Origin of the sequence: Nocardia sp. NPDC057227 (assembly GCF_042669725.1) — a bacterium.
In the GTDB taxonomy this organism is placed as follows: Bacteria; Actinomycetota; Actinomycetes; order Mycobacteriales; family Mycobacteriaceae; genus Nocardia; species Nocardia asteroides_A.
In genome coordinates this window covers 1-54,634 of sequence record NZ_JBHUXA010000010.1, presented here as the reverse complement: position 1 = coordinate 54,634, position 54,634 = coordinate 1, and the positions used below count along the sequence as shown (strand labels likewise).

60 protein-coding genes and 1 pseudogene (1 of these 61 cut by a window edge) are annotated in these 54,634 nt (G+C 72.9%); 26 read left to right on the top strand and 35 right to left on the bottom strand.

Features of this window, described 5'->3' with window-relative positions; genetic code table 11:
* Together ACFUJ1_RS16105 and ACFUJ1_RS16100 are read right to left on the bottom strand one after the other, a co-directional pair.
* Window positions 1–296, bottom strand: partial view of a diguanylate cyclase gene (locus ACFUJ1_RS16105; protein WP_378646214.1) — the 5' end (the start) only. It extends 793 nt beyond the left edge of the window; 296 of the gene's 1,089 nt are visible here — the first part of the coding sequence; its start codon is at window positions 294–296; its stop codon lies beyond the left edge, outside the window.
* 139 nt (window positions 297–435) lie between these two features.
* Window positions 436–1,014 carry a dihydrofolate reductase family protein gene (locus tag ACFUJ1_RS16100; protein ID WP_378646212.1) on the bottom strand — a complete coding sequence of 193 codons (579 nt, stop codon included), beginning with the start codon at window positions 1,012–1,014 and terminating at the stop codon, window positions 436–438.
* Window positions 1,015–1,189: 175 nt separating this feature from the next.
* On the opposite strand from ACFUJ1_RS16100, the gene ACFUJ1_RS16095 reads away from it, so the two are divergent.
* A complete protein-coding gene (locus tag ACFUJ1_RS16095) occupies window positions 1,190–1,678 on the top strand; it encodes a putative immunity protein (protein WP_378646211.1) in 489 nt (162 codons plus the stop codon).
* 18 nt (window positions 1,679–1,696) lie between these two features.
* Here the strand turns inward: ACFUJ1_RS16095 and ACFUJ1_RS16090 are convergent, their stop codons facing one another.
* Window positions 1,697–2,122: a 4-oxalocrotonate tautomerase family protein gene (locus ACFUJ1_RS16090; protein WP_378646209.1), complete on the bottom strand. Its 426-nt coding sequence runs from the start codon at window positions 2,120–2,122 to the stop codon at window positions 1,697–1,699.
* 98 nt (window positions 2,123–2,220) lie between these two features.
* Between ACFUJ1_RS16090 and ACFUJ1_RS16085 the strand changes: the two genes are divergently transcribed.
* The 5 genes from ACFUJ1_RS16085 (at window position 2,221) to ACFUJ1_RS16065 (ending at window position 6,701) form a co-directional block, all read left to right on the top strand.
* A complete protein-coding gene (locus ACFUJ1_RS16085) occupies window positions 2,221–2,778 on the top strand; it encodes a TetR/AcrR family transcriptional regulator (protein ID WP_378646562.1) in 558 nt (185 codons plus the stop codon).
* 14 nt (window positions 2,779–2,792) lie between these two features.
* Window positions 2,793–3,893, top strand: a complete 1,101-nt coding sequence (locus ACFUJ1_RS16080) for a hypothetical protein (RefSeq protein WP_378646207.1) — start codon at window positions 2,793–2,795, stop codon at window positions 3,891–3,893.
* A 273-nt stretch (window positions 3,894–4,166) separates the two neighbouring features.
* Window positions 4,167–5,831 (top strand): three-helix bundle dimerization domain-containing protein, encoded by a 1,665-nt coding sequence (locus ACFUJ1_RS16075; protein ID WP_378646205.1) that lies wholly within the window; start codon window positions 4,167–4,169, stop codon window positions 5,829–5,831.
* A 133-nt stretch (window positions 5,832–5,964) separates the two neighbouring features.
* Entirely contained in the window at window positions 5,965–6,360 is a 396-nt protein-coding gene (locus ACFUJ1_RS16070) for a hypothetical protein (protein WP_378646203.1), read from the top strand.
* Window positions 6,360–6,701, top strand: coding sequence for a DUF418 domain-containing protein (locus ACFUJ1_RS16065; RefSeq protein WP_378646201.1), 342 nt, complete (start codon window positions 6,360–6,362; stop codon window positions 6,699–6,701). Before ACFUJ1_RS16070 ends, ACFUJ1_RS16065 begins: the two co-directional genes overlap by 1 nt.
* 155 nt (window positions 6,702–6,856) lie before the next feature.
* Here ACFUJ1_RS16065 and nuoN read toward each other — a convergent pair whose 3' ends face one another.
* The 15 genes and pseudogenes from nuoN to ACFUJ1_RS15990 all read right to left on the bottom strand — a co-directional run bounded on the left by nuoN (window position 6,857) and on the right by ACFUJ1_RS15990 (window position 23,249).
* Window positions 6,857–8,479, bottom strand: coding sequence for an NADH-quinone oxidoreductase subunit NuoN (gene nuoN / locus ACFUJ1_RS16060; protein WP_378646199.1), 1,623 nt, complete (start codon window positions 8,477–8,479; stop codon window positions 6,857–6,859).
* Window positions 8,476–10,080, bottom strand: a complete 1,605-nt coding sequence (locus tag ACFUJ1_RS16055; RefSeq protein ID WP_378646197.1) for an NADH-quinone oxidoreductase subunit M — start codon at window positions 10,078–10,080, stop codon at window positions 8,476–8,478. The genes nuoN and ACFUJ1_RS16055 overlap by 4 nt, the downstream gene beginning before the upstream one ends.
* Window positions 10,077–11,963, bottom strand: coding sequence for an NADH-quinone oxidoreductase subunit L (gene nuoL / locus ACFUJ1_RS16050; protein ID WP_378646195.1), 1,887 nt, complete (start codon window positions 11,961–11,963; stop codon window positions 10,077–10,079). The genes ACFUJ1_RS16055 and nuoL overlap by 4 nt, the downstream gene beginning before the upstream one ends.
* Before the next feature lies 1 nt (window position 11,964).
* A complete protein-coding gene (nuoK, locus tag ACFUJ1_RS16045; RefSeq protein ID WP_233018424.1) occupies window positions 11,965–12,264 on the bottom strand; it encodes an NADH-quinone oxidoreductase subunit NuoK in 300 nt (99 codons plus the stop codon).
* Window positions 12,261–13,046 (bottom strand): NADH-quinone oxidoreductase subunit J, encoded by a 786-nt coding sequence (locus tag ACFUJ1_RS16040; RefSeq protein ID WP_378646193.1) that lies wholly within the window; start codon window positions 13,044–13,046, stop codon window positions 12,261–12,263. The genes nuoK and ACFUJ1_RS16040 overlap by 4 nt, the downstream gene beginning before the upstream one ends.
* Entirely contained in the window at window positions 13,043–13,672 is a 630-nt protein-coding gene (nuoI, locus tag ACFUJ1_RS16035; protein WP_378646560.1) for an NADH-quinone oxidoreductase subunit NuoI, read from the bottom strand. The genes ACFUJ1_RS16040 and nuoI overlap by 4 nt, the downstream gene beginning before the upstream one ends.
* Window positions 13,667–14,887: pseudogene (nuoH, locus tag ACFUJ1_RS16030) on the bottom strand (NADH-quinone oxidoreductase subunit NuoH); the annotation flags it as partial. The gene nuoI and the pseudogene nuoH, both read right to left, overlap by 6 nt.
* On the bottom strand, window positions 14,884–17,316 hold the full coding sequence (locus tag ACFUJ1_RS16025) for an NADH-quinone oxidoreductase subunit G (protein WP_378646191.1): 2,433 nt from the start codon (window positions 17,314–17,316) through the stop codon (window positions 14,884–14,886). The pseudogene nuoH and the gene ACFUJ1_RS16025, both read right to left, overlap by 4 nt.
* Complete coding sequence (gene nuoF, locus ACFUJ1_RS16020) at window positions 17,313–18,677, bottom strand: NADH-quinone oxidoreductase subunit NuoF (RefSeq protein WP_378646189.1); 1,365 nt, start codon at window positions 18,675–18,677, stop codon at window positions 17,313–17,315. Before nuoF ends, ACFUJ1_RS16025 begins: the two co-directional genes overlap by 4 nt.
* 58 nt (window positions 18,678–18,735) lie before the next feature.
* Window positions 18,736–19,449, bottom strand: a complete 714-nt coding sequence (nuoE, locus tag ACFUJ1_RS16015; protein WP_378646187.1) for an NADH-quinone oxidoreductase subunit NuoE — start codon at window positions 19,447–19,449, stop codon at window positions 18,736–18,738.
* Entirely contained in the window at window positions 19,446–20,723 is a 1,278-nt protein-coding gene (locus tag ACFUJ1_RS16010) for an NADH-quinone oxidoreductase subunit D (protein ID WP_378646558.1), read from the bottom strand. Before ACFUJ1_RS16010 ends, nuoE begins: the two co-directional genes overlap by 4 nt.
* A gap of 59 nt (window positions 20,724–20,782) precedes the next feature.
* The gene (locus tag ACFUJ1_RS16005) at window positions 20,783–21,613 is read right to left on the bottom strand and encodes an NADH-quinone oxidoreductase subunit C (RefSeq protein WP_378646185.1); all 831 of its coding nucleotides are present in this window, start codon (window positions 21,611–21,613) and stop codon (window positions 20,783–20,785) included.
* A complete protein-coding gene (locus ACFUJ1_RS16000) occupies window positions 21,610–22,164 on the bottom strand; it encodes an NADH-quinone oxidoreductase subunit B family protein (RefSeq protein ID WP_233018418.1) in 555 nt (184 codons plus the stop codon). Before ACFUJ1_RS16000 ends, ACFUJ1_RS16005 begins: the two co-directional genes overlap by 4 nt.
* 29 nt (window positions 22,165–22,193) lie before the next feature.
* A complete protein-coding gene (locus ACFUJ1_RS15995; protein ID WP_378610658.1) occupies window positions 22,194–22,574 on the bottom strand; it encodes an NADH-quinone oxidoreductase subunit A in 381 nt (126 codons plus the stop codon).
* A 339-nt stretch (window positions 22,575–22,913) separates the two neighbouring features.
* Window positions 22,914–23,249 carry a hypothetical protein gene (locus ACFUJ1_RS15990; protein ID WP_233021312.1) on the bottom strand — a complete coding sequence of 112 codons (336 nt, stop codon included), beginning with the start codon at window positions 23,247–23,249 and terminating at the stop codon, window positions 22,914–22,916.
* Window positions 23,250–23,464: 215 nt separating this feature from the next.
* On the opposite strand from ACFUJ1_RS15990, the gene ACFUJ1_RS15985 reads away from it, so the two are divergent.
* Together ACFUJ1_RS15985 and ACFUJ1_RS15980 are read left to right on the top strand one after the other, a co-directional pair.
* Window positions 23,465–24,703 (top strand): FHA domain-containing protein, encoded by a 1,239-nt coding sequence (locus ACFUJ1_RS15985; protein ID WP_378646183.1) that lies wholly within the window; start codon window positions 23,465–23,467, stop codon window positions 24,701–24,703.
* Window positions 24,704–24,805: 102 nt separating this feature from the next.
* Window positions 24,806–25,972: a thiolase family protein gene (locus tag ACFUJ1_RS15980; RefSeq protein ID WP_378646181.1), complete on the top strand. Its 1,167-nt coding sequence runs from the start codon at window positions 24,806–24,808 to the stop codon at window positions 25,970–25,972.
* Here ACFUJ1_RS15980 and ACFUJ1_RS15975 read toward each other — a convergent pair whose 3' ends face one another.
* Window positions 25,973–26,929: a helix-turn-helix domain-containing protein gene (locus ACFUJ1_RS15975; RefSeq protein ID WP_378646179.1), complete on the bottom strand. Its 957-nt coding sequence runs from the start codon at window positions 26,927–26,929 to the stop codon at window positions 25,973–25,975.
* Between the two features lie 185 nt (window positions 26,930–27,114).
* On the bottom strand, window positions 27,115–28,362 hold the full coding sequence (dinB, locus tag ACFUJ1_RS15970; protein WP_378646177.1) for a DNA polymerase IV: 1,248 nt from the start codon (window positions 28,360–28,362) through the stop codon (window positions 27,115–27,117).
* Window positions 28,363–28,468: 106 nt separating this feature from the next.
* On the opposite strand from dinB, the gene ACFUJ1_RS15965 reads away from it, so the two are divergent.
* From ACFUJ1_RS15965 to ACFUJ1_RS15950, 4 genes are all read left to right on the top strand, one after another.
* Window positions 28,469–28,849 carry a BlaI/MecI/CopY family transcriptional regulator gene (locus ACFUJ1_RS15965; protein ID WP_378646175.1) on the top strand — a complete coding sequence of 127 codons (381 nt, stop codon included), beginning with the start codon at window positions 28,469–28,471 and terminating at the stop codon, window positions 28,847–28,849.
* Entirely contained in the window at window positions 28,846–29,949 is a 1,104-nt protein-coding gene (locus ACFUJ1_RS15960; protein ID WP_378646173.1) for a winged helix DNA-binding domain-containing protein, read from the top strand. The genes ACFUJ1_RS15965 and ACFUJ1_RS15960 overlap by 4 nt, the downstream gene beginning before the upstream one ends.
* A gap of 136 nt (window positions 29,950–30,085) precedes the next feature.
* Window positions 30,086–31,150, top strand: a complete 1,065-nt coding sequence (locus ACFUJ1_RS15955; protein WP_378646171.1) for an aminotransferase class V-fold PLP-dependent enzyme — start codon at window positions 30,086–30,088, stop codon at window positions 31,148–31,150.
* A gap of 9 nt (window positions 31,151–31,159) precedes the next feature.
* Window positions 31,160–31,549 (top strand): NUDIX domain-containing protein, encoded by a 390-nt coding sequence (locus ACFUJ1_RS15950; protein ID WP_378646169.1) that lies wholly within the window; start codon window positions 31,160–31,162, stop codon window positions 31,547–31,549.
* A gap of 39 nt (window positions 31,550–31,588) precedes the next feature.
* Here ACFUJ1_RS15950 and ACFUJ1_RS15945 read toward each other — a convergent pair whose 3' ends face one another.
* From ACFUJ1_RS15945 to ACFUJ1_RS15930, 4 genes are read right to left on the bottom strand one after another with little or no spacing between them, the layout of a single operon-like run.
* The gene (locus ACFUJ1_RS15945; protein WP_378646167.1) at window positions 31,589–32,200 is read right to left on the bottom strand and encodes an ATP/GTP-binding protein; all 612 of its coding nucleotides are present in this window, start codon (window positions 32,198–32,200) and stop codon (window positions 31,589–31,591) included.
* Window positions 32,181–32,555 carry a DUF742 domain-containing protein gene (locus tag ACFUJ1_RS15940; RefSeq protein WP_233018408.1) on the bottom strand — a complete coding sequence of 125 codons (375 nt, stop codon included), beginning with the start codon at window positions 32,553–32,555 and terminating at the stop codon, window positions 32,181–32,183. Before ACFUJ1_RS15940 ends, ACFUJ1_RS15945 begins: the two co-directional genes overlap by 20 nt.
* Before the next feature lie 7 nt (window positions 32,556–32,562).
* Window positions 32,563–32,970 carry a roadblock/LC7 domain-containing protein gene (locus tag ACFUJ1_RS15935; RefSeq protein WP_067651593.1) on the bottom strand — a complete coding sequence of 136 codons (408 nt, stop codon included), beginning with the start codon at window positions 32,968–32,970 and terminating at the stop codon, window positions 32,563–32,565.
* Window position 32,971: 1 nt separating this feature from the next.
* Window positions 32,972–35,413 carry a nitrate- and nitrite sensing domain-containing protein gene (locus ACFUJ1_RS15930; RefSeq protein ID WP_378646165.1) on the bottom strand — a complete coding sequence of 814 codons (2,442 nt, stop codon included), beginning with the start codon at window positions 35,411–35,413 and terminating at the stop codon, window positions 32,972–32,974.
* Window positions 35,414–35,616: 203 nt separating this feature from the next.
* Between ACFUJ1_RS15930 and ACFUJ1_RS15925 the strand changes: the two genes are divergently transcribed.
* A complete protein-coding gene (locus ACFUJ1_RS15925) occupies window positions 35,617–37,170 on the top strand; it encodes a succinic semialdehyde dehydrogenase (protein ID WP_378646164.1) in 1,554 nt (517 codons plus the stop codon).
* On the opposite strand, the gene ACFUJ1_RS15920 is transcribed toward ACFUJ1_RS15925, so the two are convergent.
* The 3 genes from ACFUJ1_RS15920 to ACFUJ1_RS15910 are packed head-to-tail and all read right to left on the bottom strand — an operon-like array spanning window position 37,167 to window position 39,279.
* The gene (locus ACFUJ1_RS15920; RefSeq protein WP_378646163.1) at window positions 37,167–37,484 is read right to left on the bottom strand and encodes a hypothetical protein; all 318 of its coding nucleotides are present in this window, start codon (window positions 37,482–37,484) and stop codon (window positions 37,167–37,169) included. The two genes, ACFUJ1_RS15925 and ACFUJ1_RS15920, sit on opposite strands and share 4 nt — an antisense overlap.
* Before the next feature lie 11 nt (window positions 37,485–37,495).
* The gene (locus ACFUJ1_RS15915) at window positions 37,496–38,647 is read right to left on the bottom strand and encodes an alkaline phosphatase family protein (RefSeq protein ID WP_378646162.1); all 1,152 of its coding nucleotides are present in this window, start codon (window positions 38,645–38,647) and stop codon (window positions 37,496–37,498) included.
* A gap of 14 nt (window positions 38,648–38,661) precedes the next feature.
* Entirely contained in the window at window positions 38,662–39,279 is a 618-nt protein-coding gene (locus ACFUJ1_RS15910; protein ID WP_378646161.1) for a TetR/AcrR family transcriptional regulator, read from the bottom strand.
* Between the two features lie 93 nt (window positions 39,280–39,372).
* Between ACFUJ1_RS15910 and ACFUJ1_RS15905 the strand changes: the two genes are divergently transcribed.
* From ACFUJ1_RS15905 to ACFUJ1_RS15890, 4 genes are all read left to right on the top strand, one after another.
* Window positions 39,373–40,395 (top strand): SDR family oxidoreductase, encoded by a 1,023-nt coding sequence (locus tag ACFUJ1_RS15905; RefSeq protein ID WP_378646159.1) that lies wholly within the window; start codon window positions 39,373–39,375, stop codon window positions 40,393–40,395.
* Complete coding sequence (locus tag ACFUJ1_RS15900; RefSeq protein ID WP_378646157.1) at window positions 40,392–40,580, top strand: hypothetical protein; 189 nt, start codon at window positions 40,392–40,394, stop codon at window positions 40,578–40,580. The genes ACFUJ1_RS15905 and ACFUJ1_RS15900 overlap by 4 nt, the downstream gene beginning before the upstream one ends.
* 112 nt (window positions 40,581–40,692) lie before the next feature.
* Entirely contained in the window at window positions 40,693–42,681 is a 1,989-nt protein-coding gene (locus ACFUJ1_RS15895) for a TerD family protein (RefSeq protein ID WP_378646155.1), read from the top strand.
* A gap of 25 nt (window positions 42,682–42,706) precedes the next feature.
* Window positions 42,707–42,865 carry a hypothetical protein gene (locus tag ACFUJ1_RS15890; RefSeq protein ID WP_378646153.1) on the top strand — a complete coding sequence of 53 codons (159 nt, stop codon included), beginning with the start codon at window positions 42,707–42,709 and terminating at the stop codon, window positions 42,863–42,865.
* On the opposite strand, the gene ACFUJ1_RS15885 is transcribed toward ACFUJ1_RS15890, so the two are convergent.
* Window positions 42,841–43,296: a helix-turn-helix transcriptional regulator gene (locus ACFUJ1_RS15885; protein ID WP_378646151.1), complete on the bottom strand. Its 456-nt coding sequence runs from the start codon at window positions 43,294–43,296 to the stop codon at window positions 42,841–42,843. The two genes, ACFUJ1_RS15890 and ACFUJ1_RS15885, sit on opposite strands and share 25 nt — an antisense overlap.
* The gene (locus ACFUJ1_RS15880; RefSeq protein WP_378646149.1) at window positions 43,218–43,583 is read right to left on the bottom strand and encodes a hypothetical protein; all 366 of its coding nucleotides are present in this window, start codon (window positions 43,581–43,583) and stop codon (window positions 43,218–43,220) included. Before ACFUJ1_RS15880 ends, ACFUJ1_RS15885 begins: the two co-directional genes overlap by 79 nt.
* Window positions 43,584–43,648: 65 nt before the next feature.
* On the opposite strand from ACFUJ1_RS15880, the gene ACFUJ1_RS15875 reads away from it, so the two are divergent.
* From ACFUJ1_RS15875 to ACFUJ1_RS15865, 3 genes are all read left to right on the top strand, one after another.
* Window positions 43,649–44,323 carry an O-methyltransferase gene (locus tag ACFUJ1_RS15875; protein WP_378646147.1) on the top strand — a complete coding sequence of 225 codons (675 nt, stop codon included), beginning with the start codon at window positions 43,649–43,651 and terminating at the stop codon, window positions 44,321–44,323.
* 85 nt (window positions 44,324–44,408) lie between these two features.
* Window positions 44,409–44,858 (top strand): 4-oxalocrotonate tautomerase family protein, encoded by a 450-nt coding sequence (locus ACFUJ1_RS15870; protein WP_378646145.1) that lies wholly within the window; start codon window positions 44,409–44,411, stop codon window positions 44,856–44,858.
* Window positions 44,855–45,997, top strand: coding sequence for an alanine racemase (locus tag ACFUJ1_RS15865; protein WP_378646143.1), 1,143 nt, complete (start codon window positions 44,855–44,857; stop codon window positions 45,995–45,997). Before ACFUJ1_RS15870 ends, ACFUJ1_RS15865 begins: the two co-directional genes overlap by 4 nt.
* A gap of 45 nt (window positions 45,998–46,042) precedes the next feature.
* Here ACFUJ1_RS15865 and ACFUJ1_RS15860 read toward each other — a convergent pair whose 3' ends face one another.
* Genes ACFUJ1_RS15860 through ACFUJ1_RS15850 form a run of 3 tightly spaced genes read right to left on the bottom strand, consistent with a single transcriptional unit; the run spans window position 46,043 to window position 48,616 of the window.
* Window positions 46,043–46,960 carry an NAD(P)H-dependent flavin oxidoreductase gene (locus ACFUJ1_RS15860; protein ID WP_378646141.1) on the bottom strand — a complete coding sequence of 306 codons (918 nt, stop codon included), beginning with the start codon at window positions 46,958–46,960 and terminating at the stop codon, window positions 46,043–46,045.
* A gap of 4 nt (window positions 46,961–46,964) precedes the next feature.
* Complete coding sequence (locus tag ACFUJ1_RS15855) at window positions 46,965–47,864, bottom strand: GNAT family N-acetyltransferase (protein ID WP_378646140.1); 900 nt, start codon at window positions 47,862–47,864, stop codon at window positions 46,965–46,967.
* Between the two features lie 41 nt (window positions 47,865–47,905).
* Entirely contained in the window at window positions 47,906–48,616 is a 711-nt protein-coding gene (locus ACFUJ1_RS15850; RefSeq protein WP_378646139.1) for a GNAT family N-acetyltransferase, read from the bottom strand.
* Window positions 48,617–48,779: 163 nt separating this feature from the next.
* Between ACFUJ1_RS15850 and msrB the strand changes: the two genes are divergently transcribed.
* On the top strand, window positions 48,780–49,235 hold the full coding sequence (gene msrB / locus ACFUJ1_RS15845) for a peptide-methionine (R)-S-oxide reductase MsrB (RefSeq protein ID WP_378646137.1): 456 nt from the start codon (window positions 48,780–48,782) through the stop codon (window positions 49,233–49,235).
* On the top strand, window positions 49,232–49,741 hold the full coding sequence (gene msrA, locus ACFUJ1_RS15840; RefSeq protein WP_378646135.1) for a peptide-methionine (S)-S-oxide reductase MsrA: 510 nt from the start codon (window positions 49,232–49,234) through the stop codon (window positions 49,739–49,741). Before msrB ends, msrA begins: the two co-directional genes overlap by 4 nt.
* Before the next feature lie 51 nt (window positions 49,742–49,792).
* On the opposite strand, the gene ACFUJ1_RS15835 is transcribed toward msrA, so the two are convergent.
* Window positions 49,793–50,125, bottom strand: a complete 333-nt coding sequence (locus tag ACFUJ1_RS15835; protein WP_378646133.1) for a winged helix-turn-helix transcriptional regulator — start codon at window positions 50,123–50,125, stop codon at window positions 49,793–49,795.
* A gap of 65 nt (window positions 50,126–50,190) precedes the next feature.
* Between ACFUJ1_RS15835 and ACFUJ1_RS15830 the strand changes: the two genes are divergently transcribed.
* A complete protein-coding gene (locus ACFUJ1_RS15830) occupies window positions 50,191–50,568 on the top strand; it encodes a VOC family protein (RefSeq protein ID WP_378646131.1) in 378 nt (125 codons plus the stop codon).
* A 12-nt stretch (window positions 50,569–50,580) separates the two neighbouring features.
* Window positions 50,581–51,123 (top strand): YaeQ family protein, encoded by a 543-nt coding sequence (locus ACFUJ1_RS15825; protein WP_233018392.1) that lies wholly within the window; start codon window positions 50,581–50,583, stop codon window positions 51,121–51,123.
* Window positions 51,124–51,249: 126 nt separating this feature from the next.
* Here ACFUJ1_RS15825 and ACFUJ1_RS15820 read toward each other — a convergent pair whose 3' ends face one another.
* Window positions 51,250–51,690, bottom strand: coding sequence for a nitroreductase family deazaflavin-dependent oxidoreductase (locus ACFUJ1_RS15820; RefSeq protein WP_378646129.1), 441 nt, complete (start codon window positions 51,688–51,690; stop codon window positions 51,250–51,252).
* Window positions 51,687–52,268, bottom strand: coding sequence for a PadR family transcriptional regulator (locus tag ACFUJ1_RS15815; protein ID WP_378646127.1), 582 nt, complete (start codon window positions 52,266–52,268; stop codon window positions 51,687–51,689). Before ACFUJ1_RS15815 ends, ACFUJ1_RS15820 begins: the two co-directional genes overlap by 4 nt.
* Window positions 52,269–52,447: 179 nt before the next feature.
* Here ACFUJ1_RS15815 and ACFUJ1_RS15810 point away from each other — a divergent pair, with 179 nt between their 5' ends.
* Window positions 52,448–54,094 (top strand): cutinase family protein, encoded by a 1,647-nt coding sequence (locus ACFUJ1_RS15810; protein WP_378646125.1) that lies wholly within the window; start codon window positions 52,448–52,450, stop codon window positions 54,092–54,094.
* A 216-nt stretch (window positions 54,095–54,310) separates the two neighbouring features.
* The gene (locus tag ACFUJ1_RS15805; protein WP_378646123.1) at window positions 54,311–54,592 is read left to right on the top strand and encodes a hypothetical protein; all 282 of its coding nucleotides are present in this window, start codon (window positions 54,311–54,313) and stop codon (window positions 54,590–54,592) included.
* The last annotated feature ends 42 nt before the right edge of the window (window positions 54,593–54,634 follow it).

The window sequence follows — 54,634 nt, the reverse complement described above, 5'->3', positions numbered from 1 at the left end:
ACGTCCGCGATCCCGATCAGCACCAGCGACTCGGTGCTCCCCGGCCACGGCAGCAACCACCAGCGCAGCGCCCACAGAATTCCGGCCCCCACCCCGACCGTCGAGGTGACCACCGGATGCACCGGCCCGATCGGCGTGCCCGCGATCACCGCCCCCATCACCGCGATCGAGAGCCCGGCGAGCCCGACCAGCAGCCGCAGCGGCCCCAGCGCCGAACGCGCCGCCAGGGTCTCCACCAGCCACGCGTAGTCGACCGGATCGTTCCACCAGGCCAGCAGCGTCTTGCCGTCGTTCATCCAGCCACCCTCGGTCCGACCGCGCCGTCCACCGTCCTCGTGCCGAGCGTCGGAGTCCAGCGACTCCCATCAGCTCATGCGCAGCAGTCTAGGCCGGACCCCGGTGATCCGGATCGGACACGGCCCGACGACGCCGGAGTCAGCCGTGCCGGGAGGGGCGATAGACGAGCTCCTGGATCCGGCCGTCGAAGGTGCGGCTCTCCAGCAGCTCGAGGTCGTAGTCGGCGACGCCCTCGAAGATCCGCTCGGCCCCGGTCCGCCCGGAGAGCACCGGGAAGATCGTCACCTGGATCCGGTCGATCAGCCCCGCCGCCAGCAGCGACCGGTTCAGCGACAGGCTGCCGTGCGAGCGCAGCGGCACCGCCGACTCCGCTTTGAGCTCGGTCACCACCCGCACGGCGTCGTCCCGGACCAGGGTGGCGTCCGGCCAGTCGCCGGTACCGGGCAGGGTCGTCGAGACCACCGTGGTCGGCATGCTGCGCATGCGGGCGTTCACCGGGTCCAGTTCGGCCGGGTCGATCGGGCCGAGCAGCGCCACGAACTGCCGGAAGGTGTTCGCGCCGAGCACCATGCGCTGGTCCGCGCCGAGCACGGTCGCGCGGTGGGCCAGGAACTCAGGGCCCTCCTTGCTCCAGTAGCCGCCCCAGTCGCCGGGCTCGTCGTAGGAGGCGAAGCCGTCCAGGGTGGAGTAGACGTCGAAGGTGTAGGTGGCGGTCATGCGGCGCTCCTCGGATCCGGTGGGCTCGGGGTTCGTCGGTGCAGACGGGGCCCCGGCGCGAAACTCATCGCGGCGCGCGGCCGCCCGGCACTCACAGTCGAGGCTCCGAGCACCGTTTTCCCTGCTCACGCGCACCGAACCGCCAACCGGCGGTTCAACGATACGGTCGAACCACATGGACCTCGACGAACTCCGCGCCGTCACCGCCTACGCCGTCACCTGCGCCGAACCCGCCCTCACCCGCTACGAACGGCACCGCCCCGGCGACCCCCGCCCCCGCCTGGCCGTCGAGGCGGCCCGCGATTTCGCCGAGGGCGGGCCCCGCACCAGGCAGCTCCGGGACGCGGCCTGGGCGGCACAGCGGGCCTACCGGGAAGCCCGCGACACCGGACAGCCCGCCGCGAGCGAAGCCGCCCGGGCCGCCGTGGCGGCAGCGAGCGCCGCCTACCTGCACCCGATCGCGAAAGCCACCCAGGTCTGGCACATCCTCGGCGCGGCCGCCTTCGCCGCGCACGCCGCCGAACTGGACGGCTCCGAAGAACCACCGGCCGTCACACCCGCCCCGGCGGTGATCGCCGTACTGCGCCGCTACCCGCCCGCCCCGCCCGGACGCGGCCGCGCGGGCGAGCTACTCCGCGAACTGGATCGCAGGCTGCGGCCCTGACCGGCCGCACCCGACCGGTCAGGCGCGCTGCTGGGCAGCCGCCGCTTTCAGATCCGCGAAGCGGATGACGGTCCCCGCCGCGCCCCAGGTGCCCTCCGGCTGCTCGCGTACCAGTACCCACACCCGGGGCGCGTCGTCGGCGGGCAACCCCGCCGCGGCCAGCACATCGGCGGTGGCCTGCTGGACCAGCCCCGCCCGGCGGCGATCCGAGAGCGCGCCCTCGGGAACGGTGACGTCCACCCGGAAGCGCGGCAGGTCGTCGCCGAGCGCGCCGAAATCGTTCCCCGGGACCTCCTGGATCTGCGCCCACGCCTGCGCGCGGAAGAAGGCGGTGTCCGGCGCGCCCTCCCAGTGCAGCAGCGTCGCGGCGAGGGTGTCGCGCAGCCCGCGGCGGGCGCGCTCGTCGAGGACGCCGGCGGGCAGGGTCAGCTGGATGAACGGCATGTCGAACTCCTTATGACGACTGTTATATCCCCGGAAACGGTACGCTATGACAGTCGTTATGAGCAAGGAGGTGGCCGGTGCCCGGACAGCGCGACCGGATGGTGGCGGGCGCGGCGGACATGCTGCGCCGCCGCGGCTACAACGCCACCAGCGTGCGGGAGCTCGCCAAACACACCGGCGCCCCGCTCGGCTCGACCTACCACTACTTCCCGGGCGGCAAGGCGCAGCTGGCCGCGGAGGCGGTCCGCCTCGCCGACGGGCTCATCGCCCGCACGCTGACCCGCGAACTCGCGGCGGGCCCGATCGCCGGGCTGCGCGCCTTCGTCGCCACCTGGCGCGGCATCGTGCTGGACAGCGACTTCCAGGCGGGCTGCCCGGTGCTCGCCGTCGCGGTCGAGGAGCACCCCGACCTCGACGCCGAACCCCGCCACGCCGCCGCGGCCGCCTTCACCCGCTGGACCGACCTGCTCGCCGCCGCGCTGCGCGAGCACGGCGCCACCACCGAGGACGCGGATCGCACCGCGGCGCTCGTGGTGGCCGCCATCGAGGGCAGCGTCGCGGTGTGCCGGGCCCAGCGCGCCATCGACCCCCTCGATCGGATCGCCGACGCGCTCGAAGCCGCCGTCCGCGCTGTCCTCCCCACCGGGCCCGCCTAGCTACGATGCGCCCTGTGGCATCGAGCATGTGCAACTATCCGGGCTGCCACCGGCCCGTCACCCGCAGCGGCGGCCCCGGCAGGCCGTCGGAGTACTGCGACCACGTCGACCACACCCGCTGGCGGGCCTGGCGTGAACGACAGCGCCAGCTGGAGAGCACCGAAAACGCGCCCGCTGTCACTGTGACGGATGGTGCGCCGGTGACGGCGGCTCGGCTGCGCGCCGACGAACTGCTCGGCCAGTTCCGGACACTCGCCGAGCAGCTCAGCGCCACGCTCGGCGCCGCGGCCACCGAACTAGGCACCCTGGCCGACCCCTCGGTCGCCGAAGCCCAGGTGCAGGCCGCCCAGGCCGAGGCCGGCCGCCGGATCGCCGAGGCCGAGGTCGCCGCCGCCGACGCCGAGCAGCGGCGCCGCACCGCCGTGGAGGCGCGCGCGGCCGCCGAAGCCGCCGCCGACGACGCCGCGGGTGCCGCCGAGCGCGCGGAGGCGGCAGTGGCTTCGGCCGATGCCGCCCGCGCCGAAGCACTCGCCGAGGTCGGGCGGATCACCGCGCAGGCCGCCGAGGACGTCTTCGCCGCGCGCAGCGGCGCCGACGAGCGGATCGCCGCCGCCCGCGCCGAACTCGACACCGCCCGCGAGCACATCGAAACCGAAGCACACCAGCGCGTCTCGGCGGCCGAGGAGCACGCCGACGCCGAGATCCAGCGGGTCCGCACCGAGGCCGTCGACCGGATCGGCGCCGCCGCCGCCGACACCGCGCGCGCCGACCAGCGCGCCGCCGACGCCGAACGCGCCGCGCAGCGCGCCGAGGAGATCGCCGCCGAACGCGGCGAAGCGCTCACCGGCGCGCGCCGGGACGTGGAGCGGCTGCGCGCCGAACTCGACACCGCGCGCGCCGAAACCGGCACCCTGCGCGACGAACTCGCCGAGGCACGGCGGACGGCGGCTGAGCAGCTGACCGAGCTACGCCGGGAATCGGCGGCCGCACTCGCGAAGGCCGAGGCCGACGCGGCCCGCCGCGCGCAGGCCCTCGACGAGGCCCGCGCCCAGACCCTGGCCAGGGCCGAACGAGCCGAGCAGCAGCTCGACGCACTGCTCGCCCAGCCGCGCTGACCGGGTAACGCGGCCCGAACACCGACCGTCGCCCGGGCGGAGAGCAGGTGAAATCTTCGCTGCGACACCCTCGTTCGCCGCACGGTCGCCGCCGCCCGGGTTCCGCTGCGGACCAGCGCTTTCCGCCGTGGCGGGCACCGCGAAACAGGTGTCCGCGCAACGCATTCGACCCTCCGGCGACGCACGCCCTCGACACCTGCCGGTAGTAGGGTTCCCGCGGCGCGGCGGCGGGGGCGGCCTCGCGCGGGCGCATTCGGGCGAGGTGAGGAGACTGTGGTGGGTGGCGAGGCGGACGGCGGAAACCGCGAGGAACAGGCAATCCGGCGGGTGACGGACACGCTGGCGGAGAACTTCGCGGACACGCACTCCGCCGACCGGATCGAACGCACCGTGCACTCGGTGCGCGCCCGGTTCGCCGGGCACCCCGTGCGCGAGTTCGTCCCGATCCTCATCGAACGCGTCGCGCGCCGCGAACTCGAGCAGCTCCCCGCCGCGGAGCGGGCGACCGTCGCCCCGGAGACGAAGAGACCGAGCGGCGAGGAGCATGCCGTCGGCTCCGCGGTGCACAGCGGCGCCGAGACCGCCATCGCGGCCGTGCAGGCCGAATCGCATCCGGCGGCCGCCGGAGCGACAGCGAACGTCACATCGACACCGGGAACGGGACCCGCAGGCCCGGAGCAGCACACCGCCGACGGCAGCGAAATCCGCAAGGACCCCGCCGACACCCCCACCCCGGCGAACGGCAACGGCGAACCCCGCACCGGCCCCCGGCACGCGGCCCCGGAGATCCCGTTCATCACGATCCCCGCCACCCCCGACGACCACCTCAGCTTCTTCGGCGTCGCCCGCAAATGGGCCGTCGAACGCCCCGTGGTCCCCCTGGTCGTCGGCCTCGTCCTGGTCCTCACCGCGGTACTCGGCGTCGCCGCCACCCGCCCCGGCGACGACAACCCGGCCCCGGTCGCCGCGACCACCCCGGTCACCGTGCGCGGCCTCGTCGGCTCGGAGAAGTCGGAGTTCTTCGCCGACCCCCGCGTCGCGGAGGTCTTCTCCCGCCACGGCCTGAACGTGCAGGTGGAACCGGCGGGCTCCCGCCAGATCGCGACCCTGAACCTCGACGGCTACGAGTTCGTCTTCCCCTCCAGCGCGACGGCAGCCGACCGGATCCAGCGCGAACAGAACATCGCGACGAAGTACACCCCGTTCTCCTCACCCATGGCCGTCGCCACCTTCACCCCGATCGTGGAGGCGCTCACCGCGGCCGGCGTGATCCGCCCCGGCCCGATCCCGACCCTGGACATCGCCCGCTACCTGCAACTGGTGCGCGACAACGTCGAATGGGAGCGGCTCCCGGGCAACACCACCTACCCCGTGCGCAAGAACGTCCTCGTCTCCACCACCGACCCGCGCACCTCGAACTCCGCCGCCATGTACCTGGCCGTCGCCGGCTTCGTCGCCAACGACAACGCCGTCGTCGCCGACGCGGAAGCCGAGCGCCGGGTACTGCCGCTGCTCGGCAGGCTCTTCGCCGGCCAGGGCCGCACCGAAGGCACCAGCGAGGGACCGTTCCGCGAATACCTCGCCACCGGAATGGGTCCCGCGCCCCTGGTCTGGATCTACGAATCCCAGTTCGTGGAGGCCGTCGTCGCGGGGCAGACGAAACCGGGCATGGTGCTCGCCTACCCCTCGCCGACCGTGCTCTCCCAGCACACCGTGATCCCGCTCGGCAAGGCAGGGGACCGGGTCGGCGAACTGCTCAGCACCGACCCCGACCTGCAGCGCCTCGCCGCCGAGCACGGCTTCCGCACCGGCGGTTTCGCCGCCGTCGCCGAGCGGCACCGGGTACCGGTCGCGGCCGACCTGATCGACGTCGTCGACACCCCGACCTCGGAGACGCTGGAGCGCATGATCGACGGAGTCGCCGCCGCCTACCGGTGAGCACCTGGAGTTCGATCGTGATCGACACGACGGTGCGCAGCACGGTGCTCGACGCCGTGCGCGGGTTCGCGCTCCTCGTTTCCTGTTCGGGTACGCGTTCACACTGCAGATCGCGGCCGCCGAGCGCGCCGGGGTGGCGCCCGCGCCGCGGCTGGTGCGGCGCTGCCTCGCGCTGCTGACGCTCGGCGTGCTGCACGTCGAGCTGCTCTGGCTCAACGACATCCTCACCCTGTTCGCGGTGCTCGGGCTGCTGCTGGTCGCGCTGCGCGGAATCGGGGACCGCGCCGCGCTGATCCTGGCGGGCGCACTGCTGGTGGCGTGGACCGCGACCTGGCTGCTGCCCGACAACGACACGCGGGACCTCTACTCCGTGCTCGACCTGCCCGGCTACGCCCAGCAGTACGCCGGTTCGTTCTCCTCGACGCTCGCCGCCCAGACCGAGCCGGCGCCGATCTTCCTGATCCTGGTCTGGACTGGTGGGATGCGCCCGGCTTCTGGGGCAGTGTGCAGGGGGCAGTCGATCCGCTGATGGCCGCCGCCTACCTGGCGGGCATCGCGCTGCTCGCCACCGGCCGCTCCGGCGCGCGGGTGACCGCGATCCTCGCGCCCGCCGGGCGAATGGCCGCCGGCAACTACATCGCCCAGTCGGTGCTGCTCATGCTCGTGCTCACCGGGTACGGGTACGGGTTCGCGCTCGCCGACGAGCTGCCGCCGCTCGCGGTACTCGGGGTCTCGGTGCTGATCGTGGCGGCGCTCTACGCGGCGAGCAGCCGGTGGCCGGCGCAGCACCCGTACGGCCCGGTCGAGTGGCTGCTGCGCGCGGTCACCTACAACACGCTGCCACCCTGGCGGATCGATCAGGGGGCGTGACAAGTCACGGCTGTCGCGCGCCACCCATCGGCCCTACCGTGAATGGATCAGCGCGCCGAAGGAATCCCCGATGGACACATACCAGCCCCCCGTTCTGTTGCAGTACCAATTGCTCTGGCTGCTGGCCGCCCTGGCGCTGCTCCTGTCCTGACCCCTCAGCGCACGAACACCGCCGCCCGCTCGGCCAGCTCGAGCAGCGGCTGCGGGAAGACGCCGAGCAGCAGCGTGGCGACCGAGCCCACCGCCACCACCGCGGTGGTCGGGGCGGGGGTGATGACACTCGGCCCGTCCGCGGGCGGGTCGGTGAAGAACATCATCACGATCACCCGCACGTAGAAGAACGCCGCCACCGCGCTGCACAGCACGCCGACGATCACCAGCACCGCCGCGCCCGCACCGGCCGCCGCGCCGAACACCGCGAACTTGGCGACGAAGCCACTGGTGAGCGGGATTCCGGCGAAGGAGAGCAGGAGCAGCGCGAAGGCGCCTGCCAGCCACGGGTTGCGGCGGCCGAGCCCGGCCCAGTCGGCCAGCGCGGTCGCCTCAGACCCGTCGGGGGCGCGCACCAGCGCCACCGCGGCGAACGCGGCGAGCGTGCCGAGGCCGTAGACGGCCAGGTAGAACAGCAGCGCCGCGGTGCCCGCGTCGTCCGCCGCGACCACGCCGGTGAGCAGGAACCCGGCGTGCGCCACCGACGAATACGCCAGCATCCGCTTCACATCGGTCTGGGTGACCGCCATGACCGAGCCCAGCACCATGGTCGCGATGCACACCGCCGCCAGCACCGGACGCCAGTCGTCGCGCAGCGAAGGCACCGCGACCGTCAGCACCCGCACCAGCGCGCCGATCGCCGCGATCTTGGTCGCGGCCGCCATGAAGGCCGTCACCGGCGTCGGCGCGCCCTGGTACACGTCGGGCACCCACGCCTGGAACGGCACCGCGCCCACCTTGAACAGCAACCCCACCGCCAGCAGCCCGACCCCGAGCAGCGCCAGCAGCGGCTCCCCGGACTGCCCGGCCAGCGCATCGCCGATCCCGGCCAACCGCACCGTGCCCGCCGCCCCGTAGAGCAACGCCACCCCGTACAGGAAGAACGCCGACGAGAAGGCGCCCAACAGGAAATATTTCAGCGCGGCCTCCTGCGAGAGCAGCCGCCGGTACCGGGCCAGCCCGCACAGCAGATACAGCGGCAGCGACAGCACCTCGAGCGCGACGAACATGGTCAGCAGGTCGTTCGAGGCCGGGAAGAGCAGCAGCCCGCCCACCGCGAGCAGCAGCAGCGGGAACACCTCGGTGGCGGCGATCCCGGCGCGCGCGGCCGCGTCCTCGTCGGCCCCGCCCGGCACCGCGGCGGCCTGCGGGGTGAAGGCGTCCACCCGGCGCGCGGCGTGCTGGGCGGCCGCCGCGGTCCAGGTGCCCGGCCCCGAGCGGGCCCGGCCCGGCGCGGGGAAGCCGCGCTCGGCGGCGAAGACCACCCCGAGCACCGCGACCACCAGGATCGCGCCCTGCAGGAACAGCGTGACCCCGTCCACCGCGACCGCGCCCGCCACCGCCGTCGCCGAGGTGCCCGCCAGCAGCAGCACCGCCACGAACGCCGCCACCAGCGCGGACAGCGCGAGCACCAGGTGCAGGGTGTAGCGCGACCTGCGCGGCGCGAACGCCTCCACCAGCACCCCGAGCACCCCGGCCGCGAAGACCAGCAGCATGGGGGAGAGCAGCCCGTACTCGATACTCGGCGCGGGCAGCGCGGCGGCGAGAGACATCGTCGGAGAGCTCATTTCGGTTCCTTCCCGGCATTCGCCGACGGAACAGCGGGGACCGGGTCCTGCACGCCGACCGAGGTCAGCGTCTGCTGGACCGCGGGATCCACCAGCTCCAGCACCGGCTTCGGATACACGCCGAGCACGAGCAGCGCGGCCAGCAGCGGCGCCACCACCAGCAGCTCGCGCGGCACCAGATCCGGCAGCGTCGCGTTCTCCTCCCGCACCGGCCCGGTCATCAGCCGCTGGTACAGCCACAGGATGTAGATCGCGGCCAGCACCAGCGCGCCCGCCGCCACGATCGCCGCCACCTGGTAGCGGGTGAAGGTGCCGACCAGGACCAGGAACTCGCTGACGAACGGCGCCAGCCCGGGCAGCGACAGCGTCGCCAGCCCGGCCACGAAGAAACTGCCCGCCAGCACCGGAGCCACCTTCTGCACCCCGCCGTAGTCGGCGATCAGCGTGCTGCCCCGCCGCGACACCAGGAACCCGGCCACCAGGAACAGTGCCGCCGTGGAGATCCCGTGGTTCACCATGTAGAGCGTGGCGCCGGTCTGGGCCTGCCCGGTCATGGCGAAGATGCCGAGGATGATGAATCCGAAGTGCGAGATCGAGGTGTAGGCGATGAGCCGCATGATGTCGGTCTGCCCGATCGCCAGCAGCGCCCCGTACAGGATGCCGATCACCGCAAGGGTGACGATCACCGGCGCGTAGGAGCGCGCGGAGTCCGGGAACAGCGGCAGGCTGTAGCGCAGCATGCCGAAGGTGCCGACCTTGTCCACCACCGCCATCATCAGCACCGCGCCCGCCGGGGTCGCCGCCACCGCCGCCCCGGGCAGCCAGGTGTGCAGCGGCCACAGCGGCGCCTTCACCGCGAACGCGAACAGGAACCCGAGGAACAGCGCGTCCAGCACCGGCGCCGCCGCGCCCAGTTGCCCGTTCGCCGCCGCCTCCGCCACGATCCGCATGTCGAAGGTGCCGCCGCCGTCCGCGCCCAGCCCCTCGCGCGCGGTGAGCACGTAGAGCCCGATCACCGCCGCCAGCATCACCAGCCCGCCGAACAGGTTGTACAGCAGGAACTTCACCGCCGCCCGCGAACGCTGCTGCCGCGCCTGCTCGTCGCCGGTGCGCGGGCCGAAACCGCCGATGAGGAAGTACATCGGGATCAGCATGGCCTCGAAGAACACGTAGAACAGCAGGATGTCGAGCGAGGTGAAGGAGAGCAGCACCATCGCCTCGACCACCAGCATCAGCGCCACATAGGTGTGCGTGGCGCGCGGCCCCGCGCCCGCGGCGCGGCCGTCGTGCCAGCCCGCGAGCAGCAGCAGCGGCATGAGCGCGGCGGTGAGCAGCACCAGCACCAGCGCGATGCCGTCCACGCCGAGGGTGTAGCCGGCGCCGAAGGCCGGGATCCACTCGTGCTCCTCGACGAACTGGTAGCGGCCCGCGCCCGGCTCGAAACCCACCGCCACCCCGGCCGCGACCGCCAGCGTGAGCAGCGCCGCGCCGAGCGCGACGTACCGCGCCGCGGCCGGGCGCGCGGCCGGCATCACCGCGGCCAGCAGCGCGCCTCCGGCCGGGACCAGCCAGAGCACCGTCAACCAGGGGAAATCGTTCACCAGATCCTCACCGCCAGCAGGGCTGCGGCCACCAGGGCCGCGCCGGTGAACATGGACAGCGCGTAGGAGCGCACGAAACCGGTCTGCGCGCGCCGCAACCGGGCCGAGAGCCCGCCGATCCCGGCCGCGGTGCTGTTCACCACGCCGTCGATGCCGCGGGCGTCGACGAAGACCAGCGAGCGGGTCAGGTGCTGCCCTGGCCGCATGAACGCCGCCTCGTTCACCGCGTCGCCGTAGAGGTCACGCCGCGCCGCGGTGGTCAGCGCCGACACCGGTTCGGGCGCGGTGCGCGGCACCTGGCGCCGCGCGTAGAGCCGCACCGCGACCGCGACACCGACGGTGACCGTGGCCAGCGCCAGCAGCGTCACCACCCAGGCCGGGATCGTGTGCTCGCCGTGCGCCTCGCCGACCACCGGGGCCAGCCAGGTCTGCAAGCCGGAGCCGATCACCAGCAGCCCGCCCGCGCCGACCGAGCCGAACGCCAGCACGATCATCGGCCCGGTCATCGAGGCCGGGGCCTCGTGCGGGTGCGCGTCCTCGGCCCAGCGGCGCTCGCCGAAGAAGGTGAGCAGCATGACCCGGGTCATGTAGAACGCGGTCAGCCCCGCGCCGAGCAGCGTGACCGCGCCCAGCGCGAACCCGGCCGCGCCCGGCTCGGCGAAGGCCGCCTCGATGATCTTGTCCTTGGAGAAGAACCCGGCGAACGGCGGCACCCCGATGATCGCCAGGTAGCCGAGGCCGAAGGTGGCGAAGGTGATCGGCAGCGCCGCCCGCAGCGCGCCGTAGCGGCGCATATCGGTCTCGTCGTTCATCGCGTGCATGACCGACCCGGCGCCGAGGAACAGCCCCGCCTTGAAGAAACCGTGCGTGAGCAGGTGCAGGATGGCGAAGGCGTAGCCGGCCGGGCCGAGCCCCGCGGCCAGCACCATGTAGCCGATCTGGCTCATGGTGGAGGCGGCCAGCGCCTTCTTGATGTCGTCCTTGGCGCAGCCGATGATCGCGCCGAACAGCAGCGTCACCGCCCCGACCAGCACCACCGCCAGCCTGGCGCCCGCGGAGAGGTCGTAGATGGCGTGGCAGCGGGCGATCAGGTAAACACCGGCGGTGACCATGGTGGCGGCGTGGATGAGCGCCGAGACCGGGGTCGGGCCCTCCATGGCGTCGCCGAGCCAGGACTGCAGCGGCACCTGCGCCGACTTGCCGCACGCCGCCAGCAGGAGCAGCAGCCCCAGCGCCAGCACCGTCCCCTCGCTCGCACCCGGCACTCCGGCGAAGACGGTGCCGAAGTCGACCGAGCCGAAGGTGGCGAACATGATCATCATCGCGATCGCCAGACCGGTGTCGCCGACCCGGTTCACCACGAACGCCTTCTTCGCCGCGGTCGCCGCCGACGGCTTGTGGAACCAGAACCCGATCAGCAGGTACGAGGCCAGCCCGACGCCCTCCCAGCCCAGGTAGAGCACCAGGAAGTTGTCCGCGAGCACCAGCAGCAGCATGGCGCCGAGGAACAGGTTCAGGAAGCCGAAGAAGCGGCGCCGGCCCGGGTCGTCCTTCATGTAGCCGGTCGAGTAGATGTGGATCAGCGACCCGACCCCGGTGATCAGCAGCACGAAACACATCGAGAGCTGGTCCAGGCGCAGCGCCAGATCCACCTGCAGCCCGTCCACCGGGACCCAGGAGTACAGGTCGGCGCCGATCGCGCGGTCGGCCGTGGCCCGGCCGAGCATGGCCACGAAGGCCCCCGCGGCCAGCGTGAAGGCGGCCAGCGCGGTCGCGCAGCCGAGCCAGTGGCCCCAGCGGTCGGCGCGGTGGCCGAGCAGCAGCAGGACGGCCGCGCCTGCCAGCGGCAGCGCGGGCAGCAGCCAGAGCGTCACGGTGTCCATGTCAGAACCGCAGCAGACTGGCGTCGTCGACCGAGGTCGAGCGGCGGGCACGGAAGATGGTCATGATGATCGCCAGCCCCACCACCACCTCGGCCGCGGCCACCACCATGGTGAAGAAGGCGAAGACCTGGCCCTCCAGGTTCGCGTGCAGGCGGGCGAAGGTCACGAACGCCAGGTTCACCGCGTTCAGCATGAGCTCGACGCACATGAACACCACGATCGCGTTGCGCCGCAACAGCACCCCCGCGGCACCGATGGTGAACAGCAGCGCCGACAGGAACAGATAGTTCGCGGGGTTCACCGGTTCTCCTCCTCGTCGAGCACCGTCGGATCGGTGAGCGCCTTGTCCTTGCGCTGCCGCAGGATCGTGCTCACCGACTGCTCGGCGAACGAGCCGTCCGGCAGCCGGGCCGGGACATCGACGGCGTTGTGCCTGGCGTACACGCCGGGGGTGGGCTGCGGGGTCGGGCGCATGCCGCCGCCGTGGAAGCGGCGCCTGGCCAGCTCGCGCTGGTTCAGCCGCGGGCCGAAGCGCTCGCGGTGCGCCAGCACCATGGCGCCGATGGTCGCGGTGATCAGCAGCGCGCCGGTCAGCTCGAAGGCCCACACGTAGCGCAGGAAGATCAGCTCGGCCAGCTCCGCGATCACGTCCCGGCCCGGGAAACCCGCGGCCGGGAAGGAGATCTCGGCCGCGCGGACACCGCGGGAGAGCCCGGCCACGAACAGTGCGCCGAAGCCGAGCCCGACCACCGTCGCCGCCACCCGCTGCCCGCGCAGCGTCTCGGTGAGCGACTCCGCGGAGTCGACGCCGACCAGCATGAGCACGAACAGGAACAGCATCATCACCGCGCCGGTGTAGACCACGATCTGCACCACGCCCAGGAACAGGGCGTCCTGCGCGATGTAGAAGATCGCCAGGATGATCATCGTCGCCGCCAGGCAGAGCGCCGAGTGCACCGCCTTGCGGGCGAAGACCATGCCGAGCGCGCCCAGGATCGCCACCGGGGCCAGGATCCAGAACTGCACCGCCTCACCGGTTCCGGTGGACGGGAGGTCCGCGGCCAGGGTCGACAGCGCGCTCATCGAGCACCTCCGGTGCTCGTGGCGGCGACCGGCTCGGGGGCGGTGACCGGTGCCGCCACCCTGGCCGCGGGGCCGGGATCGGGCAGGTCGCCGGTGACGCCCGCGCGGTAGTAGTCACCCTCGTCGGTGCCGGGCACCATGGCGTGCGGCGGCGCCGCCATACCCGGCCCCAGCGGGGCGAGCAGCTCGTCCTTCTCGAAGATGAGCGCCGCGCGGTTGTCGTCGGTGAGCTCGTAGTCGTTGATCATGGTCAGCGCCCGGGTCGGGCAGGCCTCCACGCACAGCCCGCAGCCGATGCAGCGCAGGTAGTTGATCTGGTAGACCCGCCCGTACCGCTCACCGGGGGAGAACCGCTCGCCCTCGGTGTTGTCGGCGCCCTCGACGAAGATCGCGTCCGCCGGGCAGGCCCACGCGCAGAGCTCGCAGCCCACACACTTCTCCAGCCCGTCCGGGTGCCGGTTCAGCTGGTGCCGCCCGTGGTAGCGGGGCGCGGTCGGCACCTTCTGCTCCGGGTAGAACTCGGTCATCGGCTTCTTGAACATCGTCGCCGCCGTCACCGCGAACCCGGCCAGCGGCTCCAGCAGCCCGCCGGTCGCGGCATCGGCGTGGGTCAGCCCGGCGGGCACCGGCGGGGTCGGGAACCCCAGGTACACCGCGCCGTGCCGCCCAAACTCCGGTGGCGGCGGCCCGGTCTCGGCCGGTTCGTCCGGGATCGTCGGAGCCCGGCCCGCGCGCAGGAACAGCGCGATCATGCCCGCGGTGATCGCCAGGCCGACCAGCACCAGGATCGGGGTCTCGACCGGATACCCCTCGTTGCCGAGCACCCGGGCCGTCGCCACCACCATCACCCAGAGCAGCGCGGTCGGGATGAGCAGCTTCCAGCCCAGGTTCATGAACTGGTCGTAGCGCAGCCGGGGCAGCGTGCCGCGCAGCCAGACGAAGACGAACAGGAACGCCCACACCTTGAGCGTGAACCACAGCAGCGGCCACCAGCCCGCGTTCGCGCCCGCCCACATGTTCAGCGGCCACGGTGCCCGCCAGCCACCGAGGAACAGCGTCGTCGCCAGCGCCGAGACGGTGCCCATGTTCACGTACTCGGCCAGCATGAACATGGCGAACTTCAGCGAGGAGTACTCGGTGTGGAAGCCGCCGACCAGCTCGCCCTCGGCCTCGGGCAGGTCGAACGGGGCCCGGTTGGTCTCGCCGACCATGGCCACGCAGTAGATCAGGAACGAGGGAAGCAGCAGGAAGACGTACCAGGTGCCGGTCTGCGCGGCCACGATCCCCGAGGTCGCCATGGTGCCGGAGAGCAGGAACACCGTCGCGAAGCAGAGCGCCATGGCGATCTCGTAGGAGATCACCTGCGCGGTCGAGCGCAACCCGCCCAGCAGCGGGTACGTCGACCCCGACGACCAGCCGGCCAGCACGATCCCGTACACCCCGATCGAGGTGACGGCCAGGATGTAGAGCACCGCCACCGGCATATCGGTCAGCTGCAGCGCGGTGGTGTGCCCGAAGATCGAGACCTCCGGGCCGAACGGGATCACCGCGAAGGCCATGAACGCCGGGATCACCGAGATGATCGGCGCCATGATGAAGATCGGCCGGTCCACCACCGCCGGGATGATGTCCTCCTTCAGCGCCATCTTGGCGCCGTCGGCGATGGACTGCAGGATGCCGAACGGGCCGGTCCGGTTCGGGCCGATCCGCATCTGCATGCGGGCGACGACCTTGCGCTCGGCCAGCACCGCGATCAGCGGGATCATGATGGCGAAGACGAAGACGCCCACCGCTTTCAGCAGCACCAGCCACAGCGGGTCGGTGCCGAACACGCCGTTCATCGGAGCTCCTCTTCGGCCGGGCCGATCGAGACCACGTCGCCGGGGTGGGCGCGCAGGGTCGCGCCGACGGTGCTGCCCGGGGAATTCCAGGGCAGCCAGACGACCCGGTCGGGCAGGTCGGCGATGTCGAGCGGGAGGGTGATCGCGCCGTGCGCGGTGCGCACCGTGACCGGTTCGCCCGCGGCGACACCGATCTCGGCGGCGGTGTCGGCCGAGAGCCGCACCACCGCGGGCCGCGCGGACCCGGCGAGCGCGTCCTCCCCGTCCTGCAGGCGGCCACGGTCGAGCAGCATCCGCCAGCCGGTCAGGATCGCCGAGCCGGACTCCGGGTGCGGCAGCTCCGGGTGATCGTGCTCCGGCGCCGGAACCGGGCTCCCGGTCCAGCGGCCGAGCCCGGCCAGCTCCGCGCGGGCCGCGGCGACATCGCGCAACCCGATCGGCGTCCGCATCTCCTCGGCCAGCGCGTGCAGCACCCGCAGGTCGGGCAGCGGCGCCGCGGTGCGGCGCACCGTCGACCCGCCCAGCGCCGCCTCGAACGGGCGCGCCCGCCCCTCCCAGTTCCGGAAGGTGCCCGCCTTCTCCGCCACCGACGCCACCGGGAACACCACATCCGCGAACTCGGTGACCGCGCTGTGCCGCAGCTCCAGGCTCACCACGAACGACGCCGCCTCCAGCGCCGCGCGCGCCGCCACCGGGTCGGCCAGATCGTCCAGATCGACACCGCCGAGCAGCAGGGCGCGCAATTCGCTCGCGGCGCCCAGGATCGCGGCGGTGTCGCGGCCCGCCGACACCGGCAGCTCGGCGCCCCACGCCGCCGCCACCTGCCCGCGCGCCGCCGGATCCGCCACCGGGCGCCCGCCGGGCAGCAACCCGGGCAGCGCACCGGCCTCGACCGCGCCGCGCTCCCCGGCCCGCCGCGGCACCCACGCCAGCCCCGCGCCCGACTCCGCCGCCAGCCGCGCCACCGCCGAGAGCGCCCCCGGGATGGCGGCCAGCCGCTCACCGGCCATGATCACCGCGCCCGGCTCGCGCAAAAGCCGGGCGGCGGTGCCGAAGTCGGTGCGCAGCGCGTCCAGCAGCGCAGGCTCGCCACCCGGCTCGGTGCGCAGCAGCCGACCCGACATCCGGGCCAGCCCGCGTGAGGTGAACGGCGCGATCGCGACGACCGGCAGCGCCGCGGCCCGCGCGGCCTTGCGCAGCCGCAGGTAGACGATCGGCGACTCCTCCTCCGGTTCGAACCCGGCGAGCAGCACGATCGGCGCCCGCTCCAGGCTCGCGTAGTCGACGCCGACCCCGCGCCCGGCCACCAGCGCCGCCAGGAACTCCGCCTCCTCCGCCGAGTGCGGCCGCGCCCGGAAGTCGATGTCGTTGGAGCCGAGCGCGACCCGCGCGAACTTGGCGTAGGCGTAGGCGTCCTCCTCGGTCGCCCGGCCGCCGACCAGCACCCCGGCCGCGCCGCGCGCCTCGCTCAGCCCCGTCGCGGCGATCGCCAGCGCCTCGGACCAGGAGGCGGGGGCCAGCTCGCCGTCGGCGCCGCGGACCAGCGGGGTGGTGATCCGGTCGCGCTCGGTGGCGTAGGCGAAGGCCCAGCGGCCCTTGTCGCAGTTCCACTCCTCGTTGACCTGCGGGTCGTCCCCGGCCAGGCGGCGCAGCACCTTCCCGCGCCGGTGGTCGGTGCGCTGCGCGCACCCCGACGCGCAGTGCTCGCACACGCTCGGGCTCGACACCAGGTCGAACGGGCGCGCCCGGAACCGGTAGGCGGTGCCGGTGAGCGCGCCGACCGGGCAGATCTGCACGGTGTTGCCGGAGAAGTAGGAGTCCAGCGGCTCCGACTCGGCGGTGCCGACCTGCTGCAGCGCACCGCGATCCATCAGCTCGATGAACGGGTCGCCCGCCACCTGCTGGGCGAAGCGGGTGCAGCGCGCGCAGAGCACGCAGCGCTCCCGGTCCAGCAGCACGGCGGTGGAGAGCGGGATCGGCTTGGGGTAGGTGCGTTTCACGCCGTCGAAGCGGGACTCGGTGCGCCCCGACGACATGGCCTGGTTCTGCAGCGGGCACTCGCCGCCCTTGTCGCAGACCGGGCAGTCCAGCGGGTGGTTGATGAGCAGTAGCTCCATCACGCCCTCCTGGGCGCGGTTCGCCGCCGCCGAGGTGAGCTGGGTGCGCACCACCATGCCGTCGGTCACCGCGACGGTGCAGGACGCCATCGGTTTGCGCTGCCCCTCCACCTCCACCAGGCACTGGCGGCAGGCGCCGACCGGGTCCAGCAGCGGGTGGTCGCAGAAGCGCGGGATCTGGATGCCGACCAGCTCCGCGGCGCGGATCAGCAGCGTGCCCTTCGGCACGCTGATCTCGGTGTCGTCGATGGTCAGCGTCACCAGGTCGGTGACGGCCTGCTCGCGGCCGGTGCCCGGCACGGTGGCGGTCATGGCGTCTCCTGCTGTGCTGTCGGTTCGGCGTCCGTTCCCGCTTTCTGCCAGCCGCCGTCCGCCCAGGCCGTGCAGGCGGCGGGGTCGAACGGGCAGGCGCCGCGGCGCAGGTGCTCCAGGTACTCCGTGCGGAAGTACTTCAGCGAGGACAGGATCGGGCTCACCGCGCCGTCGCCGAGCGCGCAGAACGACTTGCCGTCGATGCTGTCGCAGAGATCGAGCAGCGTGTCCAGATCGGCTTCGGTGCCGTCCCCGGTCTCCAGCCGGCGCAGCAGCTGGACCAGCCAGTACGTGCCCTCCCGGCACGGGGTGCACTTGCCGCAGGACTCGTGCGCGTAGAACTCGGTCCAGCGCAGCACCGCGCGCACCACGCAGGTGGTCTCGTCGAAGATCTGCAGTGCCTTGGTGCCGAGCATGGAGCCCGCCGCGGCGACGTTCTCGTAGTCCAGCGGGACGTCGAGGTGGTCGTCGGTGAACAGCGGCGTCGACGAGCCGCCCGGGGTCCAGAACTTCACCCGGTGCCCCGCCCGCACCCCGCCCGCGTAACCGAGCAGCTCGCGCAGCGTGATCCCCAGCGGCGCCTCGTACTGGCCCGGCCGGGCCACGTGCCCGGAGAGCGAGTACAGGGTGAAACCGGGGGACTTCGCGCTGCCGATCGAGCGGAACCAGTCGATGCCGTTGCGGATGATCGGCGGGACGCTCGCGATCGACTCCACGTTGTTGACCACCGTCGGGCGGGCGTAGAGCCCGGCGACCGCGGGGAACGGGGGGCGCAGCCGGGGCTGGCCGCGCCTGCCCTCCAGCGAGTCCAGCAGCGCCGTCTCCTCGCCGCAGATGTAGGCGCCGGCCCCGGCGTGCACGACCAGCTCCAGGTCGTAGCCGGAGCCGAGGATGTTGCGGCCCAGGTAGCCGGCGGCGTAGGCCTGGGCGGTGGCGGCCTGGAGGCGGCGCAGCACCGGGACCACCTCGCCGCGCACGTAGATGAAGGCGTGGCTCGCGCGGATCGCGTAGGCGGCGATGATCGCGCCCTCGACCAGGGCGTGCGGGGTCGCCAGCATGAGCGGGATGTCCTTGCAGGTGCCCGGCTCCGACTCGTCGGCGTTGACCACCAGGTAGTGCGGGGGGACGGTGCCGTCCGGGCCGGGGCCCTGCGGGATGAAGCTCCACTTGGTGCCGGTGGGGAAGCCCGCGCCGCCGCGGCCGCGCAGCCCGGAGTCCTTGACCAGCTGGATCACCGCGTCCGGGGCCATCGAGAGCGCGGTGCGCATGGCGTCGTAGCCGCCGTGCTCGTGGTAGGTGTCCAGCGTCCAGGAGCGGGGGGAGTCCCAGTGCTTGCTGAGCACCGGGGTCAGTGCGGTCATGCCGGACACTCCTCGATAGCGGCGGGGTGGCGCGAAGCCGGCGCGGCGGCGCGGGCGGTCATCGGGGTCCCTCCGCGCCGGGCGGCTCGGGGGCGGTCATGCCCTGCTCGCGGGCGACCTGGAGACCCGCGAGGGTCGGTTCACCGGCCATGCCGTCCAGGGCGCCGGGGCGCTCGTCCGGGAAGCCGGCGAGAATGCGCGCGGTGTCGCGGAAGCGGCAGAGCGGGGCGCCGCGGGTCGGCACCACCTGGTCGCCCGCGCGCAGCGCGTCCACCAGCGCCTGCGCCGAATCCGGCGTCTGGTTGTCGAAGAACTCCCAGTTCACCATGACCACCGGCGCGTAGTCGCAGGCCGCGTTGCACTCGATGTGCTCGAGCGTGACCGCGCCGTCGGGCGTGGTCTGCCCGTGCTCGATGCCGAGGTGCTCGCGCAGCCGCGCCAGGATGGCGTCCCCGCCGAGCACCGCGCAGAGCGTGTTGGTGCACACCCCGACGTGGTAGTCGCCGGTCGGCGTGCGCCGGTACATGGAGTAGAAGGTCGCCACCGCGGTCACCTCGGCCGCGGTCAGCCCGAGCAGCTGCGCGCAGAAATCGATGCCGGTCGCCGAGACGAACCCCTCCTCGGCCTGCACCAGGTGCAGCAGCGGCAGCAGCGCCGAGCGGGGGTGCGGGTAGCGGGCGACGATCACCTCGGCGTCGCGGGCGAGCCGCGCGCGCACCGCCTCCGGGTACGGGTCGGGCCGGGTGGAGAGCCGCAGCAGGATCTCGGTCATCGGTCCACCCCGCCCATCACCGGGTCGATGCTGGCGACCGCGGCGATCACATCCGCCACCAGCCCGCCCTCGCACATCGCCGCCACCGCCTGCAGATTCGTGAACGAGGGGTCGCGGTAGTGCACCCGGTACGGCCGCGTGCCGCCGTCGGAGACCATGTGCACCCCGAGCTCCCCGCGCGGCGACTCCACCGCCGAGTACACCTGCCCCGCCGGCACCCGGATCCCCTCGGTGACCAGCTTGAAGTGGTGGATCAACCCCTCCATCGACGACCCCATGATCTTGCCGATGTGCTTCGGCGAATTGCCGAGCCCGTCCGTCCCGACCGTCAGATCCGCGGGCCAGGCGATTTTCCGGTCGTCCACCATGACCGGGCCCGGCCGCAGCCGGTCCAGGCACTGCTCGACGATCTTGAGCGACTCCTTCATCTCCTCCACCCGGATCAGGTAGCGGCCGTAGCAGTCGCAGCCCGCGGCGGTCGGGATGTCGAACTCGTAGCTCTCGTACCCGCAGTACGGGTGCGCGCGGCGCAGATCGTGCGGCAGCCCGGCCGAGCGCAGCACCGGGCCGGTGATGCCGAGCGCCATGCAGCCGGTCAGATCCAGGTAGCCGATGCCCTTGGTGCGCGCCTTCCAGATCGGGTTGCTGCTGAGCAGCAGCTCCAGCTCGCGCAGCCGCTTCGGCAGCAGCGTGAGCAGGTCGCGGACCTTGGTGACGGCCTCGTCCGGGAAGTCCTGGGCCAGCCCGCCCGGGCGGATGTAAGCGTGGTTCATCCGCAGCCCGGTGGCCGTCTCGAAGACGTCGAGGATGAGTTCGCGCTCCCGGAAACCGAAGAGCATGGCGGTGAGCGCGCCCAGCTCCATGCCGCCGGTGGCCAGCGCCACCAGGTGCGAGGAGATCCGGTTCAGCTCCATGAGCAGCACCCGGACCACCGTGGCGCGCTCCGGGATCGCCTCGGTGATGTCGAGCAGCCGCTCGACCCCGAGGCAGTAGGCGGTCTCGTTGAAGAACGGGGAGAGGTAGTCCATCCGGGTCACGAAGGTGACGCCCTGGGTCCAGTTGCGGAACTCCAGGTTCTTCTCGATCCCGGTGTGCAGGTAGCCGATGCCGCAGCGCGCCTCCACCACGGTCTCGCCCTCGATCTCCAGGATCAGCCGCAGCACGCCGTGCGTGGAGGGGTGCTGCGGCCCCATGTTCACCACGATGCGTTCCTCGGCGACGCTCTCCAGCACGGCGCCGACCTGGTCCCAGTCCTGCCCGGCGAGCGTCACCATCGGCGGCTCGGCCTCGGGCCTGGCGTGCTTCGGGCGGTTGTCGATATCGGTGTGGTTCATCAGCTGTAGGCCCTCCGCTGGTCGGGCGGCGGGATCCGCGCGCCCTTGTACTCGACCGGGATCCCGCCGAGCGGGTAGTCCTTGCGCTGCGGGTGCCCCCGCCAGTCGTCCGGCATGGTGATGCGGGTCAGCGAGGGATGCCCGTCGAAGACGATGCCGAAGAAGTCGTAGGTCTCGCGCTCGTGCCAGTCGGTGGTCGGGTAGATCTCGAACAGCGACGGGATGTGCGGGTCGGCGTCCGGCGCCGAGACCTCCACCCGCAGCCGGTAGCCGTGCGTGATCGAGGACAGCTGGTAGACCGCGTGCAGCTCACGGCCCGCGTCGTCGGGGTAGTGCACGCCGTTCACGCCGAGGCACAGCTCGAAGCGCAGCCCCTCGTCGTCGCGCAGCGCCCGCGCCACCAGCGGCAGGTGCTCGCGGTGCACGTGCAGGGTGAGCTCGCCGCGGAAGACGATCACCTTCTCCAGCGCCTGCTCCAGCGCCACCGGGCCGAGCGCCGCGCGCAGCGTCGCGATCGCGCCGTCGAACCAGCCGCCGTACGGGGGCTGGGTACCGCCGGGCAGGCTCACCGGGCGGACCAGCCCGCCGTACCCGGAGGTGTCACCGCTGCCGCGCACGCCGAACATGCCGTGCCGCACGCCGATCACCTCGGGGTCGCCCGGTTCGGGAACGGTCCCCTCCGGGCCCGCTGTCGCGGCGGCGTCGGCCGGAGCACTCGCGGCTTTCGCGGCATCGGGGCCGTCCGGTCCGGGGCCGGGGGAGACCCGGTCGCTCGCGGGCTTCGCGTCGTCCCGCCCACCCGAATCCGATTCCGAGCGTGGCGCGTTCATCGGAGCAACCCCTCCATCCGGATGGTGGGCGTCGAGGCAAGCGCCGCCGCCTCGGCCGCCTTGACCGCTTCCTCACGGTTCACCCCGAGCGGGGTCTCCTGGATCTTGGCGTGCAGCGCCAGGATCGCGTTCAGCAGCATCTCCGGGCGCGGCGGACAGCCGGGCAGGTAGATGTCCACCGGGACCACGTGGTCCACGCCCTGCACGATCGCGTAGTTGTTGAACATGCCGCCCGACGAGGCGCAGACCCCCATGGCCAGCACCCATTTCGGCTCGGTCATCTGGTCGTAGACCTGGCGCAGCACCGGCGCCATCTTCTGGCTCACCCGCCCCGCCACGATCATCAGATCCGCCTGCCGCGGCGACGCCCGGAACGCCTCCATCCCGAACCGGGCGATATCGAACTTGCCGCCGCCGGTCGCCATCATCTCGATCGCGCAGCAGGCCAGCCCGAAGGTGGCGGGCCACAGCGACCCCTTGCGCATGTACCCGGCCAGATCCTCGACGGTGCTCAGCAGGAACCCGCTCGGCAGTTTCTCTTCCAGACCCATGGTGTGTCCTCGGTAGTCGGGTGCGCCGCTCAGTCCCAGCTGAGCCCGCCGCGGCGCCATTCGTAGGCGTAGGCCACCGAGACGTTCAGCACGAACAACGCCATCGCCGCGAGCCCGAACACCCCGAGCGCGTCGAAGTGCACCGCCCACGGGTAGAGGAAGACGATCTCGATGTCGAAAATGATGAAGAGCATGGCGGTCAGGTAGTACTTCACCGGGAAGCGCTGGCCCGCAGCCGTTCCCGGACCACCGCCGACCGCGTGCGGGGTCGGCTCGATCCCGCACTCGTACGGCTCCAGCTTCGCCCGGTTGAAGCGCTTGGGGCCGATCACGGCGGCGAGCCCGATCGAGAAGATCGCGAACCCGGCGGCGAGGCCGCCGAGAATCAGAGCGGGCAGTTCGGTGTTCACGACGGCACTTCCCCTCCTCGAGAGCTGGGGTCGGCGGCTCGCCCGCTATGCGGGACTCCACGTCTCTGTGAGATAGGGCACAGAGTACAACCGGCGGTTGGTGTCCGGTTCGGTTCCCGGGGTGCGGTTTGATCGAATTCGCGACTGCGATTCATGAGCGAGGTGGGGGTAATCTCGCGTGCTCCGCAAGGTTGGAGCATGATCGCTATCGACGGAGTCGAGGAGTTCGGCGCTACCGGATCGGCCGGGGTGAGTCATGCCGATCACACATGAATAGATCGCTCGATGTTCGCTGACGCGCCGTCACGTCGAGGCGCGGATCCCGCGGCGGGAGCCGGACTACGCGGCGTTACGTCCCCGCAGAACGGCCACGATGGCATCGACCAACCGAAACGCATCGATGGGATGCGGCACCGCCGCTTCGGCGCGCGACCAGGTGGCCAGCCAGGCATCATCGGCCCGCCCGGTCAGCACCAGCACCGGCGGGCAGTCGGAGATCTCGTCCTTGAGCTGCTTCGCCAACCCGAGCCCGCCGATCGGCGCCGACTCCCCGTCCAGGATCGCGAGATCCACGTCCCCGGCATCGACCCGCTCCAGCACGACGGCCCCGGTCGCCACCTCGAGATACGAGAACTCGGGTAGCTCACCCGACGGCCTGCGGCCGACGGCCGTCATCACCTGTTCCCTGGTGTCGGCATCGTTGCTGTAGACCAGGACCCGAAGCGGGCGAGCGATAGCGTCCACGCCCGGAATGGTACGTCCGGCCCGGCCGCACGCGTGGCAGGTTCGCCCGGATCGCCCGGCGCGCCGGGTGCGAACCCCCTCGGTGCTCTAGCATTTGCCGAGAACAGCTCCGGCACTGCCGGACCGTCGTCGGCGAGGGGGCGCGCATGCGGAGCCTCGCGGGAACCGCGCAGGTGGAGGTCGTGCCGGGGCGGCACGTTGTGGCCGTCGCGGACGGCGTCGTCGCGGTGGTCGCGCACCGCGCGGAGACACCGGTGACCGCGATCTCGCGAGCCTGGCGGCACACCGGAGCGGTACTCGAGCTGATCGCCGCCGCCACCGCCGACGACCCGGAGAACCCCGGCCGCGCCTTCGCCCGCCTCGCCACCACCTGGCTCATGGGGCTCCCCGACGGGGAGAGCGTCGAGTTCGGGGTGCTCACCCCGGTCGGCGCCGGGGTGGCGGTGTTCCTGCACGGCGGGGTGCGCGCGGTGCTCGACGCCGAGCGGCGCACCGAGATCCTGCGCGGCCGCGACGCCGGGTTCACCGTCGACCGGCTGGTCACCCCGGCGCCCGCGGTCGGCATCGGGCTCTACGTCGACGAGCCGGAGCGGGAGGTCGAGAACCTGCCGGTGCGCGGGGTGTTCGGGCTGAGCGGCGGCACCGTCCCCGGCGCGGCCGCGGTGCTCTGGACCGACGGCGACGGGCACGGCCCCGCCCTGCTCCGGCCGACCGAGGCCCGGCTCCGCACCGGCGTCGTGCTGAACAAGGCGAACGCCCCGACCGAGCGCCCCGACCCGCCCCGCGACCCCCGCCCCACCACCACCCCGCGCCCCCTGATCCCCGCCGACCTCGAGGACACCGTCGTCCCGAGCGCCGCCGACGCGGTCCGCGAACCGGCCCCGCCCGCACCGACCGCCGACCGCATCGGCGGCGTCGTCGTGCAGGGCTTCCCGTGCCCGCGCAGACACCTCAACGACCCGCGGGTCTCCTACTGCGCGGTCTGCGGCCTCGCCATGGACCACCCCGGCCGCAGCCTCACCGACGGCCTGCGCCCCCCGCTCGGCATCCTGCTCCTCGACGACGGCCAGACCCTTGTCCTCGACGGCGACCTGGTCCTCGGCCGCGAACCCGAACACCACGAGGCCGTCGCCGCACGCGGCGCCCGGCCCATCCGGATCGCCGACCCCTCCGGCGGCATGTCGCGCGCGCACGCCGAGATCCGGCTCATCGCCTGGGACGTCACCGTTGTCGACGGCGGCTCCACCAACGGCACCCACCTGCGCGCCGCCGGCCACCACGAATGGACCCGCGCCGTCCCCGGCCACCCCATGACGCTCGCGCCGGGCACCCAGCTGCTGCTCGGCGGCCGAGTCTGCACCTTCGACTCCCCGCACCAGTCCTGAGCACCCTTCCGCACCGGCGGCCGCGGCGCGTACAGTGCCAGTAAGTTAATCAGCATTCGCGTTTTGGGATCGGAACGCAGTGCCTCGGAGCGAGGAGCCGCCATGACGTCCGCAGTCATCGTCGACATTGTCCGCACCCCGTCCGGGAAGGGGAAAGCCGGAGGCGGGCTGGCCGACGTGCATCCGGCCATGCTGCTGGCCGGCGTGCTCGCCACGCTGATCGAGCGCACCGGCATCGACCCGGCGCTGATCGACGATGTGATCGGTGGTTGCGTCACCCAGTCGGGCGAGCAGGCGTTCAACATCACCCGCACCGCCGCGCTCGCCGCCGGGCTGCCCGAATCGGTGCCCGCCACCACGGTCGACCGGCAGTGCGGCTCCAGCCAGCAGGCCGCGCACTTCGCCGCGCAGGGCGTCATCGCCGGCGCCTACGACATCGCCATCGCCTGCGGCGTCGAGTCCATGAGCCGCGCGCCCATGTTCTCCAACGCCCAGGGCAGGGACGCCAACGGCGCCCCGCTCGCGCACCGCTACCCGGAGGGGCTGATCCAGCAGGGCACCGCCGCCGAGATCCTGGCCGCGCGCTGGAAGCTGGACCGCGACACCCTCGACGCCTTCGCCGCCCGCTCGCACCGCCTCGCCGCCGAGACCGCCGCGGCCGGTGGCTTCGACAACGAACTCGTCGCCGCCGGCACGCTCACCGCCGACGAGACCATCCGGCCAGGCACCACCGCCGAGAAGCTGGCCGGGCTCCGCCCCGCGTTCGTGAACGACGAGCACAGGGCGCGCTTCCCCGAGATCGAGTGGTCGATCACCCCCGGCAACTCCTCCCCGCTCACCGACGGCGCCTCGGCCGCGCTCATCATGAGCGAGGAGAAGGCGAGCGCGCTCGGCCTGCGCCCGCGCGCCCGCTTCCACTCCTTCGCCGTCACCGGCGACGACCCGCTGCTCATGCTCACCGCCGTCATCCCGGCCACCCGCAAGGTGCTCGGCCGCGCCGGGCTCGGCATCGACGACATCGACGCCTACGAGGTGAACGAGGCGTTCGCCCCGGTCCCGCTGGTGTGGCAGCACGACCTCGGCGCCGACCCGGCCAAGCTGAACCCGCGCGGCGGCGCCATCGCCCTCGGCCACCCGCTCGGCGCCTCCGGCACCCGCATCCTGGCCACCCTGGTGAACCACCTGGAGCAGACCGGCGGCCGCTACGGCCTGCAGACCATGTGCGAGGCGGGCGGACTGGCCAACGCCACCGTCATCGAACGGCTCTGATCAGGAGGCCGCGCTCCGCACCCCCGCGCCGCCGAAGAGTTCCGCGCGAAACTCCGCGGGGGAGCGGCCGTACTGCTCCCGGTAGGCCTCGCGGAAGCGGCGCAGGCTCGGAAAACCGGTCTGGCGGGCGAGTTCGGCCAGGTCGACCGGGAGTGCGTCGCACAGCCGCCGATGGGCGCGCGTGAGCCGGACGCTCCGCAGCAGCACCCCGGGTGTCGGGTACCCGGCCTGTTCGAAGGCGCGGTAGAGGGTCCGCTCGGCGATGCCGACCATGCCTGCGACGGCCGCGGGGGTGAGGCCGCGGTCGTGCGCGTGCTCCTCGATCAGCGCCCGCGCCCGCTCGACCTGCTGCGCGAGCTGGCCGGTGGTGATCGCCGGGTAGGGGTTGAGGGCGCCGTCCAGCTGTGCGAGCACGCTGTTGTAGGCGATGCTGAAATCGGCCGCGGTCCAGCCCTCTGCCTCGTCGAGCCAGCGCACCTGGGCGATCAGCCCGCGCACCAGGGGGCGCTGCTCGTCCAGCGTCAGGGGGGCCTTCGCGGCGCGCGCCGGGTCGACCATGCCCTCGGGCACGGTGAGGATCAGCGCGCTGATGTCCTCGTCGTGCGTCATGAACAGCGGGCTGTTCCAGTGGAAGAACCCCACCTTGCCCGGGTGCAGGACCGCGCGGGACTCGCCCTGCTCGAACCGGAAGCGCCCGTGCAGGGGGATCAGCAGGCGGTAGCTGTTCTCGCCGTCACCGCGGCGGATGTGGCTCGCGGAGCGGCGGTAGCCGAGCGCTCCGGTCGTGAACCGGACCGCCTGCAGCCGCCCGACGTTCCTGGCCGACGCCGTCGATCGGAAATCAACGGCGGGAAAGGTCAGTCCGACCGCGCCCTGCCTGCTCTCCAGGTAGCCCACCCAGGAGCCGGTCGGATCCTCGACGTCCGCCGAGAACTCCTCGGCGCAGTACTCCGTCACGCAACGACCCTTCCCTCACCCTTCACCAGCGAAGAATCTACCGCGCGGTCTGCCGAGCGGCCCGTGCGGTAAATGACCGTGATCGGGCAGGAAAAGGGTCGAGCCGGCGCGCCGCCGACTCCTACGGTTGAGCAGACGGGCGGTGCCGGAGTTGAGGAGGGGGCTACTCCGGCGCCCGCCGTCGCTCAGTCCGGCAGGATCGGCACCGAGACTCCCTCGCCGCGGTGCAGCAGCGCCGCCCTGGTGACGGCGGCGCTGCCGAAGCGGCGGCGCAGGTCGTCCAGGGTGGCGTCGAGGGTGTGCCCGGCGCGGGGCTCGAAGGGCAGCGCGAGCTGCACGGTCCCGGCGTCGCCGAGGTTGGTGAGCGCGACCCCGATCAGGGTGATGCCGCGGTCGGCGATCAGCGGGGCCGCGGCGTGCAGCAGCAGCCGGGCCGCGTGCAGCAGCACCGCGCCGTCGTCGGTGGCCTCGGGGAGCGTGTGCGAGCGGGTGGCGCGGGAGAAGTCGGCGAAGCGCAGGCGGAGCACGACCGTCCGGCAGACCCGGTTCGCCCCGCGCAGCCTGCGCCCGAGCCGGTCGGTGAGGCCGTGCAGGTAGGCCGCGATCTCCTCCGGCGGGCGTGGCCGGGAGCCGAGCGCGCGCTGCGCCCCGATCGAGCGGCGCCTGCGGCCGGTCTCGACCCGGCGCGGATCGCGGGCCATGGACAGGGCGTGCAGGTGTCGCGCGGCGGCCGGGCCGAGGATGCCGCGCAGCCCGCGCTCGCCGAGCTCGGCCAGGTCGCCGACCCGGGTGATCCGGTGCTCGCGCAGGGTGCGGGCGGTCACCGCGCCGACCCCCCAGAGCCGCTCGACCGGCAGCGGGTGCAGGAACTCCAGCTCGCCGCCGGGCGGCACCGCGCGCAGACCGTCCGGCTTGGCCACCGCGCTGGCCACCTTGGCCAGGAACTTGGTGCGCGCGATCCCGACCGAGATCGGCAGCCCCACCTCGCCCGCCACCCTCACCCGCAGCCGCTCCGCGATGCCGACCGGCTCGCCCGCGATCCGGCGCAACCCGCCCACGTCGAGGAACGCCTCGTCGATCGAGATGCCCTCGACCACCGGCGTGGTGTCGTGGAAGATCTCGAACACCCGCCTGCTCGCCTCCGCGTACGCCGCCATCCGGGGCGGGACGGTGATCGCCTCGGGGCAGAGCCCGCGCGCCTGCGCGCCGCCCATCGGGGTCCGGATGCCGCGCGCCTTGGCCTCGTAGCTCGCGGCCAGCACCACGCCGCCGCCGACGATCACGGGTTTGCCGCGCAGCGCGGGATCGTCGCGCTGCTCCACCGAGGCGTAGAAGGAGTCCAGGTCGGCGTGCAGGATCGACGCCTCGGCCCGGGTGCTGATCCGTTGCCGTGGCGTCGCCGGAGGGATATCGCCGTCGCCGGACACGAACATATGTTCGCATACTGGGTGGTCTGATGTCCGGTATGCGGGCGGATCCGCCGGTCCTGCCCGGTACGCTGATCCGGCACTGGAGCGGCCCGGCGGGAGGAGAAGAGCGGTGCGGGGTCTCGGCGAGCTGGAGGCGGTCGTCATGGATCGGCTCTGGGAGCGCGATACCGAGTCGACCACGGTCAGGGAGATCCACGAGGAGCTCGCCGGCGAACGCGACATCGCCTACACCACCGTCATGTCGACCATGGACAACCTGCACCGCAAGGGCTGGCTGGCCAGGGAGCGCGCGGGCAAGGCCTACCGCTACTGGCCCACCCTCACCCGCGAGGAGCACAGCGCCAGGGTGATGGCGGACGCGCTCGGCTCCGGCGGCCGCGCCGACCTGGTCTTCGGTCATTTCGTCGAGCTGATCGGCGCCGAGCAGAGCGCCGGGCTGCGGGCCGCGCTGCGCGGGCTCGCCGCGCGCCGGACGCCGAGGATCCCGTGATCCGGCTGACCGCCGAGCAGGTGTTCGCGTGGCGGTTGCGCAGGCAGTTCCTGGTCGAGCCGGCCGACTCCGCGGTCGAGATCGTGCGGCGGCTGGCCGGGGTTCAGGCCCAGGTGGCCTCGGCCGCCGAGCTGGCGGTCGCGCTGCGCTCGGCCGAACCGGCCGCCGATGCCGTTGCGGAGGCGCTCGGGGCGCGAAAGGTGCTGCGCACCTGGGCCATGCGCGGGACGCTGCACGTGCTCACCGCCGAGCAGGCGGCCGCCGCGCTCGCGCTCGTCGCCTCGGCGCGCACCTGGGAGAAGCCGGTGTGGACGCGGAACTTCGGCGCGACGCCGGAGCAGATCACCGCGCTCGGCGCGGCCGTCGAGGAGATCCTGGCCGACGCCGCGCTCTCCCGGGAGGAGCTGGTCGCCGAAGTGGTCGCCCGGCCCGCGCTCGCGCACCTGGACGAGCAGCTGCGCTCCGGCTGGGGTGCGGTGCTCAAACCGCTGGCCTGGCAGGGGATCCTGTGCCACGGGCCCGCGCGGGGGAGCCGGGTCACCTTCACCAGCCCGGCGCGGGCCGTCACAGGCTGGCCGGGGCTGCCCGAGCCGGACGCGGCCGCCGCCACCCTCGTCCCCGCCTACCTCGGCGCCCACGGCCCGGCCACACCCGAGACCTTCGACGCCTGGCTGAGCCGGAACTCGCTGCGCAAGACCGTGCTCAGGCGCTGGTTCGCCGAGCTCGGCGCGGAACTCACCCCGGTCGAGGTGAACGGCCGGAGCTGCTTCGCCCGCACCGAGGACCTGGACGGGCTGGCCGCCGCGAAGCCCGTACGCGAGGTGCTGCTGCTCGGCGGCTTCGACCAGTACGTACTCGGGCCGGGCACCACCGACACCGAGCTGGTGCCCGCCGCGCACCGGACCGCCGTGAGCCGCCCCGGCGGGTGGATCTCGCCGGTGGTGGTGGATGGCGGGCGGGTCACCGGGACCTGGGAGCGCGAGGGTGACGACATCGTCGTCACCCCGTTCGGCAGGGCACCGGCGGCCGAGGCGCTGACTGCCGCCGCCGCGCGGCTCTCGGCGGCCACCGGCGCGAAGCTGCGGGCCCGCGCCGGCTGACGTCCGGCCACCGCAGCCACCGCAGCCCAGCAGCGATCGACCCGTCCAGGACAGGAACCGCCCGCCCCGCGAAATCGGTCCAGCGCTGCCCCGGTGGTTATGGACCCGTCCCCGAACCGTGCCGACACTGGGCACCATGACACCCCCCGACCCGCTGGCCCCCGGTGAGTACGCCCCGGAGGTCACCTACCTGAACACCGCCTCGCACGGGCTGCTGCCCGCCCGCGGCCGGGCCGTCCTGGAGACGGTGCAGGCCGGCTGGAGCTCCGGGCGCAGCACCCCGGGCAACTACGACCACCTCGTCCCCGAACTGCGCGCGAGCTTCGCCCGGCTGCTCACCGGCGCCACCGCCGACGACATCGCGATCGGCGGCACCGTCGCCGGGCTGATCGGCCGGGTCGCCGCCGCGCTGCCCGCCGGCGCCGAAGTGCTGGTCGCCGAGGGCGATTTCGCCTCGGTGCCGAACCCGTTCCGCTTCCGCGGCGACCTGGAGGTGCGCGCCGTCCCGCTGGAGAAGCTCGCCGTCGAGGTGCGCGCGGAGACCGCGCTGATCGCGGTCAGCCTCACCCAGTCCGCCGACGGCCGCACCGTCGACCCCGCCGCCCTGCGCGCGGCCGCGCACGCCAACGGCGCCCGCCTGCTGATCGACGCCACCCAGGCCGCGGGCTGGCTGCCGCTGCGCTTCGCCGACGCCGACTTCTGGGTCTGCGCCTCCTTCAAGTGGCTGCTCGGCGCCCGCTCGGTGAGTTTGCTCGCCGTGGCGCCCGACGCGCTGGACGGCGCCGTGCCGCTCGGCGCGGGCTGGTACGCGGGCGCCGACCGCTGGGGCGACATGTACGGCGCAGGCCCGCTGGCCGCGACCGCGCACCGCCTCGACGACACCCCGGACTGGCTCGGCGTCACCGCCGCCATCGCCGGGCTCGGACTCGTGCACGAACTCGGGGTCGCGGCGATCGGCGCGCACGACCGGACGCTGGCCGCGGCCTTCCGAGCCGGGCTCGCGGAGCTGGGACTCGAAGCAGTGCCCGGAGGTTCGCCCATCGTCACCGTCCCGGGCGCAGGCGCGCACGCCGACGCGCTCACCGCGGGCGGCGTCGTCGTCTCCGCGCGCGGGGGCGGGCTGCGGGTGTCGTTCCACCTCTACAACACCAGCGCCGACGTCGCGCGGGCGCTCGCCGTGCTCCGGGAGGCGGGCCGCTAGGCTGCACCGGTGACGCAGCTGATCGACACCGTGGCCTGGATCCTGGTGCGGGAGGGAAGGGTGCTCTGCGCGCGGCCGCGCGGCAAGGACGTCTTCTACGTGCCCGGCGGCAAGCGCGAGCCGGGGGAGAGCGACGAGCAGACGCTGCTCCGCGAGATCGACGAGGAGCTCACCGTCGCGCTGCTGCCCGAGAGCCTGCGGCATGTCGGCACCTACGAGGCCGCCGACGGCGCCGCCCTGGTGCGGATGGCCTGCTACACCGCCGCGTACCGCGGCACCATCACCGCCAGCGCGGAGATCGCGGAACTCGCGTGGTTCCGCTACGCCGACCGGCCCCTGGTGCCGCCGGTCGATCGGCTGCTCTTCGACGACCTGGCGGCCGCGGGCGGGCTGCGCTGACCCGGCCGGCCCGCACCGAGGGTGCGGGCCGCCGAATGCTCAGCTCGGGACCGGCGCCCGGTTCGCCCGCGCGATCAGGTGCTCGACGAGCGTCAGCAGCACCGTCTTGGACGACTGCCTGCTGCGCGCGTCGCACAGCAGCACCGGGGTGCCCGGGTCGAGGTCGAGCGCGTCGCGCACCTCGTCCTCGCTGTAGCTGGGCGCCCCGTCGAAGCAGTTCACGCCGACGATGAACGGCAGCCCGCGCCGCTCGAAGTAGTCGATGGCGGCGAACGAGTTGCCGAGCCGACGGGTGTCGGCCAGCACAACGGCGCCGAGCGCGCCGCGGGCCAGTTCGTCCCAGAGGAACCAGAACCGGTCCTGCCCCGGCGTACCGAACAGGTAGAGAACCAGGTCCCGGTCGATCGAGATGCGGCCGAAGTCCAGCGCCACCGTGGTGGTCGACTTCTGCTCCACCCCGGACAGATCGTCCACCCCGGAGCTGACCTCGGTGATCAGCTCCTCGGTGCGCAGCGGCGCGATCTCGCTGATCGCGGAGACCATCGTCGTCTTACCGACGCCGAACCCTCCCGCGATCAGGATCTTGACGGAGGCCGCCAGGTTCGGGACACCGGCGCTCTGCCGGCTCGGGTCAAATTCTTCGGATTCCATCCAGCACCGCTCGCAAAATGTTGATGTCGCCGGGCCCGGCGTCGGCTTGAACCGGCGCCCGGAAGATCAGGTGGTTCTCGCTGATCAGATCACCGACGAGGATCTTCGTCACAGCCAGAGGTAGCTTCAGTGTTGCAGAGACCTCGGCCACGGATTGCGGAACCGCGCACAGGCGAACGATTTCCGCGTATTCGGGCTCGACCCGGCGCAGGATCGGTGCCGGGTGCGTGACCACGACTACCGTCAGCATGTCCAGGTCGTGGGCCGCACCCATGGTGCGGCCCCGAGTGAGTGCGTAGGGCCGGACCAGCGGACCGGCCGCGTCGTCGAACCAGTGCTCGCCGTGTCGTGTCATCGCGGTCCTAGAGCTCGGCCAATCTATGGCGCGGTGTGGTCGACAGGTAGTTGCCGACCCGCTGGACGGTGAGGTTCATCTCGTAGGCGACCATACCGAGGTTCGCGGAATCATTCGCCTGGAGCGCGAGACACGCGTTGCTGCCCGCCGAGGTCACGAACAGAACGGCCCGGTCGAGCTCGATCATGGCCTGGCGGACTCCGCCACCCTCGAAGCGGGCGCCCGCGCTGCGCGCGAGGCCGTAGAGCGTGGACGACATGGCGGCGAAGTGCTCGGCGTCCTCCTGGGTCAGCGCGTTCGAGCGCCCGAGCAGGAGACCGTCGGTGGAGAGGACCACCACGTGCCTGACACCGGCGAGTCGGTCGACGAGGTCGTCGAGAAGCCAGTTGAGATCGCCGGGGTTCGGAGAGTTCACCTCAGCCTTCCTGTCTGTCGTTACCGGACGCGTCACCGCTGAGCGGCTTGCGGCCCTGTCGGGTTCCGTTCTCGATGGCCGAGATCAGATCTCGGGCCTGGTCCGCGGTGAGCCGAGGGCGTTCCGGCGCACGGGTCTGCGTCGTCGGCTCCGGGTCGCGTTCGAGCTGCGGGTTCAGATTCGCCTGCCGGTTGCGGCGCGGCAGCGCGGGCCTGCCGTCCTGCAGCAGCGGCTGGGCGGCGGGCGGCTGCGAGATCGGCGGCCGGGACGGCGCGGGGGTGTTCGGGTTGTACGGCTGCGGCCGCTCGCCGGTGTAGGACGGCTGCTCCGGGGGCCGGTAGGGCTGCGACTCGACCGGCGGGCGGAAACTCTGCGTGTCCATCGGCGGGTCGGCGACCAGGGTGGCGGCCGGGAGCGGGGCGCTCGCCGCCGACTCCACCTGCCGCACCGGCGATTCCAGCGCCGGGATCGGAGCCGGGCGGCCGACGGCGGCGGTCGAGGTGGGCTGGCCGTCCGGCACCGCGCCGGCGAGCAGCGCGGACGGGATCAGCACGATGGCCCTGATCCCGCCGTAGTCGGACTCGGCGAGCTTGACCGCGATGTCGTGGCGCACCGCCAGCCGCGCGACCACGAAGAGCCCGAGGCGGGAGTCGCCGGAGAGCGAGGCGACGCCGAAGTCCGGCGGGTCGGCCATCATCTGGTTGGTGCGCACGATGTCGCCGGTGGGCATGCCCATGCCCTGGTCCTCGATCTCGACCACGACGCCGCGCCCGACGACATTGCCGGTGACCTCGACCCGCGACTGCGGCGGGGAGAAGGTGGTGGCGTTGTCGACCAGCTCGGCGAGCAGGTGCACGAGGTCGGCGACCACGCCGCCCAGCACGTGCACCTGCGGCATCCGCGCCACCCGGACCCGGGAGTAGTCCAGCGTCTCACCGACCGCCGAGCGCACCAGGTCGATCATGGCGACCGGGTTGCGCCACTGCCGCCCGACCTGGCCACCGCCCAGGATGATCAGGTTCTCGGCGTTGCGGCGCTCGCGGGTGGCCAGGTGGTCGAGGCGGAACAGGGTGTCCAGCAGCGCCGGGTCCTCCTGCTTGCGCTCGGCCTCGTCCAGGATCTCCAGCTGCCGGTGCACGACGACCTGGCTGCGGTGCGCGATGTTCAGGAACACCGACTTCACGCCCTCGCGGGTGCGGGCCTCGGCGACGGCGGCGTTCACCGCCGCGCTGGCGGCGTGCTCGAAGGCCTGGGCGACCTCGCCGATCTCGTCGGTGCCGAAGTCCAGCTTCGGCATCTCCGCGGCGGGGTCGACCGGCTCGTTGTTCTCCAGCTTGCGCATCATCTCCGGCAGCGTGACGTCGGCCAGGGTGAGCGTCTCGGAGCGGAGCCGCTTGAGGCGGCGGATGATCCGGTTGGCGAGCAGCACCGAGACGCCGATGGCGAGCAGGCTGATCGAGCCGACGCCGATCCCGGCGAGCAGTGCGTTCTGCGAGTCCTCGTCGGCCTTGTCCTCGGCGAGGCCGTTGGTGCGCGCGCTCTGCGCGATCCACATGTCGACCAGCTGCCGGTTCACGTCCGCGGCGGCGGCCTGCCACTCGGCGTTCGGCATCGGCAGCGGCGGCAGCGCAGAGGCCCGCGACGAGGAACTCGCGGCGCCGGATGCCGCGCCGCCCTCGGCCGCGGCGGCGGCACGGGTGACCGCGCGCCAGCCGATGACGTTCTCCACCACGTCCAGCTTCTGCCAGGAGACGCTGTTGGTGAGCGCGGCCGCGACCTCCTTCTGCTCGGGATCGACGTCCCGGCTCAGGTTGCCGATCTCGATGCGGTAGTAGCCGACCTGGCGGGCGAACTCCTCGACCGGAACCGCGGGCGCCTCCTGCCCGGACTCCAGCGCCACGGCGAGCGCGGTGGCCCGCGACATGGCCTCGGCCGACTTCAGGATCTGCATGGCCTCGGCCAGCTCGACGCCGATCTCGGCATCCGGCGCGAGCTGCTGGGAGATCTGCGACCCGAGGACGATGCCGTCGATCACCTGGTTGAAGAAGTTGTAGGCGTCCGCGGCGGGCAGCTGGCCCGCGTCGATGGCGGTGCGCAGCTGGGACAGGTACTTCATCATCGCGTCGATGCCGCCGACGTCGCCGAGGTCGTCCTCGACCGCGCCGAGCGAGGTCTTCGCCGATTCCAGCGCGCGCACCGAGCCGTCGAGCTTCGCGCGGGCGGCCGCGAGGCCGGCCGCGGCCTCCATGTTGCCGGTGAGCCGGGCCATCGAGGCCAGCCGCTCGGCCTGCGCGCCTTCGACGAGGTCGCGGGTGCCTGCCAGGGCTGCCTGCGTCTGAACCGCCCACTCGTGGGTCCGGTTGGACTCCGACACCAGGTACGACGTCGTCCCGACACCGACCGCCAGCAGCGACAGACTCGGGACGAGCGCGATTGCCAACACTCTGGTGCGGACACCGAGTCTCGCAGTGAACATCGGCTAAAACTAGCCAGTTACCTACTCGTAGTCCGATTCTGTCCCGGTGAACGGGACTGGAGTTGACAATCGGTGACGAACTGGTCGGTCTGCTCTTGGTGAATGGGCATCGCGCCCGGCGGGGCGTAGATTCTGGTTGTCCGGGGTTACCGACTAGTAGGAGGCCGACGATGCCCGCTCCCGCGCCCGCCGTGTTCACCCGCCTCGGCGTGCTCGCCGCGATCGACGATGTCGACGCCCGCGGCACCCGCGCCATCCCGGAGACCTTCACCGGCGAGCCGCTCGGCACCGTCCCGGTCGGCACCGCCGCCGACGTCGAGGCCGCCTTCGGCACCGCGCGCGCCGCGCAGCCCCGCTGGGCCGCCAGGGACGCCGCCGAGCGCGCCGCCGTGCTCGACCGGTTCCGCGGGCTGCTGGTCCGGCACCGCGACGAGCTCATGGACATCGTCCAGGCCGAGACCGGGAAGGCGCGCTGGGCGGCCCAGGAGGAGATCATGGGCATGCTCTTCGCGGCCCGCTGGTTCACCCGCAACGCCCCGGCCCTGCTGCGCCCGCAGTCGGTGCCCGGCGCCTTCCCGCTGCTGAACCGGGCGAGCGTGCGGACCCAGCCCAAGGGCGTCGTCGGCGTGATCGCGCCCTGGAACTATCCGATGCTGCTCTCGGTCGGTGACGCGATCCCCGCGCTGCTCGCGGGCAATGCCGTCGTGGTCAAGCCGGACAGCCAGACCCCGTTCTCCGCGCTGGCCGCCGCCGACCTGCTCTACCGCGCCGGGCTGCCGCGCGGGCTGCTGCAGGTGGTGCCCGGCCCCGGCACCGAGGTCGGCACCGCCATCGCCGACTCCTGCGACTACCTCATGTTCACCGGGTCGTCGGCCACCGGCCGCACCCTGGCCGAGCGGGCCGGGCGCCGGTTGATCGGCTTCTCCGCCGAGCTCGGCGGCAAGAACCCGATGATCGTCGCGCGCGGCGCGAACCTGGACCGCGCCGCCAAGGCCGCGGTGCGCGCCTGCTTCTCCAATGCCGGGCAGCTCTGCATCTCGATCGAGCGGCTCTACGTGGAGCGCTCGGTCGCCGACGAGTTCACCGCGAAGTTCCTGCGCGCGGTCGGCACCGCCCGGCTCGGCGCGGGCTACGGCTACACCGCCGACATCGGCTCGCTCATCTCGGCCGCGCAGCTGGAGACGGTGACCAAGCACGTCGCCGACGCCACCGCCAAGGGCGCCACCGTCCTGGCCGGCGGCAAGGCCCGCCCCGATCTCGGGCCGCTGTTCTTCGAGCCGACCGTGCTCGCCGACGTCACCGACGAGATGGAGTGCGGCCGCGCCGAGACCTTCGGCCCGCTGGTCTCGATCTACCCGGTGGAGAGCGTGGACGAGGCGGTCCGGCTGGCCAACGACACCGAGTACGGGCTCAACGCCAGCGTCTGGGCGCGCACCAAGGCCGACGGCGAGCGGATCGCCGCCCGGTTGCGGGCCGGGACGGTGTGCGTGGACGAGGGGTACGCGCCCGCCTGGGGAACGACCGGCGCGCCGATGGGCGGCATGGGCAGCTCCGGGGTCGGCCGCAGGCACGGCGCGGACGGGCTGCTCAAGTACACCGAGCCGCAGACCGTCGTGGTGACCCGGTTCCTGAACCTGGACACCCCGCCGCTGGTGCCCGCCGCGGTGTGGCAACGGGCGCTGATGAGCATCACCCGCGGGCTGCGGTTCCTGCCCGGTCGCTAGCGCTGCAGGAAGATCCCGGCGACGTCGGCGTTCTTTATCGGGGTCTCGACATTGCGCTGGGCCCCGCAGAGCAGGTCGACCGAGATCATGGTGGCGTCGACCGCGGTACCGGAGGGCTGCGCGTCGGTCTTCTGCTGCTCCTGCACGAACTTGGTGATGGTCGTGCGCTTGGTGTCCTGATCCTGGCGGATGTACTCGCTGCACGGGGTGTCGCCACCCTTGTTCAGGAAGCGCTCCACGTCGGTGCAACCGGTGAGGGTGAGCGTGAGCGCGGCGGCCGCGAGCGCGCCGCGGGCGGCCGGGATGGTCTGCATGGGGTGAGAGCCTAGAGCGCGGCGGCCACCGCGAGCGGAATCTCCAGCTCCGCCGGGGTGAGCGAGCCGTGGTGGCCGAGCATGGCCGACTGGATCGGCTCCGCGCCGGTGCGCACCACACCGCGGGAGCCGGTCGCGACCACCACCAGATCGCCGATCCGGGGCCGCACCACGTCCGGGACCACCGGCCCGAACCAGCCGCGCTCGATCGCCTCGTCCCCGGTGAGCACGGTGAAATCCGCGCCGAGGGTGGCGGTCCAGGCCGCGGCGACATCCGCGGTGGCGCCGTCGGCGGTGTAGACGTACCGGGCGCGCGGCTCGCCTGCCAGCAGCGTCACCCCGTCGCGCAGCGCGGGCTCGGTGTCGGCGTCCACGCTGCCGGTGTGCGCGATCATGCCGTGGTCGGCGGTGACCAGCAGCGCCGAGCGCGGCGGCAGCCGCTCGGCGATCTCGGCCACGATCCGGTCGGTGTGCGCGAGCTCCCCGCGCCACGCCCGCGAGCCGGGCCCGCGCAGGTGCCCGGTGGTGTCCAGGTCGGCGTGGTAGGCGTAGACCAGCGCGCGCGGCCCCGCCTCCAGTGCGGTGAGCACCCCGTCCACCAGGTCGCCGACCGACACCTCCAGCCGGAATTCGCAGCCGCGCAGTACCGCCCGGCTCAGCCCCGAGTTGTTCTGGTAGCCGGGCGCCACCTGGGTCACGGTGACCCCGTGCGCCGCCGCCCGCTCGAAAGCCGTCGGGCGCGGCTGGAATTCCTCCGGGGGCAGCGCCTTCAGCAGGTCGGTTCGCTCGCCGTCGCCGTGCAGGGTCCAGCGCAGCGTGCTCACCGCGCGGTCGAAGCCGGGGACCCGGATGAGGTAGCCGACCAGGCCGTGTTCGCCGGGCGGTAGCCCGGTGCCGAAGGAGGCCAGGCTGGTGGCGGTGGTGCTGGGGAAACCGGCGGTGAGGGTGTGCCGGGGGAGCGCGGTCAGGGTCGGGGCGTCGGCGGCGTGCTCGGCCAGCTGGTGGCTGCCGAGGCCGTCGACCAGCAGCACGCAGATCCGGTCGATCGCGGGGTCGAGGCCGAGGTCGAGTGCGGCGATCTCGCCGGGCACGCCGAGCGCGGCGAGGACCGAGGGCAGCAGGTCGGCCAGGGCGCCTGCGCCGTAGCGGGGGGTCAGCAGCACGGCGCCGACTGTAGTCAGCCCGGGGCCGGGGTGGCGAGCGCGGCGAAGGTGCGCAGGATCTCGGCGACCAGCTCGTCGGCGCTGGTACCGAGCTGATCGCTGCGCTTGGCGAGCTGCCCGTCCAGCCAGAGCGAGGCGAGGCCGTGCGCCAGCGCCCAGAAGGTCACCGCCAGGGTCTCCGCGCCGCGCTCGGGCAGCGCGCCCGCCGCGACGCACTCGGCGATGGTGTCGGTGAGCACGGCGAAGGCGGCGTCACCGGCCACGGTGGCGTCCGGGTGCTTCTCCGGCTGGGAGAGCTCGGGGCGGAACATGAGCCGGAAGTGTGCCGGGTGGTCGCGGGAGAAGCCGACGTAGGCGCTCGCCAGCGCGGTGAGCGCGGCCAGCGGGTCGGGGGCGGCGGCGCGGGCCGCGGAGAGTTCGCCCGCCAGCAGCTGGAAGCCCTGCACCGAGAGCGCGGAGAGCAGCGCGGAGCGGTCCGGGAAGTGGTGGTAGGGCGCGCCGGTGCTCACCCCGGCCTCGCGCGCGACCCGGCGCAGGCTCACCGCCGCCAGCCCCTCGGACTCGAGCAGCCGCAGGCAGGCCGCCATCAGGGCATCGCGGAGCGCTCCGTGGTGATAGGTGGTCCGCCGCACCCGATCAGCGTAGTGGACAGCTCGTCTGAGCGATGCTTAGATTAATTGAGCGGCGCTCAGATCGACGCCGCCAGCGTACCGAAGGAGACCCCGATGAACCCCCGCATCCTCGTCACCGGCGCGACCGGATTCGTCGCCGGACACTGCATCGCCGAACTCCTGCGCGCCGGGTACGCGGTCCGCGCCACGGTGCGCGACGCGTCCGCCACCGGCAGGCGCGAACACCTGACCGCGCTCGGCGGCGACCTCGAGTTCGCCGAGGCCGACCTGCTCACCGATGCCGGCTGGGCCGAGGCGATGACCGGAGTCGACGGCGTGCTGCATGTCGCCTCGCCGTTCCCGTCCGCGCCGCCGAAGCACGAGGACGACCTGATCCGCCCCGCCGTCGACGGCACGCTGCGGGTACTGCGCCACGCCGCGGCCGCCGGGGTGCGCCGGGTGGTGCAGACCTCGTCCACCGCCGCCATCGTCTACGGCCACGGCGACGACGGGATACGCACCGAAGCCGACTGGACCGTGGTCGAGACGGCGACCGCCTACCCGAAGAGCAAGGTGCTCGCCGAGCGCGCCGCCTGGGATTTCGCCGCCGCGCACCCGGACGGCCCCGAACTGGTCGTGCTCAACCCCGGCATGATCCTCGGCCCGCTGCTCGGCGCCGCCACCAGCACCTCGCACGAGCCGGTGCGCAGGCTGCTGGCTCGCGAGATGCCCGGCATGCCGAAGGTGGGCTGGGTTCCGGTCGACGTCCGCGACCTCGCCGTCGCGCACCGGCTCGCCCTGGAGACCCCCGCCGCCGCGGGCAACCGCTACATCTGCGCGGGCGATTCGCTCTCCTTCGCCGACATCGCGCGGGTGCTGGACGAGGAGTTCGGCCCGCGCGGCTACCGCATCCCGACCCGGACCATCCCGGACCTGGTCGTGCGCACCGTCGCGCTCTTCGACCGCGGCGTCCGGCTGACGGTGCCGAATCTCGGTATCCGCGAGCGGGTCAGTGCGGAGAAGGCCCGGAGCGAGCTGGGCTGGAGCATGCGGCCGGTGCGCGAATCCATCGTCGACACCGCCGAGAGCCTGATCCGCGCCGGGCTGGTGCCCGCTCCCGGGCTGGTTCCGGCGTGATCATCACGGCGATCGTCGTCACCGTGATCGGGCTGATCCGCCGGGCCCGGTCCGGGGACGAGCCGTCCCGGATCGGGAAAGCCGTTGCGGGACGGTGGAGTTCGGTGCGCGGCTATGCGGCTCCCGCGCTGGCCGTGACGCTGCCCGCCGTGGCGCTCGGCGGCACCCTCGCGCTCGCGTGCTGATGCCCCGCGGCTATCGGCTGTAACGGCGACCACAGTTCGCGCGACATGTGCTGCGTCGCCCGGGGTGGGCGGCGGGGGTCTTCCGAATCGCGTGAATGAGGGGTGTGCGGCAATGACGTCTCCGATGCTGTCCAAGGGGCAGAACATCGCGTTGCCCGATGATGTCGAGCGCATCGACGTCGTGCTCGGCTGGACCGAGAACGAGGTCGAGGTCGACGCCTCCGCCCTGCTTCTCGGCGTGGACCGAAAGGTGCGGGGGGACAGCGACTTCGTCTTCTACAACCAGCCGGAATCGGCCGACGGCTCGGTGGTCTTCCTCGGCACGGGCGCCACCGAGGAGGGGGCCCAGGCGCGGATCGCGGTCGACCTCGCGGCGGTGCCCGCCGAGGTGCACACGATCGCGCTGGCGGGCAGCGTCGGCACCGGCGCCTTCGGCGACCTCGGCAAGCTCGCCCTCCGGGTGGTGGACGGTGCCGGTGGTTCGCTGGCCGAGTACGTCACCGCCGACGCCACCACCGAGTCGGCCTTCGTCTTCGGCGAGATCTACCGGCGCGGTACCGAGTGGAAGGTGCGCGCGGTCGGGCAGGGGTGGGACTCCGGGCTGGCCGGGCTCGCCACCGCCTTCGGCGTCGATATCGACGAGGACGCGGTGCCGACCGCTGCGGCTGCCGCTGAGACCGCCGCCGATGCGAACACCGCGACGGCCGCGGCACAGGCCACCGCCGCGACCACCACCGCGCCCGAACCGGTGCGCACCGTCGCGCGCCGCGGGGTGCGCACGGCCAAGCGCGCGGCGGTCAAGCGCGCCGAGCCCATGACCTTCACCCTCGGCGAGGACGGCTGGCAAACCGCCCGCCTCTTCTCGGTCGCGGGCATCGGCGCGGGGGACGAGCAGGAGCGCCGCGCCACCTCGGCATTCGTCGCCACCATGCAGGCGGTGAAGCCGTTCGCGCGGGCGATCTGCGCCCGGATCGGCGCACCCGTCGGCGCGTTCGAGGGCTACCTTGAGGTTCAGTACGAGCGCGGCGACGGCAAGGTGGTGCCCGACGCGGTGCTGCGCGTGCAGCGCGGCGGCAAGATCTGGACCGCACTGCTCGAGGTCAAGACCGGCAACGGCAGGCTGCGCCGGGACCAGCTGGAGAACTACCTCGACGTCGCACGCCGCCGGAAATACGACGTCGTGGTCAGCCTCTCCAACGACGTCCCCGCCGGGCCGGGCGAGCTGCCGGTCGAGGTGGACCGGCGCAAGCTCGCCAAGGTCGCGCTGCGCCACCTCTCCTGGGCCGAGGTCGCGCACGAGGCGCGGATGCTGCTCGCGCACGGCGGCATCGAGGACGAGCTGCGCGCCTGGCTGCTCGCCGAATTCCTGCGCTACCTGGAGCATCCGCGCTCCGGCGCGAGCGAGTTCGTCGACATGGGCAGGCACTGGGTCGCGGTGCGCGACGCCGTCACCGCGGGCACCCTGCGCGCGAGCGACCAGAAGGCGCTCGCCGTCGCCGACACCTGGACCTCGCTCTCCCGCCACCTCGCGCTCCGGCTCACCGCCGAGCTCGGCGTCACGGTGAAACACGTCCTGCCGCGCAAACACACCACCGACCCCGCCGCGCGCAGCGCCGCCGCCGCCGAGCGGCTCGCCGCCGACGGCGTCTTCGAGGCGGTGCTGCGGATTCCGGAGACCGCGGGCGACCTCGTGGTGGCCGCCGACGTGCGCACCGCCAAGATCCGCTGCGCCGTCTCCCTGGACGCCCCGGACGAGGGCGCCGCCGGACGCCGCGTGGCCTGGCTGCTGCGGCAGCTCAAGGATGCCCCCGCCGACATCACCGTGGAGGCGATGTTCTCCGAGCGCGGCAACGAGGCGTGCGAGCGGCTCGACGCGGTGCGCGCGAACCCCAAGGTGCTCACCCAGGGCCGCGCGGGCACCGTCGTCGCCTTCACCCTGCGCCAGACCTTCCCCATGGGCGCCCGGCGCTCCGGCACCGCCGCGGGCTTCGTCGCCGGGGTCACCACCGCGACCGACGCCTTCTACGGCACCGTGGTGCAGCCGCTGCGCGAATGGGTGCCCGCCGCGCCGAAGCAGGCCGAGCCGGTGGACGCGGGATGACCGGCGCATTACCTATCGTGCTGTAGTGCATGATTTCTGGGACTACGCGGGCGCGACGGCGGTGGTCCTGTTCGGGGTGGGCCGGCTGTTCATCGGGTTCGGACTACTCCGGCAGACCATCGAGCGCGCGGTGCTGCGGCTGCGGACACGCGAACACGATCACGCCGCGGCCCAGCTGCGGTAGAGCGAGGGAGGGACTCCGCACGCCGTGCGCCACGCACGGAAGAAGTGCGCGGAGTCGAAGAACCCGGCGTCGTGGGCGATACGCGTCATGGAGTCGCCGGTGGTGCGCAGGCGGTACCCGGCCGTCGTGAGCCGGACCGCCTGGCGCAGCGCGCGGAATGTCACCCGCTCGGTCGTGAGCGCGCGCTGCAGCGAACGACGGCGGCAACCCAGCGTCGCGACGACGTCCTCGACGCTCGCCCACGGGGTGTCGTAGAGCTGGGTGAGCACGTCCCGCACGGCGTCGGCGCTGCCGCCGAGGTCGTCCTGCAGGGTGAGCAGCCGCCGCGGTTCGTCGGGCGCGCGATTGCCGGTCAGCCAGCCGAAGGCGAGCGCCATGATCGCGGCGCGCCGCTCGTCGCCGCAGCTGCGCTCGAGCCGTGCGCCGTCCACGCGCGAGACGACGCCGAGCGGCGCGCGGCATTGAACGCGTTGAATCGCGACACCACGGCCGCCGGATCCGGCGCGCATCGCAGCAGTTCGATGACCGGATTCACATCCAGCGGCGCCCAGTCCGCCAGATCGGCGGCACGGACCGAAGAACGTTCCGCCACGGCGACATACGCTTCGTGCTCGACGAACCCGTCCACGGCCGTGCGCACACTGCGCGCGAAGGCGACCCGGGCACCGCCCGTCGGCGGCGCCGCGCACGTGCTCAGCAGGTGATAGCTCTTGGCCACCTCGCGAGCCTAACGGTGGCGCGACCGTACAAGGCGTACCGTGCCGCAGCGGGCAACCTCGAGCCATGCCCCTCGACCAGATCCAGAACCTGCTCGACACCCTCTACGCGGACACGCTGCGCGTCGATCCCGCAGTACGAGCCCGCCACCACCTCACCGAAGGCAGCCCCAGCTTCTACGCGGCGATGCGGGAGGCGTACATGCCGGTGACGCCGGACTTCGGTCGCCTGCTCTACCTGCTCGTCGTCTGCGGGCGGCCGTCACTGGTCGTGGAGTTCGGGACCTCGTTCGGCGTCTCCACCCTGTTCATCGCCGCCGCGCTGCGCGACAACGGCGCCGGCCGCGTCATCACCACCGAACTCGAGTCGGGCAAGGTGGCGCGGGCGCGGGCGAATCTGCGTACCGCCGGGTTGGACTCCTACGTCGAGTTCCGCGTCGGCGACGCCCGCGAGACCCTGCGCGACCTCCCCGCCGACTCCGTCGACCTGCTGTTCCTCGACGGCGAGAAATCGCTCTACCTCGCGCTGCTGCGGCAACTGGAACCCGCGCTGCGCCCGGGGAGCCCGATCGTCGGCGACAACGTCGACTTCGCCGGTGCACAGGAGTTCCTCGACCAGGCCGGCTATCTACGCGCGACCTTCTCGACCGAAGCGCTCGGCACCAGGCACGACCACCAGGTGCTCCTGCGCACCCGCGCTGCTGTCCCGACCGCCGACCAGGTGGCGGTTTCTGCAAGATAATAGTCGTCCTCGACACTGGCTCCGGGGATTCCGCGGCGGCAGAGTCGATACCAGACAGACTCGGTCCCACCCTCGAGGAGAAACCATGCCTCTGCTGCGAATCACGCTGACACCCGGCGCATTCGACGACGACGAGAAGGCGAGGTTCGCGGCCACCGTGACCGACGCCGCGTGCCGAGCCGAATCGATCCCCGACGATCCGTCGAGCCGGATGCGCGCTCTGGTGCTGTTCGAGGAACTCGCGCCGGGAGGCTTCTACTCGGCAGGCAACGGAGCCGACGCGGCGGTCGCGGGCGCGTTCATCGACTGGTACGTCAGCGCCGGGGTGCTCGACGGCGCCCGCAAGGCGCGCTTCGCCGAGGACCTGCACGGGGCCGCGATCACGGCCAGAACCCGCGACGACGGGCGGCTGGTGGTCACCTCCTGTGTCATCCACGAGGTGCCCGAGGGGCAGTGGGCCCAGAACGGCACCATCCGCCGCCTGCCCGAGATCGCCTCCCTCGGCAACCTCCGGCATCTGGCCGCCATCCGGTGACGATCGACCCCGCGGCCGCCCTGGCGCAGGCCATGATCGGCAGGCCCGGATCGCGCTACCGCGTGCCGACACCCGCCCTGGTGCTGGACGAGGCCGTACTCGACGCCAATATCGCCGCGATGGCCGAGCGGGTGCGCGGCCGAGCCGCCCTGCGCCCGCACGCCAAGACCCACAAGAGCGCGTGGATCGCCCGCAAGCAGATCGCGCACGGCGCGGTAGGCGTGTGCTGCGCGAAGCTGGGCGAGGTCGAGGCTCTTTCGGCCGCGGGAGTGCGGGGCGTACTGCTCACCTCGCCGCTGGCCGACACCACCGCACCGGCCAGATTGTGCGAGGTGGCACGAGCCGATCCGGACCTGCTGTGCGTGGTGGATCATCCCGATCCGGCCACCGCCCTCGCTGCGGAGGCCGCCCGCCGCGATCTCCGGATCTCGGTCCTGATCGACGTCGATGTGGGTCTCATGCGCACCGGCGTCGCCTCGCCCGATCAGGCGGTCGCACTCGCCGAACACATCGCCCGCTATCCCTCGCTCACCCTGGCCGGTGTGCAGGGCTACGGCGGACACTGGCAGCACATCGCGGGCTATCCTGCCCGCCGGGAGGCGGTGCGCGCCGGAATGCTCCGGCTCACCGCCGTCGTCACCGCGCTGCGCGCGGCAGGCCATCGCGTCGAGCTCGTCACCGGCGGCGGAACCGGCACCGTCGGAGCCGATCTCGAGCTGGGCGTGCTCACCGAACTACAGCCCGGCTCCTACGTGTTCATGGACGTTCAGTACGGCGACGCGCTGGCCGACGATGCCGACGGCGCGTTCGGCACCAGCCTGTGGGTGTCGAGTCAGGTGGTGAGCGCGAACGCCGCACCGATCGTCACCGTCGACGCCGGGTTGAAGGCCTTCGCCACCGAGGGCCCGACACCGCGTCCCGCTTCCGGCCGCTTCGCCGGCTCGGCCTACGCGTTCTTCGGAGACGAGCACGGCGCGGTGAGCCGCCCGCCGGGAACCGAGGTGCGTCTCGGCGAGCGGATCGAACTCGTGACACCGCACTGCGATCCCACCGTCGACCGATACGACAGCTACCACGTCGTCTCCGGCGACACCGTGACCGCGATCATCGCGATCGACGCCGCGCGCGCCAGCCGATAGGCGGATCGACACGGCGCGAGAACTGCCGGGTGCGAGCGCCGACGGTCATTCCGCTGCTGCGCTGAGCGATTCGAGTATCTCGGCGGCGGTCTCCACCCGGGTGATCGCCCCGACGCCGCGGCCCGCGTCCACCGGCGCGGTCGCGGGATCGGCGGCGCGCGAGCGGAGTTCGGCGCGGGCGGCGGGGTCGCTGCGGAGGTTGTCCTCGTGCCCGGCCCAGCGGTCGGTGGCGGGGTCGCGCAGCACGCGGGACGGGAATCCGGCGGGCCAGGGGAGACCGGCGGCGATGTCGTAGGCGCTGGTCAGGACGGTGTCGTCGGCGGTGGCGGCGATCAGGGCGTTCCGGCCGGGTTCGGGAAGCAGTGATTCGGCGCAGGCCGCGAAGCGGGTGCCGATCCAGGCCCCGGACGCCCCGGCGGCCAGGACCGCCGCGAGGTCGGCCGCGGTGGCGATGCCGCCCGCCGCCAGGACCGGGATCGGGACGGCGGCGAGCACCTCGTCCAGCAGCGGCCGCAGCTCGGGGGCGGCCGTCCCGTGGCCGCCGCCCGCCGCGCCGCGCGCCACCAGGACGTCGATTCCGGCGTCGTGCGCGTGCCTCGCCTCGTCGGCGGAGTAGACCTGGGTGGCGGTGCGGATGCCGTGCGCGCGGGCCGCCGCCACCCAGGAGAGGTCGGTGCCGAAGCTCACCGAGAGCAGCCGGGGCCGCGCGGCCAGCGCCTGCTCGAGTAGTTCCGGCTCGGCGCGGACCACCCAGTCCACGACGCCGATTCCGACGCCGTCGCCTGCGAGCGTCAGTTCGGTCCGCAGCGCCGCCGCCGAGCCCGCGCTGCCCATGCCGATCATGCCGAGCCCGCCTGCCGCGCGCACCGCCGCGGCCAGCCGCCCGCCCGCCACCCCGCCCATCGGGGCATTGACCACCGGAATTCGCAAGCCGAGTTCGCGCGCCCACGCCGTCGTCCGCATGGGTTCAGTGTGACGGCAGTCCGGGTCCGTCCAGGACCAGCTCGACCATATCGGTCACCGGCCGGTAGCCGATGCGCTGGTAGATCTTGTTCGAGGTGGGGTTGGCGAGGTCGGTGAAGAGGCAGACCCTGGCGCCGCCCGCGGCGAGCACGCGGGACGCCTCGGCGACGGCGGCCGAGGCCCAGCCGCGGCCGCGCTGCCCGGGCGGGGTGTAGACCGGGCCGATCCGGGCCACGCCGGAGGCCGGGGGATTGACGCCGGTCAGGTGCACCGGCTGCCCGTCGTGCTCCCAGAACCAGAGCCTGCCCTTCGCGATCCGGTAGCGGATGTCGTCCGCGACCGGCTCGCCGCGCTCCTCGTCCGGCCCGTGCCCGGACTCGGCGGCGATATCGGCGTTGAACGCGCCGAGCCAGGTCCCGGCGAGCTCCGCCTCGTCCGGCCGCACGGCCCGCAGCGCGCCGGGGACGCCGAGCGGCGGTTCGAGGGTGCCCAGTTCGAAGAGCCGGGTCCGCACCCGGGTCCGGACCGTGCCGTGCCCCGCCAGCCGAGCCAGCTCGGTGAGCAGCTCGGCGGCCACCGGCAGGACGCCGTGGGCGGCGGTGAGCAACTCGCCGCGCGCGTGCAGCACCCGCGCGAGCTCCAGCGGGGCGGCAGCGGGCATGGGGAGCAGGTAGGCGGGGCGGCGGCCGAACGTCGCGGTGCGCATCGCGGCCCCGACGACCCCGGCCCCGTTCCGGACGGTCAGGAACCACTGGTCGTCCGGGAGCGGGACACCGTCGGCGCGCTGCGTCACCTGACGGTCGGCGAGCGTGGTCACCACCGTGCTCAGGACCGGGTCGGCGGCCAGGTAGGACCCCGCCGCGGCGAGGAAGGCGGCGGCGTCCGGCGTGAACTGCAGCTCCATGCGTCGACGGTAGCGAGCGGTACGGGCTCGGCGCCAAGGGTTTACGGGCGCCAGTTGTCCACGGTGACGGCCCACAGGTCGTGGTCGCGGCGCTGCCCGCCCACGGTCAGGTAGCCGGCCATGGTTCCCTCGCGGACGAGCCCGAGCCGGGCCGCGAACCGGCCCGCGCGCTCGTTCTCGACGCTCACCGGCGCCGCCACCCGGACCAGCCCGAGCGGGCCGAACGCGTAGGCGAGCACCAGCCGCCCCGCGACCAGCGCGGTGCCCGGCTCGGCCAGCCCGGCGTCCATCCAGATCCCGGCCTCGCCGCGCCGGTCGTGCTCCTCGACCCGCAGTTCGCACTGCCCGGCGAACCGTCCGTCGACCTCGATCACCACGCTCAGCAGGGTGCCGAGCCGAGCGCCCCAGCGCGCGGTCAGCCAGTGTCCGGTCCAGGCGCGGTCGGTGTGCTGGGAGCCCCAGCCGCGGCCGGTGCTCACCCAGAACGGCTCGATCGCCTCCCGGTTGCGCAGCCGCGCCCGGCGCCAGGCGGGCGCGTCGGTGAGCCGCGGCGGCCGCACGTGCACGGTACTGCCGCACGGCGCGACCTCGGTGGCGTCGAGTACGAGCCCCGCGCCCCCCGCCGCCTGCGCCAGGCGGCGCAGCGGCCGCAGGTGGAACCGGGCGATCGACACCGCGACGCCCGGATTCGCCAGCACCCGGAGCCTGCCCGCCGCCCCGCTCACGCGCCGCGCGCGGCCCCGATACCGCACCGCCGTGTCCGATATGACCAGTTCAGCGCGGTTTCTCCGGGGTCGGGGCACGGCGTCGGCGCAGTCACCCCAGCCACAGTAGCCGCGTGCGCGCCGAACGGGACCGACGGGACTTTTCCCGGGCCGTCCGCGGTTGTACGGGGAGCCTGAACGAGGAGGTCGTGTGGCACAGGAGTACAACCGCAACCCCGCGGCACTGTCGGCGCTCTCGCCGGAGCAGTACCGTGTGACCCAGGAGAACGGCACCGAGCGTGCGTTCACCGGCGAGTACTGGGACAACCACGAACCCGGGCTCTACGTGGACGTCGTCTCCGGTGAGCCGCTGTTCGCCTCGGTCGACAAGTTCGAGAGCGGGAGCGGGTGGCCGAGTTTCACCCGACCGATCGACGCGCACACCGTCGTCGAGAAGAAGGACTTCAGCCACCTGATGATCCGCACCGAGGTGCGCTCGGCGCACGGCGACAGCCACCTCGGCCATCTGTTCACCGACGGCCCTCGCGACGAGGGCGGTCTGCGGTACTGCATCAACTCGGCGGCGCTGCGCTTCGTCCACCTCGACCAGCTCGAGGCGGCGGGGTACGGGCAGTACACCGCTCTGTTCACGAAGGAGGAGGCGTGACCGACACGCGTAGGGCGATTCTGGCAGGCGGGTGCTTCTGGGGCATGGAGGACCTGGTCCGCAAGCAGCCGGGGGTGCTGTCGACCCGCGTCGGCTACACCGGCGGCCGCAACGACCACCCCACCTACCGCAACCACCCCGGCCACGCCGAGGCGCTGGAGATCGTCTACGACCCGGCGCAGACCGACTACCGGGCGCTGCTGGAGTTCTTCTTCCAGATCCACGATCCGTCCACGAAGGACCGGCAGGGCAACGACATCGGCACCAGCTACCGGTCGGCCGTCTTCTACCTGGACGACGATCAGAAGCAGGTCGCGCTCGACACCATCGCCGACGTGGACGCCTCCGGCCTCTGGCCGGGCAAGGTCGTCACCGAGGTGACGCAGGCGAGCGAGTTCTGGGAGGCCGAGCCGGAGCACCAGGACTACCTGATCCGCTACCCCAACGGCTACACCTGCCACTTCCCGCGTCCGGGCTGGAAGCTGCCCAAGCGCGCGAACGCCTGATCCGGTAGGACGGCTGCGGCCCCGGCGAGCACGCCGGGGCCGTTTCGCGGGTCACGGGGCGAGCAGGTCGTCCAGGTGCGCGCTCGACCACGCGCACAGGCCGTGCACCGTGGCGAGCAGATCGCGCCCGGCCGGGGTGAGCGCGTAGTCCACCCGGGGCGCGGCGGTGCCGTGGTCGAAGCGGGCGACGACGCCCTCGGACTCCAGCGCGCGCAGGGTGCGGGTGAGCACGGTGTAGCTGATGCCGTCGAGTGCGCGGTGCAGGTCGGCGAAGCGCCGCTCGCCCGCGCCGAGCGCCTCCAGCGCGGCCAGCGCCCACTTCGTTGACAGCACGCCGAAGACCCGCCTGGCGACCGCCGCCGCCTGCTCCTGCTCGGTCGGCACCACGACCCCTCTCACTCGAAAGTACGTACTCCCGCCCGCCGCGATCGGTCCGTAGCGTGCCTGAGGTGATCCTCAAAACCTACGCCCGGCTCTTCGTCACCGACCTGGATCGCGCGCTGCCGCTCTACGAGAAGCTGGCCGGCCGCGCCGCCGACCTGCGCTTCGGCTTCGAGGCGGCCGAGCTCGCCGCCGTCGGCGACCTGCTCCTCATCGCCGGGCCGCCTGCGGCAACCGACCGCTACCGCGACACCGTCGGCCCGCTGATCGTCGCCGACCTGGACGCCCTGCTCGCGCTGCTCGCCGAGGCGGGCGCGACCGTGACGCACGGGCCGGAGGAGTCGGCCACCGGCCGCTTCCTCTACGCCCGGCATCCGGACGGCGCGCTGGTCGAATACGTCGAGTGGAGTACCGAGGTGCGCGAGCAGGTGCTCGGCACCGGCTAGGCTGCTGCGTTCATGGCACTGAGCGCGACCCTGCACACCTTCGCGGTGCACCTGGCCGACGTCGACCGCGGCGTCTACGAGGAGTGGGAGACGCGCGTGGCGCGGCATCCCTCCGAGACCGCCGAGTTCATGATCACCCGGCTGCTCGCCTACTGCCTGGAGTACCGGGAGGGGATCGCGTTCAGCGACGGCGGCGTCTCCTCCACCGACGAACCCGCCGTGCTCGCCCGCGACCACACCGGCCGGATCACCGCCTGGATCGAGGTCGGCGCCCCGGACGCGGAGCGGGTGCACCGGGGCAGCAAGCTCGCCGAGCGAGTCGCCGTCTACACCCACCGCGACCCGGCCAAGGTGCTCGCCCAGCTCACCGGCAAGAAGGTGCACCGGGCGGCGGAGATCCCGATCCGCGCCTTCGACCGCGCCTTCGTCGACGCCGCGGCCGGGCTGGTGCAGCGGCGCAACACGCTGAGCGTCTCGGTGACCGAGGACGTGCTCTACATCGCGCTGAACGGCACCGACCTGAGCGCGCCGGTCACCGACCACCGGATCGAGTGAGGGGCGTTCGCGAGGTGCTCGCGGCGGCGGCCATCGAACCGGCCGCCGCCGCGGACGCGCTGCACCGCGCGGGGGAGTGCACCGGACGGCTGCGCCCGGTCGTCTTCGACTGAGCCGCAGCGCTTTTCAGGCCGGGTCGATACGGAACGGGGCGAGCCGGTCGGCGGCGGCCGCCAGTTCATCGGCCGAGCCGGTCCGCACCACCCCGGCGTCCAGCATCATCGCCACGCCGCGCGGCACCTGCTCGGCGAAGGCGCGCAGGATCGGCCCGCGCTCGGCGACCGGCACCTCCACCATGCGCGCGGTGCGGCTGCGGCGGCCGCTGCGCAGCTCGACGGTGTCCGCGGCGCGCACGTTGTGCGCCCACGCGGAGCCGGGGATGCCGCTCAGCACGTACTCGGCGCCGTCCACCCGGAACGGGGTCACCGGGGTGCTGCGCGGCTGCCCGCTCTTGCGGCCCCGCACCGTCAGCACGGTGACCGGGCCCAGCGCGATGCCCACCCGCTGCAACCCCTTGACGACGACATTGAAGAACCGCACCTTGCGGGGCAGCGCGACCTGGTTCATTCTTCCTCCAGCTCCGGCCAGGCGAGCGCGCCCGACTCCAGTTCGGTGCCGATGCCGTCCAGCCACGCCAGTTCGGCGCGCCGCACGGCCTGGGCGTACTCGGCTTCGAGCAGTACCGCGCGCGGGACCGCGGCGGCGGTGGCCACCCCCAGATCGGCGTCGACATCCGCGATCAGGGTGGTGAGCGCCGCCGCCCGGCGGCGCAGCAGCGCCACCACCTCGGCGGCGGGCAGGTGCAGGGCGTGCGCGAGCCCGGCCGGGAACACCGGGAACTCCTCCGCCCGCTCGGCCAGGTACTCGCGCAGCTGCTCGGTGAGCTGCACCCGGCCCGCCGCGGTGATGGCGTAGACGGTGCGCTCCGGGCGGGCGCCGTTGCGATCCGAGCCGACCGCCTCGATCAGCCCGATGCCGTCGAGGCGGGCGATGGCGTCGTAGAGCGAGCCACCGCGCAGCCGCACCACGTCGCCGACGTGGCGCTGGCGGATCAGCGCCTGCATCTCGTACGGGTGCCGCGGGCGCTCGGCGAGCAGGCTCAGCACCGCGAGGGTGAGCGGGGTGCGGGCGGCGCGGGGCGGCATCAACGGCCCTTCGGTCGAAGTCGAATAACCGAGTTCGACTATACGGGTGTGACCGGCGGGACGGAAGATCATCCGAGAACCACCCGTAACACCAACCCCTCGGATCCCGACGTGCCTGGTGACATACGGCCCGTCGGGGGGCCAGTCCGTCCGCTTGTCAATCAGGAACGGATACCGGGATGCCTCTCAGGGATTTCTTCGCGCGCCACCGCATCGCCACCGCGGTGATCGCACCCGCCACGCTCGGCGTGGTCGCCATCGTGGCGGCCACCTGGGCCATCAGCGCGCCGGGGCGCGACGACGCCACCCAGCTCACCAGCTCGGTCACCGAGTGCCACGACATGGTGACCATCTCGGTCGCCGGCCGCAACGACGCGCCCGCCGAGGACAGCACGAAACTGCTGGTCGACGCCGACGGCAAGCCGCTGCCCGCCGCGCTCGCCGGCGACCACAACAGCGAGTGGGTCGACCCGGTGGTCAACGCGCCCGACGGGGCCGTCGACCCGGACTCCTACGCCGCCGTCTACATCGCCTACCCGGCGGACATGTCCAGCTACGAGGCCGCGGTCGAGACCGGGGTGGCGAACACCAAGCAGGTCATGACCGAGATCAGCGCCGCCTGCCCGGACACCCGCTTCGCCATCGTCGGCTACAGCGAGGGCGCCGACGTGGTGCGCCGCGTCGCCATGGAGATCGGCAACCAGCAGCCGGGCGCCGACGGCGAGTACGGCATCGTCGACCCGGCCGACGTGGTCGGCGTGGTGATCCTCGCCGACTCCGGCCGCTCGCCCGGCGACGGCCCGTTCATCGGCGCGGACAACGCCTGCAGCAACCCCGACGGCTTCGACCAGAAGTACCAGGGCATTATCTGCACCCCGGCCGACGGGCAGGGCGCGGTCGCGGGCACCCTCGGCGGCTTCGGCGCGCTCGACGGCAAGATCGCCTCCTTCTGCTCGGACGGCGACCTGACCTGCGCAGCCCCGGAGAACATCTCGCTGCTGCAGCTCGTGGTGAACGTCGGCAGGCAGCTCGACGTCGACCGGCTGCAGGCCGAGGGGCTGACCCCGGCCACCGGCGGCGACGTCGCGGTGGCGCTCGGCCGGATCGCGCTGGCCGCCTTCGCCGACATCCAGGCCCAGGGCCTCGGCACCTGGATGCAGAGCGACGAGACCTTCCTCGACGTGCTGCTCCGGGTCTCCGATCCGCAGTACGACCCGGCGGCCGCGCCGCAGAAGCCGGCCAAGGCCGACACCATCGCATCGGACAAGCTGTCGCCGCTGGCCTACCTGCCGCAGAAGATCCTGGACGAGATCGTCGGGCTGATCGCCACCAACGAGAACACCATCCCGGTGGTCATGAGCGATCCGTACCAGCTCACCCTCGGCCCGGACCACACCGGTCACCACTTCGACTACTGGGACGACGCCGACCCGAACAACGACCGGCCGCTCACCTCGGCCCAGTACGCCGCCGCCTGGCTGACCCACCTGGCCAAGCAGGCCCAGGCCGGGGAGCCGGTGGAGACCAAGGCCAAGCCGCAGCCCGAGGACTTCGCCACCGTGCAGGCCGCCGTCCAGAGCACCACGGCCAAGCCGACCGCGACCACCACCCCCAAGGCGACCGGCACGACCACCACGCCGAGCACCACCACCCCGGGGACCACGACCCCCGGCGCGGGCGCGGTGACCACGACACCGCCCGCCGCGGCGACCACCACCCCGCAGATCGCGGCGCCGGCCACCACGACGCCCCCGGCTCCGACGACGACCGAATCCGCCACCACCACGACCGGATCGGCGACGTCGACCACCACCGCCGCGCGCTGAGCCCAGCTAAACCGAGCGGCCCGTCCACGGACGGGGCCGCTGCTGTGCGTGCCGCCGAGTGCGCCGGAATTGTCCGGTCGAGCGGGCGCGGAGGCGGTGGACATCGGCCATTGCCCCCGCGTTCACCCGCCCGTCGTCCGATGGCGGCATCGACTGCCTAGACATTGGCCCGGCGGTAGCTGAGCTGCCGGCGCGATTTTCGAGAAGAGGGAATGTATGAGCACAATTCGTGCGTTCGGTGTGGCCGCGATCGCGGCGGGCATCGTGCTCGGCGGCTCCGGCGTGGCGTCGGCGCAGACCGATGTCGGCACCGGTTCGGCCAACTTCGCCGATGGCCTGACCAAGCTGCTGGTCACCGGCTCGGGCGGGGTGAAGCCGCTGCCGACGCCGATCGTCGATGGCTACCCCAACCCGTACCTGGACGGGTGGTCGGCCGGTTCGTCGAACCTGCTGACCGGGCTCGGCAACCTGATCGGCTCCGGCTCCGCGGGCAAGTAGCGGCAGCAGGCGACGGCGGCCCCGCACGACGAGGTGCGGGGC

Coding starts and splice junctions, on each gene's coding strand:
- ACFUJ1_RS15920 (WP_378646163.1), bottom strand. CDS start 37,484: ATGCAGACCATCCCGGCCGCCCGCGGCGCGCTCGCGGCCGCCGCGCTC.
- ACFUJ1_RS15980 (WP_378646181.1), top strand. CDS start 24,806: ATGACGTCCGCAGTCATCGTCGACATTGTCCGCACCCCGTCCGGGAAG.
- ACFUJ1_RS15955 (WP_378646171.1), top strand. CDS start 30,086: ATGACACCCCCCGACCCGCTGGCCCCCGGTGAGTACGCCCCGGAGGTC.
- nuoL (WP_378646195.1), bottom strand. CDS start 11,963: ATGGACACCGTGACGCTCTGGCTGCTGCCCGCGCTGCCGCTGGCAGGC.
- nuoE (WP_378646187.1), bottom strand. CDS start 19,449: ATGACCGAGATCCTGCTGCGGCTCTCCACCCGGCCCGACCCGTACCCG.
- ACFUJ1_RS15810 (WP_378646125.1), top strand. CDS start 52,448: ATGCCTCTCAGGGATTTCTTCGCGCGCCACCGCATCGCCACCGCGGTG.
- ACFUJ1_RS16000 (WP_233018418.1), bottom strand. CDS start 22,164: ATGGGTCTGGAAGAGAAACTGCCGAGCGGGTTCCTGCTGAGCACCGTC.
- ACFUJ1_RS15825 (WP_233018392.1), top strand. CDS start 50,581: ATGGCACTGAGCGCGACCCTGCACACCTTCGCGGTGCACCTGGCCGAC.
- ACFUJ1_RS15860 (WP_378646141.1), bottom strand. CDS start 46,960: ATGCGGACGACGGCGTGGGCGCGCGAACTCGGCTTGCGAATTCCGGTG.
- ACFUJ1_RS16065 (WP_378646201.1), top strand. CDS start 6,360: ATGGCCGCCGCCTACCTGGCGGGCATCGCGCTGCTCGCCACCGGCCGC.
- ACFUJ1_RS15855 (WP_378646140.1), bottom strand. CDS start 47,864: ATGGAGCTGCAGTTCACGCCGGACGCCGCCGCCTTCCTCGCCGCGGCG.
- ACFUJ1_RS15945 (WP_378646167.1), bottom strand. CDS start 32,200: ATGGAATCCGAAGAATTTGACCCGAGCCGGCAGAGCGCCGGTGTCCCG.
- dinB (WP_378646177.1), bottom strand. CDS start 28,362: ATGTTCGTGTCCGGCGACGGCGATATCCCTCCGGCGACGCCACGGCAA.
- nuoF (WP_378646189.1), bottom strand. CDS start 18,677: ATGACCGCACTGACCCCGGTGCTCAGCAAGCACTGGGACTCCCCCCGC.
- ACFUJ1_RS15905 (WP_378646159.1), top strand. CDS start 39,373: ATGAACCCCCGCATCCTCGTCACCGGCGCGACCGGATTCGTCGCCGGA.
- ACFUJ1_RS15940 (WP_233018408.1), bottom strand. CDS start 32,555: ATGACACGACACGGCGAGCACTGGTTCGACGACGCGGCCGGTCCGCTG.
- ACFUJ1_RS15870 (WP_378646145.1), top strand. CDS start 44,409: ATGCCTCTGCTGCGAATCACGCTGACACCCGGCGCATTCGACGACGAC.
- ACFUJ1_RS16095 (WP_378646211.1), top strand. CDS start 1,190: ATGGACCTCGACGAACTCCGCGCCGTCACCGCCTACGCCGTCACCTGC.
- ACFUJ1_RS15875 (WP_378646147.1), top strand. CDS start 43,649: ATGCCCCTCGACCAGATCCAGAACCTGCTCGACACCCTCTACGCGGAC.
- ACFUJ1_RS15985 (WP_378646183.1), top strand. CDS start 23,465: ATGCGGAGCCTCGCGGGAACCGCGCAGGTGGAGGTCGTGCCGGGGCGG.
- ACFUJ1_RS16085 (WP_378646562.1), top strand. CDS start 2,221: ATGGTGGCGGGCGCGGCGGACATGCTGCGCCGCCGCGGCTACAACGCC.
- ACFUJ1_RS16025 (WP_378646191.1), bottom strand. CDS start 17,316: ATGACCGCCACCGTGCCGGGCACCGGCCGCGAGCAGGCCGTCACCGAC.
- ACFUJ1_RS15815 (WP_378646127.1), bottom strand. CDS start 52,268: ATGCCGCCCCGCGCCGCCCGCACCCCGCTCACCCTCGCGGTGCTGAGC.
- ACFUJ1_RS16010 (WP_378646558.1), bottom strand. CDS start 20,723: ATGGTGACGCTCGCCGGGCAGGACTGGGACCAGGTCGGCGCCGTGCTG.
- ACFUJ1_RS15990 (WP_233021312.1), bottom strand. CDS start 23,249: ATGACGGCCGTCGGCCGCAGGCCGTCGGGTGAGCTACCCGAGTTCTCG.
- ACFUJ1_RS15805 (WP_378646123.1), top strand. CDS start 54,311: ATGAGCACAATTCGTGCGTTCGGTGTGGCCGCGATCGCGGCGGGCATC.
- nuoN (WP_378646199.1), bottom strand. CDS start 8,479: ATGAGCTCTCCGACGATGTCTCTCGCCGCCGCGCTGCCCGCGCCGAGT.
- ACFUJ1_RS15895 (WP_378646155.1), top strand. CDS start 40,693: ATGACGTCTCCGATGCTGTCCAAGGGGCAGAACATCGCGTTGCCCGAT.
- ACFUJ1_RS16040 (WP_378646193.1), bottom strand. CDS start 13,046: ATGAGCGCGCTGTCGACCCTGGCCGCGGACCTCCCGTCCACCGGAACC.
- ACFUJ1_RS16005 (WP_378646185.1), bottom strand. CDS start 21,613: ATGAACGCGCCACGCTCGGAATCGGATTCGGGTGGGCGGGACGACGCG.
- ACFUJ1_RS16100 (WP_378646212.1), bottom strand. CDS start 1,014: ATGACCGCCACCTACACCTTCGACGTCTACTCCACCCTGGACGGCTTC.
- ACFUJ1_RS15925 (WP_378646164.1), top strand. CDS start 35,617: ATGCCCGCTCCCGCGCCCGCCGTGTTCACCCGCCTCGGCGTGCTCGCC.
- ACFUJ1_RS16090 (WP_378646209.1), bottom strand. CDS start 2,122: ATGCCGTTCATCCAGCTGACCCTGCCCGCCGGCGTCCTCGACGAGCGC.
- ACFUJ1_RS15820 (WP_378646129.1), bottom strand. CDS start 51,690: ATGAACCAGGTCGCGCTGCCCCGCAAGGTGCGGTTCTTCAATGTCGTC.